General features: G+C 67.9%; 37 protein-coding genes. 17 read left to right on the top strand and 20 right to left on the bottom strand.

The window, feature by feature from the left end; all coding sequences use genetic code 11:
- From NFW30_RS19620 to NFW30_RS19555, 14 genes are all read right to left on the bottom strand, one after another.
- A partial coding sequence (locus NFW30_RS19620) for a nitrite reductase (protein WP_295372549.1) occupies positions 1 to 1157 on the bottom strand: 1157 nt, incomplete at its 3' end.
- A gap of 554 nt (positions 1158 to 1711) precedes the next feature.
- The gene (locus NFW30_RS19615; RefSeq protein WP_295372546.1) at positions 1712 to 2650 is read right to left on the bottom strand and encodes a nucleoside recognition family protein; all 939 of its coding nucleotides are present in this window, start codon (positions 2648 to 2650) and stop codon (positions 1712 to 1714) included.
- A 226-nt stretch (positions 2651 to 2876) separates the two neighbouring features.
- Positions 2877 to 6386, bottom strand: a complete 3510-nt coding sequence (locus NFW30_RS19610; RefSeq protein WP_295355991.1) for a YhaN family protein — start codon at positions 6384 to 6386, stop codon at positions 2877 to 2879.
- Positions 6383 to 7648 (bottom strand): DNA repair exonuclease, encoded by a 1266-nt coding sequence (locus tag NFW30_RS19605; protein ID WP_295355992.1) that lies wholly within the window; start codon positions 7646 to 7648, stop codon positions 6383 to 6385. Before NFW30_RS19605 ends, NFW30_RS19610 begins: the two co-directional genes overlap by 4 nt.
- An 82-nt stretch (positions 7649 to 7730) precedes the next feature.
- Complete coding sequence (murA, locus tag NFW30_RS19600) at positions 7731 to 8996, bottom strand: UDP-N-acetylglucosamine 1-carboxyvinyltransferase (RefSeq protein WP_295355993.1); 1266 nt, start codon at positions 8994 to 8996, stop codon at positions 7731 to 7733.
- Positions 8989 to 9240, bottom strand: a complete 252-nt coding sequence (locus NFW30_RS19595) for a BolA/IbaG family iron-sulfur metabolism protein (RefSeq protein WP_295356052.1) — start codon at positions 9238 to 9240, stop codon at positions 8989 to 8991. The genes murA and NFW30_RS19595 overlap by 8 nt, the downstream gene beginning before the upstream one ends.
- Complete coding sequence (locus NFW30_RS19590) at positions 9241 to 9993, bottom strand: ABC transporter permease (protein ID WP_295355994.1); 753 nt, start codon at positions 9991 to 9993, stop codon at positions 9241 to 9243.
- The gene (locus tag NFW30_RS19585) at positions 9990 to 10913 is read right to left on the bottom strand and encodes an ABC transporter ATP-binding protein (RefSeq protein WP_295355995.1); all 924 of its coding nucleotides are present in this window, start codon (positions 10911 to 10913) and stop codon (positions 9990 to 9992) included. Before NFW30_RS19585 ends, NFW30_RS19590 begins: the two co-directional genes overlap by 4 nt.
- Before the next feature lie 25 nt (positions 10914 to 10938).
- Positions 10939 to 11232, bottom strand: a complete 294-nt coding sequence (locus tag NFW30_RS19580; protein WP_295355996.1) for an STAS domain-containing protein — start codon at positions 11230 to 11232, stop codon at positions 10939 to 10941.
- Complete coding sequence (locus NFW30_RS19575; protein ID WP_295355997.1) at positions 11229 to 11843, bottom strand: ABC transporter substrate-binding protein; 615 nt, start codon at positions 11841 to 11843, stop codon at positions 11229 to 11231. Before NFW30_RS19575 ends, NFW30_RS19580 begins: the two co-directional genes overlap by 4 nt.
- Before the next feature lie 68 nt (positions 11844 to 11911).
- Positions 11912 to 12637: a VacJ family lipoprotein gene (locus NFW30_RS19570; RefSeq protein WP_295355998.1), complete on the bottom strand. Its 726-nt coding sequence runs from the start codon at positions 12635 to 12637 to the stop codon at positions 11912 to 11914.
- A gap of 16 nt (positions 12638 to 12653) precedes the next feature.
- A complete protein-coding gene (mlaD, locus tag NFW30_RS19565) occupies positions 12654 to 13124 on the bottom strand; it encodes an outer membrane lipid asymmetry maintenance protein MlaD (protein ID WP_295355999.1) in 471 nt (156 codons plus the stop codon).
- Positions 13124 to 13936 (bottom strand): lipid asymmetry maintenance ABC transporter permease subunit MlaE, encoded by an 813-nt coding sequence (mlaE, locus tag NFW30_RS19560; protein WP_295356000.1) that lies wholly within the window; start codon positions 13934 to 13936, stop codon positions 13124 to 13126. Before mlaE ends, mlaD begins: the two co-directional genes overlap by 1 nt.
- Entirely contained in the window at positions 13926 to 14741 is an 816-nt protein-coding gene (locus tag NFW30_RS19555; protein WP_034941900.1) for an ABC transporter ATP-binding protein, read from the bottom strand. The genes mlaE and NFW30_RS19555 overlap by 11 nt, the downstream gene beginning before the upstream one ends.
- Positions 14742 to 14874: 133 nt before the next feature.
- Between NFW30_RS19555 and NFW30_RS19550 the strand changes: the two genes are divergently transcribed.
- The 13 genes from NFW30_RS19550 (at position 14875) to NFW30_RS19490 (ending at position 34713) form a co-directional block, all read left to right on the top strand.
- Complete coding sequence (locus NFW30_RS19550) at positions 14875 to 16332, top strand: sigma-54 dependent transcriptional regulator (RefSeq protein WP_295356001.1); 1458 nt, start codon at positions 14875 to 14877, stop codon at positions 16330 to 16332.
- On the top strand, positions 16329 to 17969 hold the full coding sequence (locus tag NFW30_RS19545; protein WP_295356002.1) for an AAA family ATPase: 1641 nt from the start codon (positions 16329 to 16331) through the stop codon (positions 17967 to 17969). The genes NFW30_RS19550 and NFW30_RS19545 overlap by 4 nt, the downstream gene beginning before the upstream one ends.
- Before the next feature lie 43 nt (positions 17970 to 18012).
- The gene (locus NFW30_RS19540; protein WP_295356003.1) at positions 18013 to 19830 is read left to right on the top strand and encodes a type II and III secretion system protein; all 1818 of its coding nucleotides are present in this window, start codon (positions 18013 to 18015) and stop codon (positions 19828 to 19830) included.
- The gene (locus NFW30_RS19535; RefSeq protein ID WP_295356004.1) at positions 19827 to 21086 is read left to right on the top strand and encodes a tetratricopeptide repeat protein; all 1260 of its coding nucleotides are present in this window, start codon (positions 19827 to 19829) and stop codon (positions 21084 to 21086) included. Before NFW30_RS19540 ends, NFW30_RS19535 begins: the two co-directional genes overlap by 4 nt.
- Positions 21087 to 21137: 51 nt before the next feature.
- A complete protein-coding gene (locus tag NFW30_RS19530; protein WP_295356005.1) occupies positions 21138 to 22850 on the top strand; it encodes a type II/IV secretion system protein in 1713 nt (570 codons plus the stop codon).
- Between the two features lie 4 nt (positions 22851 to 22854).
- Positions 22855 to 24057 (top strand): type II secretion system F family protein, encoded by a 1203-nt coding sequence (locus NFW30_RS19525; RefSeq protein ID WP_295356006.1) that lies wholly within the window; start codon positions 22855 to 22857, stop codon positions 24055 to 24057.
- 4 nt (positions 24058 to 24061) lie between these two features.
- Entirely contained in the window at positions 24062 to 25609 is a 1548-nt protein-coding gene (locus NFW30_RS19520; RefSeq protein WP_295356007.1) for a hypothetical protein, read from the top strand.
- Positions 25606 to 26334, top strand: a complete 729-nt coding sequence (locus tag NFW30_RS19515; RefSeq protein WP_295356008.1) for a hypothetical protein — start codon at positions 25606 to 25608, stop codon at positions 26332 to 26334. Before NFW30_RS19520 ends, NFW30_RS19515 begins: the two co-directional genes overlap by 4 nt.
- A gap of 52 nt (positions 26335 to 26386) precedes the next feature.
- Positions 26387 to 26896 (top strand): hypothetical protein, encoded by a 510-nt coding sequence (locus NFW30_RS19510; RefSeq protein WP_295356009.1) that lies wholly within the window; start codon positions 26387 to 26389, stop codon positions 26894 to 26896.
- Between the two features lie 3 nt (positions 26897 to 26899).
- Positions 26900 to 27937 (top strand): hypothetical protein, encoded by a 1038-nt coding sequence (locus tag NFW30_RS19505; protein WP_295356010.1) that lies wholly within the window; start codon positions 26900 to 26902, stop codon positions 27935 to 27937.
- A gap of 147 nt (positions 27938 to 28084) precedes the next feature.
- Positions 28085 to 29473, top strand: coding sequence for an SWIM zinc finger family protein (locus tag NFW30_RS19500; protein ID WP_295356011.1), 1389 nt, complete (start codon positions 28085 to 28087; stop codon positions 29471 to 29473).
- A gap of 4 nt (positions 29474 to 29477) precedes the next feature.
- Positions 29478 to 32687, top strand: coding sequence for a DUF6493 family protein (locus NFW30_RS19495; RefSeq protein ID WP_295356012.1), 3210 nt, complete (start codon positions 29478 to 29480; stop codon positions 32685 to 32687).
- Positions 32688 to 32880: 193 nt separating this feature from the next.
- Positions 32881 to 34713 (top strand): hypothetical protein, encoded by a 1833-nt coding sequence (locus tag NFW30_RS19490; RefSeq protein ID WP_295356013.1) that lies wholly within the window; start codon positions 32881 to 32883, stop codon positions 34711 to 34713.
- Between the two features lie 117 nt (positions 34714 to 34830).
- Here the strand turns inward: NFW30_RS19490 and NFW30_RS19485 are convergent, their stop codons facing one another.
- The 4 genes from NFW30_RS19485 to NFW30_RS19470 all read right to left on the bottom strand — a co-directional run bounded on the left by NFW30_RS19485 (position 34831) and on the right by NFW30_RS19470 (position 39923).
- Positions 34831 to 36324 (bottom strand): metallophosphoesterase, encoded by a 1494-nt coding sequence (locus NFW30_RS19485; protein ID WP_295356014.1) that lies wholly within the window; start codon positions 36322 to 36324, stop codon positions 34831 to 34833.
- A gap of 54 nt (positions 36325 to 36378) precedes the next feature.
- Positions 36379 to 37188 carry a Sir2 family NAD-dependent protein deacetylase gene (locus NFW30_RS19480; protein WP_295356015.1) on the bottom strand — a complete coding sequence of 270 codons (810 nt, stop codon included), beginning with the start codon at positions 37186 to 37188 and terminating at the stop codon, positions 36379 to 36381.
- Positions 37189 to 38088 carry a radical SAM protein gene (locus tag NFW30_RS19475; RefSeq protein WP_295356016.1) on the bottom strand — a complete coding sequence of 300 codons (900 nt, stop codon included), beginning with the start codon at positions 38086 to 38088 and terminating at the stop codon, positions 37189 to 37191. It lies immediately after the preceding gene.
- Between the two features lie 89 nt (positions 38089 to 38177).
- Positions 38178 to 39923 carry a cation:proton antiporter gene (locus NFW30_RS19470; protein WP_295356017.1) on the bottom strand — a complete coding sequence of 582 codons (1746 nt, stop codon included), beginning with the start codon at positions 39921 to 39923 and terminating at the stop codon, positions 38178 to 38180.
- 196 nt (positions 39924 to 40119) lie between these two features.
- Between NFW30_RS19470 and NFW30_RS19465 the strand changes: the two genes are divergently transcribed.
- Complete coding sequence (locus NFW30_RS19465; RefSeq protein ID WP_295356018.1) at positions 40120 to 40860, top strand: prepilin-type N-terminal cleavage/methylation domain-containing protein; 741 nt, start codon at positions 40120 to 40122, stop codon at positions 40858 to 40860.
- A gap of 209 nt (positions 40861 to 41069) precedes the next feature.
- Positions 41070 to 42356 carry an adenylate/guanylate cyclase domain-containing protein gene (locus tag NFW30_RS19460; RefSeq protein WP_295356019.1) on the top strand — a complete coding sequence of 429 codons (1287 nt, stop codon included), beginning with the start codon at positions 41070 to 41072 and terminating at the stop codon, positions 42354 to 42356.
- Here the strand turns inward: NFW30_RS19460 and NFW30_RS19455 are convergent.
- Complete coding sequence (locus tag NFW30_RS19455; protein WP_295356020.1) at positions 42353 to 44080, bottom strand: sensor histidine kinase; 1728 nt, start codon at positions 44078 to 44080, stop codon at positions 42353 to 42355. The genes NFW30_RS19460 and NFW30_RS19455 overlap by 4 nt on opposite strands.
- Positions 44081 to 44295: 215 nt before the next feature.
- Between NFW30_RS19455 and NFW30_RS19450 the strand changes: the two genes are divergently transcribed.
- The gene (locus NFW30_RS19450; RefSeq protein ID WP_363322131.1) at positions 44296 to 45000 is read left to right on the top strand and encodes a prepilin-type N-terminal cleavage/methylation domain-containing protein; all 705 of its coding nucleotides are present in this window, start codon (positions 44296 to 44298) and stop codon (positions 44998 to 45000) included.
- Between the two features lie 80 nt (positions 45001 to 45080).
- Here the strand turns inward: NFW30_RS19450 and NFW30_RS19445 are convergent, their stop codons facing one another.
- On the bottom strand, positions 45081 to 47048 hold the full coding sequence (locus NFW30_RS19445) for a monovalent cation:proton antiporter family protein (RefSeq protein WP_295356021.1): 1968 nt from the start codon (positions 47046 to 47048) through the stop codon (positions 45081 to 45083).
- A gap of 111 nt (positions 47049 to 47159) precedes the next feature.
- Here NFW30_RS19445 and NFW30_RS19440 point away from each other — a divergent pair, with 111 nt between their 5' ends.
- Positions 47160 to 48143 (top strand): KpsF/GutQ family sugar-phosphate isomerase, encoded by a 984-nt coding sequence (locus tag NFW30_RS19440; protein ID WP_295356022.1) that lies wholly within the window; start codon positions 47160 to 47162, stop codon positions 48141 to 48143.
- Positions 48144 to 48222: the final 79 nt, after the last annotated feature.

Here is a 48222-nt window from a genome sequence, read left to right as displayed (position 1 = left end):
CCGTTCGCGGGATGAGCGAGCGCCTCAGCCCTCTGGGAGAGGAAGACGTAACACGCGCCACGGCCTGGGTGGGGTGTCTTGCCAACCGCCACGACTGCCGCCAGCTTGCCGTCCTTGGTATCGATGACGGCGATCTTGTCCGACGCGTTCGCCGCATCCATGAAGTAGCGGCCCGTCGACTCGAATCCACCATCGTGCAGGAAACGCGGCGTCTTGATCATCTTGACCTTGAGATTATCGAGATCGCTGTAGTCGACCAGATGTACCATGCCGGTCTCCTTTGCGTTGACGAGGAATTCGGGGTGGTGATGCGAGGCGACAATTGCTGCGACGCGCGGTTCGGGGTGGTACTCGTTGGTATCCGAAGTCATGCCGCGGGTGCCGATGACCTTGAGCGGCTTGAGCGTATCGCCGTCCATCAGCGTATATTGTGGCGGCCAATAGGTGCCGGCGATCGCGTAGCGGTCCTCGTAGCCCTTGAACTTGGAGGTTTCGACCGATCGCGCTTCTAGGCCTACCCGGATCTCGACGACAGGCCCGGGTTTCTCCATCCAGAGGTCAATCAGCACGATCTTGGCGTCGCGTCCGATGACGTAGAGGTAGCGGCCCGACTTTGATATGCGCGAGATGTGGACCGCGTAGCCGGTGTCGATCACGTCGACAATCTTCTTGCTGGCGCCGTCGATGAGGGCGATCTTGCCGGCATCACGTAGCGTCACCGAGAACAGGTTGGCCAGATCCAGGCTGTTCATCTTGCTCTTTGGGCGCTGTGATGGCGGGACGATCAGCTTCCAGGTGGCGTTCATTTCCTTCAGGCCGAACTCCGGCGGGGTTGGCGGCTCATGCTGGATGTAGCGCGTCATGACGTCGACTTCGTGGTCGCTGAGCGTGCCGGAACTTCCCCAGTTCGGCATCCCTTGCGGCGAGCCGTAGAAGATGAAGGTCTTCAGGTATTCGGAGCCTCGTTCAAGGGTGATGTCGGTGGTGAGCGGTTTGCCGGTCGCACCCTTGCGCAGTACCCCGTGGCAGCCGGCGCAGCGCTCGAAGTAGATCTTCTTCCCTACCTCGAAATCGGCTTTCGTCATGGGTGGGGACTTCGGATTCAAGGTCTGGACCATGTCCGCGCCGCCAACCGGTGAGGAACCGCCGATCTGCATCGGTCCTTCCTCAAGTGCCTTCGACTTTTCGGGTTTGCCCTCCTGGGCGCCGACGTTGCCGATCGCGACAGCGAAAGCAGCCAGGGCCGCAGTCCACGTTCTTGTTTGTGTCTTTTTCATGATTCTCCCTCCCGAATGGTGTCGCGATTTTTCTCCCTGGTCACGCAACGATCTTCAGGCCTGAGCAGTGCCTGTTGGTGGCGGGGAGCCCTTGTTGTCATGCGATTGCCGACGACAGGGATCCGATTGAAACACCGAGTAAAACAGTCGGTCATTGATGCATGTCATGTTTGAATCAACCCAGAGCACGCATGACATGGCATGGCATGGTATGGCGATGGCGGGCAAGCAGCCATCGCCGACCCGCCGCTTGCGCGGGGTTCTGGGGATCCAGTCACCAAGCGCTGCGGCGGATTGGGCAGGGCCTCTGCCCCGCAGAATCGGAATCGTGAGCGAGTCGAGGTGGCTGATCTCTCGGGTCTTGATGCGGTGTGCGAGGCCGTGATCGGCCGGCTGGCGGCCAAGGCTTTTCCGGTTGCCGATCCGACCGCCCCTCAGCCGCAGAAGGCATGCCCAGCAGTGCGCAGGACGATGCCGACGCAACCGCCGAGCGCGGCCGGCTTCCAGACGGCGCCCACGCGCCGGCCGGCGGAGATGAGGAAAGCGACGCCGGGCAGGTCGAAGGGGTTGATCAGGAAGCCGGCACTCGCATTCAGCAGTTCGACGCTGATCTGGTCGCCACGGCGCATCTCGTCCATCACCCCCATCATCGCCGTGCCGCCAGCCAGGTACTTGGTGAGCGAGGGCAGGATGAGGGCCGGCTCGATCGCGGCCAGGGCAAGCAGCGGCGTCAGCCACTGCGTCAGCAGGTCGATGACGCCCAGCCGCTTGAGCGCGCCGACCACCACCAGCGACAACACCAGCATCGGAATGGCGCCGATCGCGATCCTGAACGCCTCGGCGCCGGCGAGGTTGATCGTGTCGAGGACACCCTTGGCGCCGGCAGCCGAGGGATGTTGCAGGCTTTCGTCGACATTCTCCTCGGCAGCGGAGAGGTGGCGGCCGAAGATGTGATAGGTGGCCGCGGCGGCGGCCAGTCCGCCAAGCAGCGAAAAGGCCAGCGTGGTTCCCAGTTGCAGGCCCATGGTCATCATCGGGAACGCGGCATTGGCCTGCGCCATGGCGAAGATCATCGCCAGCGTGGCGGCGAGGTGGCGGTCGGAGGTACCGCGCTGCTCCATCATGCTCAGGGTGGCGATGGGGGCAGCGAAGCTGACGAAGTTGATCTGCAGGGCGGCGAAGACGCCCATGCCGTTGAGACCGAATGGCTTCAACGCCGGCGTCAGCCTGCCGACCAGCGTGTCGAGGATGCCGCGGGCTTCGAGCAGGCGCATCAGGCAGAGCATGACGACCATCACCGGCAGGAGAACGAAGAGGGACAGCTCGACGGCCGCACGGCCAGCCTTGAGGATGATGTCGATGATCATTTCCATGGCGCGCCTCCAGTCGTCCGTTGTTCGGCCAGATCAGTGAGGTGAAAGTGCGCGCCGGGCGGCGCAGCCGGCGGCGCGCCTGCACCTGCTGTCTGCGCGTTCTGCCGGCCGCCGGCGCGGCGGCATCCTGCGGCCGCGTGCGCGGGGCCGTGGCGCGAGGCCATCCGGAACGTCACCGCCCAAGCTGCCGGCGACCGTGCCCGCCGGACCGTGGCCGTTGCCCGGCTCACGCCGACAGGCGGTGCGAGCGGTAGGCATCGCCGCCGATCGCCGCGGTGGCGACGTCGAGCAGGTGCTCGTGATGCGTCAGGAAGAGCACCTGCGTTCGCCCGGACAGCTCCGCCAGGACCCGGAAGGTGGCGGCAGCCGCCGCATCGTCGAACTGGATCGTGATGTCATCGACGATGACCGGCAACGGTTCACCGTTGTCGAGATGGCCTTCGATCGCTGCCAGCCGCAGCGCGAGGAAGAGCTGGTCGCGGCGACCGGTGCTCAACTGTTCCATCTGCAGGCGCTCGCCGTCGGCGCGCGTTGCCTTGAGGATCTGCCGTTCGTCGTCGTAGTCGACGACGACGCCGCGGTAGCGGCCGCCGGTGATGGTGGCGAAATGGCGTGACGCCCTGTCGATCAGCGGTGCCTGGTTGCGCTTCTGGTAGGACTCGATGACCTGTGCCAGGACTGCCGCGGCGATGCGCGTGGCCGCGTAGTCGGCAGCCAACTCGCCGATGCGCGCGGCGTGCTGCGCCATCCGCTGCTGCGCGCCGGCGGCGGTGGCCGAACCATCCATGGTCGCGAAACGCTGCCGGGCAGCGAGGTAGCTCTCGTGACACCGCTGCACTTCGGCGGCATTGCGCTCGTTCTCCTGCGCGTTGCCGGCCAGCGCTGCGGCGACGGCATCGGGCTCCTGGCCGGCCGCCTGCCTGAGCACTTCCGGCAGAGGCAGGCCGGCCGCGCGGACGAGTCGCGCTTCGATGTCGAGAACGGCGGCGACCAGCGCGGCGCGTTGCGCGCTGCGTCCCTCGACCAGCTCGAGGCGCTCCTGCGTGTCACAAGCGGCCTGCTGCAGCAGCCGGTCAATCACCCTCGCCGCTTCGCCGGCCGTCAGGCGGGCTACGGCGATGGCGCGCCGTTCGTCGGCGACCTGTTGCTTCAGGGTGTTCCTCTTCTCCTGCAGAGAACGCGTCTGGCTCAGTTCGCGATAGAGCTCACCGGCGAGATAGTCGGCACTGCGGCCGTCGGTCGGCAGTGGCTCATCGCGGACCCGCTGCCAGGTCGTCGCGAGACGGATCTGGAAGTCGTCGATCTGGATGCGCGCGTCTTCCTGCTCCTTGCGCGATCGTTGCAGGGCGTCGTGCGCCTGCGCGAGATCCGCCAGCTGCTGCAGGCGCGCGGTCGCCTCTGCTTCGCTGGCGTCGGTGGCGAGCCGGATCGACGCCATCGCCGCCGCCCAGCGGGCCGTCCATGCGGCGACTTCGCGACCACTGGCGGTGGCGGCGGCCTCGGCATGCAACAGCAGCGCGCTGGCGTTCGCCAGGCTGCTGCCCTTCAGTTCGCGTTGCGTCCGTCGCTCGGCGTGCCGGCGGGCGATCGCCCGCGCCCGCGCCAGGGTTTCCGACAGGCGTTCGCCCGTTGCCGCGGCGGCCGCTTCACTTCGGCCTGCGAGTTCGCCAAGCCGGTTGCGGACGTCCTGCGCCAGCCGACGCAGCCTCTCCGCCTCTTGCCGCTGCGACTGGCAGGCGTCGAACTTCTCCTGCCAGGCTTCCCGCTTCGCCATCCAGGCGGCCGCTTCGCCGATCGTCAGCGCCGGCAGGCCGTTCGCCACGAGCAGCGCCGCCCAGCGGCGCTCGAGCTCGTGTGCGTCGCTGGCGAGCGCGGCGGCGCGCTGGCGGTCCAGAACGAGGGCGCTTGCCATCTGTGACTCGCGGACGCGGAAGCCGGCGTAGCGGGTGGCACGTTCGGCGTCGGCGAAGAGGTCGTCGGCAGCCTCGTCGGCAAGGTTGACGGCCAGCTCGTAGGCCGCGGCCGTTGGCGGCGGTTCGGCGGCGACGGTTTCGTCGCTGGCCGGCAGGAAACGGCGGCGCAGTTCCAGCCACAGGGCGTCGCGCGTCGCCCGCAGGGCGTCGATGGCTTCCCGCGTCGGCACGCTGCCACGCACCTCGAGCCCCTTGATGTCGCCGCGCAACGCGGCGAGGTCGTCCTCGAGCTTCTCGATCGCCTCACGGAGCGAGCGCGCCCGGCGGCGCAGTTCCTCATCCTCCTGCCGGAAGGCCTGCAACTCGGCAACGAGCGGCAGCGTCGTCCGCGCCACGGCTGCCGCCGTCGGCAGCCGCAGGCCGCGCGCGTCGCTTTCGAGCCGGGCTGCCGCTGCCGCCGCCTCGCCGTCGAGCTGCTGCGCCCGTGCTTCGGGATCGCCGTGATCGGCAATCGAATCGAGGTAGTTGCCGAGGTCGTCGCTCGCCGGCGTCTGCTGCAGGCCGTCGATTGCCGCCTTGAGCTGGGCGACTTCGAGCCTCCTCGCGTGCAGGCTTTCAAGATCGGCCTGCTGCTTCGCATTGAGCGTTGCGCCGCTGGTGATCAGGGAGCGGATCCTGGCCGTTCGCGTCGGATCGGGGATCCATTGCTGCGTCTCGGCAGGCTCTGCGTCGCCGGCGATCTGCCGGCTGAGGCGATCGCGGTGGTGGCGGGCGGCGGCGCTGGCCGCTTCGGCCCGGGCCGATTGCAGGCCGGCCTCGCGGTAGGCTGCCGTGGCGTGGTGAATCGCCTCGATCGCTTCGCCATGGGCGAGGACGGCGTCGTTGACGCGGATCGCCGCCAGCTCGTCCTGATGCTGCCGCAGGCGCGACGCCGCCGCGCGTTCGGCGGCGAGCGCCTCCGCCTTCTGCGTCACGGCCGCCACCCGCTCGCTCGCCGCTGACGGCGGCAGCAGCGGCACGTCGGCGAGTGCGGCGAGCTGCTGCCGTGCCAGCCCGAGCGCGGCGACATCCGGGAGGATCGCCGCCAGCCGCTCCAGCCGGCGTGCTTCCGTGTGCAGCCGCAGCTGCTCGGCGCGGGCGGCTTCGTAGTCGGCGGCTGCGGCTGCCATCGCCGACCGTGCCGCGCTCCAGTCGAGCGGCCGCACGGCGGCTTCGCGTGCCTGCCGCCGGCTGTCCTCGTGGTCGGCCAGCGCCCGGTAGATGGCCGACTTCGATGCCCGCGGCTTGAACAGGCTCTCCGCCTCGCTCTCGAGCCGGGCCCGCAGGGCGCGGATCGAGCCGAGACCGGCGCCGGCCTCGAAGAGGCTTTCGCCGGCGTCGCCACGGCCCTGCGCCAGCGCCTCGCCGCCGCGCACGAGGGCTTCGTGGTCGAGGCTGAACATGGCCATGAAGAGTCCCTGACCGAGCCCGCCGAGCCAGTCGCGCAGCCGCTCCTCGGGCACGGCTGCCGCCAGTTCGACGGCCGTATCGGGGTCGTAGGCGAGCAGGGTGTTGACGCGGCCCTTGCGTCGCATCACCGCCAGTCGCTCGCCCGCTCGCGACGCGAGGACGAGACCGACGCGCAGCTTCGGGTTGCCGTGCCGGTAGCCGTCGCGGGAGGTTTCGGGGATGCCGAAGAGGGCGCCGTTGATCGCTCGCCAGAGGGTGGTCTTGCCGGCTTCGTTCGGGCCGCAGATGAGCTGCAGGTCGGCGCCGCCGGCGAAGCTCAGGCGCTGGTTGCTGAAGTGTCCGTAGGCCTTGAGGTCGATCTGCTCGATCCTCATCGGGTGTCCTCGGCGGCGATCACCGCCAGCAGGCGCTCGCGCGCAGCCGCCAGCGCGTCGGCCAGCGCTGTGGGGGAATCCAGAGCCCAGCCGCCGTCGCCGCCGCGCAGATCGGGCGGGAGCTTCTGGGCGAGATCGGCGAGCGCGCCTGCGGCGAGCGACTGCAGGGCCGCCGGATCGCCGGCCAGCGAGTCGAGCGAGCGGAGCAGCAGGCCGATCGGATCGTCGCGCCGGGCCAGCCGCTCGAGGTCGAGCGGTGCCGTCACTTGGACGCGGACCTTCTCGAGCCAGGCCTGGCCGGCGGAGGCCTCGCCAACCGAGGCGGCGAGCTGCGCCCGCAGCGCTTCGCGGTCGGTGACGAGCTGCCGATGCAGCGGCCCGTGCCCGACCAGCGTCAGGCGAATCGCCAGCAGCCGCCCCTCCGCCGCTGCCTGCAGCGGGCGCACGGCGGCCTGCACGGCGGCGTGCAGGTCGTCCGCGCAGTCGAGTCCGGCGATGTCGATGACGAGTTGATGCCAGCGCGCGACGTCGGTGGTGACGAACTCGACCGAACGGATGCCGACAGCCGGCTCGCCCTCGACGACCATGCAGCCCTTGGCGCCGGTCTCGCGCGCGTGCCGCCCCTGCGTGTTGCCGGGAAAGACGATCCACGGCGCTTCGCGGACGATCTCGCGCTGGTGGACGTGGCCGAGGGCCCAGTAATCGTAGCCCTTGTCGGCCAGGCGCTGGGCTGTCGTTGGCGCGTACGGCTGGTGTCCCTCACGGCCCGACAGCGCGGTGTGCAGCAGGCCGATGTTGAGCAGCCCGTTGCGCGGTGCGGGGTAGGCGCTGGCAAGGTCGCTGCGCACCGCCTCGCTGGCAAAGCTCTGGCCGTGGATTGCCACGCCGAGGTCTTCGAGCACCTGCGTCGCCGGGTTGCTGGCGGGAAAGCTGCAGACGTTCTGCGGCAGCGGCACCGACCGCGTCAGCTTGCTGAGTGCATCGTGGTTGCCGTAGCAGAGGAAGACGCGGATGTCGGCCGTTGCCAGGCGGCGCAACTGCGCGGCGAAATGCAGGCCGGTGTTGAAATCGGGCCAGTCGCCGTCGAAGATGTCGCCGGCGATCAGCACGCAGTCGGCGGCGCGCTCGATGGCGAGGTCGACGACGTTGGCGAAGGCGCGGCGGGTGGCGTCGCGCATCTCTGCGGCCGGCGCCCCGTCGTAGAGTTCGAGGCCGCGCAGCGGGCTGTCGAGATGGATGTCGGCGCAGTGGATGAAGCGCATGCGGGTCTCAGTCGCCGGGCTGGCGTGCGGCACCGTTCATCTGCCGCGCGCCGCTGCCGGCAAGAACGGGTTCACGCGGCGCTCAGCGGACGCGTCGGACGATGGCGCCGAGCTGCCCGAGCTTCTCCTCGATCCGTTCATAGCCGCGGTCGAGGTGGTAGATGCGGTCGATCAGCGTCTCTCCATCCGCCACCAGACCGGCAATGACCAGGCTGGCCGACGCGCGCAGGTCGGTCGCCATGACTGTCGCCCCCTGCAACTTCTCGACGCCGGTGACCATCGCGTTGCTGGCGTCGATCCTGATGTCGGCACCCAGCCGGATCAGTTCGACGGCGTGCATGAAGCGATTCTCGAAGATCGTCTCGCGGATCACCGCCGAACCCTCGGCGATGCAGTTGACGGCCATGAACTGCGCCTGCATGTCGGTCGGGAATGCCGGGTAGGGCGAGGTGCGGACGCTGACCGCCTTCAGACGCCGCGGCGCCACGAGGCGGATCGCCTCGCGCTCGGCGACGATCTCGCAGCCGGCGTCGAGGAGCTTGTCGACGACGACGTCGAGGTAGGCGGCCGAAGTGTGGGTCAGCCGGACGCTGCCGCCGGTCGCCGCTGCCGCACAGAGGTAGGTGCCGGTTTCGATGCGGTCGGCCATCACCGTGTGCGATGCGCCATGCAGGCGCTCGACGCCGTAGACGCGGATACGGTCGCTGCCGGCGCCGGAGATGCGCGCGCCCATCGACACGAGGCAGTCGGCGAGATCGATCACCTCCGGTTCGCGGGCGGCATTCTCGATCGTCGTCTCGCCGTCGGCGAGAACCGCCGCCATCATCAGGTTCTCGGTGCCGGTGACGGTGACCATGTCGGTGACGATGCGGGTGCCTTGCAGGCGCCGCCTGCCGCCGGCAATGCGGGCATGGATATAGCCGTGCTCGACCTGGATCTCTGCGCCCATTGCCTGCAGACCGCGGATATGCTGCTCGACCGGTCTGGCGCCGATGGCACAGCCGCCCGGCAGCGACACCCGGGCCTCGCCGTGGCGCGCCAGCAGTGGACCGAGGACGAGGATCGACGCGCGCATGGTCTTGACCATGTCGTACGGGGCGAGCGGATTGTCGAGGTTGCGACTGTCGAGGACGACTTCGGAAGTCCCCTCGCGGCTGACCTGGACGCCCATCTGCTCGATCAGCCGCAGCATCGTCGCCACGTCCCGCAGTTGCGGCACGTTGCGCAGATGCAGCGGTTCGGCGCTGAGCAGGCTGGCGCAGAGGATCGGCAGGGCGGCGTTCTTGGCACCGGAAATCGCGACTTCGCCGGCGAGCCTCCGGCCTCCCTCGATCAGCAGCTTATCCACGCCGGACACTCCGCCACTCTTCCGGGGTCTGCGTCTTCATCGACAGCGCGTGCAGCTCGCCGGAGTCGAAATGCTGCTGCAGGATCCGGTTGACCAGTTGCTGGCGCTGCACGCGGTTCCTGCCGGCGAAGCTGGCGCTGACGATCAACGCCTCGAAGTGGTGGCCGTCGCCGCTGACCTGCAGGTGTTCGCAGGGCAGGCCAGAGGCGATCAACTCTTGGACTCGTTCAGGGTGCATCATGATTCAGGATCTCAGTTTGTAGCCGCTGCGCAGCAGCAGCAGCGTGGCTGCCGATACCAGGGCGAAGCTGCTGCCGACGACCGCCAGGCTGGTCTCCGGCGGCACGTCCGAGACGCCGAAGAAGCCGTAACGAAAGCCGTCGATCATATAGAACACAGGGTTGAAATGCGATACCTGCTGCCAGAAGCCGGGGAGCGAATGGATCGAGTAGAAGACGCCGGAGAGCATGGTCAGCGGCATGATCAGGAAGTTCTGGAAGCCGGCGAGCTGGTCGAACTTGTCGGCCCAGATGCCGGCGATCATCCCCAGGGCGCCCATGATCCCGCCGCCAAAAAGGATGAAGACGAGAATCCACAGCGGTGCCTCGACCGCGGGCACGGCAAACCAGATCGTCGCCAGCAGCACGCCGGTGCCGACCATCAGGCCACGCAGCATGGCGGCGACGACGTAGGCGAGGAAGAACTCGCCGTAGGAGATCGGTGGCAGCAGGACGAAGACGACGCTACCCGTCACCTTCGACTGGATCAGGCTCGACGAACTGTTGGCGAAGGCATTCTGCAGCGCCGACATCATCACCAGACCGGGGATCAGGAAAGCGGTGTAGGGGACGCCATGCACCTGCACGTGCGCTTCGAGAACGTGCGCGAAGATCAGCAGGTAGAGCAGCGCCGTCAACACCGGTGCGGCAATGGTCTGGAAGCTGACTTTCCAGAAACGAAGGACTTCCTTGTAGAGCAGCGTGCGAAAGCCGGTCATCGGTCGTTGCTCTGGCTGTCGGCAGCGTTGTGCATGACGCCGAGGAAAACATCCTCAAGATCGCTCTGGGTCAGCCGCAGCTCGTCGATGACACAACCTGCCTGCCGCAGTTCGGCCAGCAGCCGCTCGACCTCGCGGGCTCCGGCAAGCGGGAAGGCCCAGTACCCGTCGACCCTCGTTGCCTGCACGGCCAGGTGTCGTGGCAGCGCTGCCGGCGGCGCCAGGCGCAGGCTCAGCGTCTGCCCGGCGAAGCGAGCCAGCAGGTTGGCGGTCGAGTCGAGCGCCACCACGCGCCCCTGCTTGAGCATGGCGATGCGGCCACAGAGCGATTCGGCTTCTTCGAGGTAGTGCGTCGTCAGGATCACCGTGTGGCCGTCGCGATTGAGACGACGGACGAACTGCCAGAGGCCCTGCCGCAGTTCGACATCGACGCCAGCGGTCGGCTCGTCGAGGACGATCACCGGCGGCTTGTGCACCAGCGCCTGGGCAACCAGCACCCGCCGCTTCATGCCGCCGGACAGCCGCCGCATGTTGGTGTCGGCCTTGGCGACGAGATCGAGGTTGGCGAGGATCTCGTCGATCCAGTCATCGTTGTTGCGGATGCCGAAGTAGCCCGACTGGATGCGCAGCGTCTCGCGGACCGAGAAGAAGGGGTCGAAGACCAGTTCCTGTGGCACCACGCCGAGCAGGCGGCGGGCGGCGCGGTAGTCGCGGACGACGTCGTGCCCGAGGACGGCCAAGCTGCCCGCGTCCGGCCGGCTGAGACCGGCCAGGCAGGAAATCAGCGTCGTCTTGCCGGCGCCGTTCGGCCCCAGCAGGCCGAAGAACTCACCCTCGTCGATCCGCAGCGATACCCCGGCGAGTGCCTGCACGGCGGCGAAGCGCTTCTCGACGCGATCGATGGCAACCGCAACGCCCATTGGTCGTGGCAAGCAGCGGGCCGCCTCAGGCCAGCGGCAGGAGTTCGGCTACGCCGTAGAGCGAGGCCAGGCTGAGCAGGCTTGCCGGCGGATTGATGATGCGCAGCTGCAGACCACGTTCGCCGGCGGTGCGCAACCAGGCGAGGATCAGGCTGACGGCCGACGAGTCGACTTCGCCGACCTCGGCGAGGTCGAGGACGGTGAGCGACGCCGCCGCACGGGCGTGCAGGCAGCTGCGTCCGGCAGCGAGCAGTGAGCGTGCGTTGGCGATCACCATCGGCGCGCTGACTCGCAGCCCGCCGTCCGTGCCGACGATCATGACTTGCCTGCCTGGAGTTCCTTGTTGCGCTTGCCGAGCAGCGCGATCAGGCCGTCGATGCCATTGCTGCGAACCTCCTGGCTGAAGGTGTCGCGGTAGTTCGTCACCAGGCTGACACCGGCCACCCGCACGTCGTACACCTGCCAGCCGTCGCCCTGCTTCGCCAGTTCGTAATCGAGCTGGACCGCCTGGCTGCCGGGCTGCACCACCTCGGTACGGACGACGACACTGCTGTCGTCGGGCTGCAACCGGGTCGGCTTGTAGACGATCCTCTGGTCCTTGTAGGAGGTCAGAGCGTTGGCATAGGTGCGGACGAGCAGCGTCTTGAACTCCTCGGCGAGGCGTGTCTTCTGTTCGGGCGTCGCCTTGTTCCAGTCCCGCCCGACGGCAAGGGCCGTCATGCGCTGGAAGTTGAAGTAGGGCAGGACCTTCGTCTCGACCAGGTCGATGGCCTTGCGCGTGTTGCCGCTGCGGATATCCTTGTCCTGGCGGACGACGGTGAGGACGTCGTCGGTAACCTTGCGGACGAGGGCGTCCGGAGCGTTTTCCTGTGCCAGTGCGGGCGTCAGGTTGCAGAACAGGGCGAACAGCAGGGCCAGTGCGAACTTCATGATCGTTTTCCAGACAGGGATGGTTTGCCGGTGCACGCCCGGTGGGTCGTGGCAGTCTCGGTGGAGGTCTAGCGCGCCGGTTCGTCGACGATCACCTCATGCGGTTGCGCGCCATCGAAGATCTCGCTGCGGCGGTGCTGCAGGTAGGCGTCCCGGATGTATTCATAGCGGTCGAAGGCGGCTTCCTCGACCACCTTGTCCGACGGCAGCAGGCTGGCGCGCAGGTTGATGTAACGGGTTGCCGCGAGACTGTTGCGCAGCGCCACGTCGTCGAGGTGCCAGACCGGATCGACATAAACGTCGACCATCCAGCCGAAGGTGTCGCGCGTCGTCCGCGGTCCGATCAGCGGCCAGTAGAAGAAGGGGCCGTCGGCGACGCCCCACTTGCCGAGCGTCTGGCCGAAATCCTCCGAGTGCTTCTCCAGACCCATCTCGCCGGCGATGTCGAAAGCGCCGCCGATTCCCAGCGTGCTGTTGATCAGCACCCGGCCGAGATCGGAAGCGGCGTCCTGGCCCTTGCCCTGCAGCACGTTGTTGACCGCGGTCCAGGCATCCCAGATGTTGCCGAAGAAGTTGCCGATGACCACCTTCAGCGGCAGCGGCGCCGCTGCGTCGTAGCCCTGGGCGACCGGCTTGATGACGACGTCGAGCCCCTCGTTGACGGCAAACATCGCGCGGTTGAAGCCCTCGAAGGGATCCTTCGGATTGTTCGCCGTCGTCGCACAGCCGCCAAGAGCGACGAGCGCGGCGGCGCAGGCCAGGCAGGACCAGCGGCTCCTCAGTTGCGTTCCCATCGTTCGGTTCCCCCTTCTATTTTTCGCTCGGTCCTTCGGACGCCTTGTTGAACATGAACTGACTGATCAGCTTCTCCAGCACCACTGCCGATTGCGTCTTGCCGATCACTTCGCCCGCCTTGAGCATCGCCTCGTCACCTCCCGGATCGAGGCCGATGTACTGTTCGCCGAGCAGCCCGGCGGTCAGGATCAGGGCGAAGGTGTCCTTCGGAAAGCGGTAGCGGCCGTCGATGCTGATGGTCACCACAGCTTCGTAGGATTCGGCATCGAAATGGATGTCCACGACCCGGCCGACGACGACACCGGCGCTCTTCACCGGCGCACGCACCTTCAGGCCACCGATGTTAACAAACTTGGCGCGCAGCGGGTACGTTTCGGCAAAGTTCGCCGCCGACAGGTTGCCGACCTTGAGGGCGAGGAAGAGCACCGCCGCCATTCCCAGGACGACGAAAACACCGACCCAGAGGTCGAGCAACTTGCGACTCATCAAGCCTCCCGGAACATGAACGAGGTCAATACGAAGTCGAGCGCCAGGATCGCCAGCGCCGACTTGACGACGGTGCCCTTGATCGAAGCGGAGATACCTTCGGCTGTCGGCAGGGCGTCGTAGCCCTCGAAGACGGCGATCAGCGATACCGCGATGCCGAAGACGAAGCTCTTGACGATGCCGCTCCAGATGTCGTAACGAAAATCGACCGATGCCTGCATCTGCGACCAGAAGGCGCCCTCGTCGACACCGATGAAGACGACGCCGATCAGATAGCCGCCGAGGATGCCGGCGGCGGAGAAGAGCGCCGCCAGCAACGGCATCGAGATGACCCCGCCCCAGAAGCGCGGCGCGACGACGCGGGCGATCGGATTGACCGCCATCATGTCCATCGCCGTGAGCTGCTCGGTCGCCTTCATCAGTCCGATCTCGGCGGTGATCGACGATCCGGCGCGCGAAGCGAAGAGCAGGGCAGCGACCACCGGTCCGAGCTCGCGCACCAGCGACAGGGCGACGAGGACGCCAAGCGCCTCGGCCGAACCGTAGCGCTGCAGCGTCTCGTAGCCCTGCATGCCGAGCACCATGCCGATGAACAGACCGGAGACGAGGATGATCAGCAGCGACTGGAAGCCCGAGAAGTAGATCTCGCGGATGGTCAGGTGCAGACGGCGGAACGACTGCCCCGACTGCAGCAGCACCGTCAGGAAGAAGCGGGTCGCGAAACCGAGGCGGAGCAGGCCGTCGACCACCCGGTGGCCGATGTGCCCGAGCGTTGCGACGATGCGGTTTTCTGGCCGGGCATCATCCGCCATGTGCGTGCCTCGCGAGCAGTTCCTGCGCCAATGGCGCGGCCGGATAGTGGAACGGTACCGGTCCGTCGGCCTCTGCGTGGACGAACTGATGGACGAAGGGATGCCGCGACGCGCGGATCTCGTCCGGGGTGCCGAGCGCGATCACCTTGCCGTCGGACATGAAATAGATGTAGTCGACGATCAGCAGCGACTCCTGGATGTCGTGCGTGACCATGATCGTCGTCGCGCCGAGGGCATCGTTGAGCCGACGGATCAACTGGCCGATGATGCCGAGCGAAATCGGGTCGAGACCGGCGAAGGGCTCGTCGTACATGATCAGCATCGGGTCGAGCGCGATCGCCCGGGCGAGGGCGACCCGCCGCGCCATGCCGCCGGAGAGCTCGGCCGGCATCAGCCCGTGCGCGCCGCGCAGGCCGACGGCGTTGAGTTTCATCAGCACCATGTCGCGGATCAGCTCTTCCGGCAGGTCGGTGTGTTCGCGCATCTGGTAGGCGACGTTGTCGTAGACCGAGATGTCGGTGAACAGCGCGCCGAACTGGAAGAGCATGCCCATCCGCCGCCGCAATGCATACAGCTCTTCGTCGTCAAGCTGAGGTACCGACTGCCCGTCGACCCGGATCTCGCCGCGGCTTGGCTTCAGCTGGCCGCCGATCAGCCGCAACAGCGTCGTCTTGCCGCAACCGGAACCACCCATGATGGCGACGACCTTGCCGCGCGGGATCTGCAGGCTGATGCCGTCGAGGATCGGGCGATCTTCGTAGGCAAAATCAAGACTGCTGATCTCGACAAGGTTTTCGGCTGACACGCGTGCATCCGGGGAGAAAAACGAGGGCGAATTATACCTGACGCTTCATCGCCTTACCGTGATTTACTTGACGTTAATATAATTGTGGAATAATGATGCAACCGCCACCAGCCCCCGTGACGACACGCTTTCGATGCTCAGCCACCCCGCAACCGCATTGCCCGAGAAGCCCCTGTTGCTGATCGTCGATGACGATCCGCTGATCTGCGACACCCTGAGTTTCTCGCTGAGCAAGCCGTTCGAGGTCGTCACCAGCCATTCCCGGCCGCACGCGCTGCAGATTCTGCGGCAATTGCGCCGGGCACCGGAGCTGGCACTCGTCGACCTCGGCCTGCCGCCGGTGCCGCATCGCCCGGACGAGGGATTCGCGCTGATTGCCGATCTCATCAAGCTGGCGCCGGCGATCCGCATCGTCGTCCTTTCCGGACAGAGCGATGCGGGCAACGCCCGCCACGCGCGCACGCTCGGCGCCGCCGATTTCGTCGCCAAACCCTGCAACCCGGGCGACCTGCAGCAGGTGCTCGAGGGCGCGCTGGCCTTTCGCGCCCTCGACGAGCAGCAGCGCGAAGGCGTTTCGCCGCTGATCGGCAACAGCCCGGCGATGCAGAAGCTGCGGCTGCAGCTGCGGCAGTACGCCGACCTGCCGTTCCCCGTCCTGATCGAGGGAGAGTCCGGCAGCGGCAAGGAGATCATCGCCTCACGCTGCCTGCACCATGATACGCGGCGGCGCTACCGGCCGTTCCTGGCGCTGAATTGTGCCGCGATCTCGCCCAGCCTGGTCGAGGCGACGCTCTTCGGCCATGCCCGCGGCGCCTTCACCGGCGCCGCAGCGAGTCGCGCCGGCTACTTCGACGACGCGGCCGATGGCACGCTCTTTCTCGACGAGATCGGCGAACTGGCGCTGGATCTGCAGGCGAAGCTGCTGCGCGTCCTCGAGAACGGCGAGTATCAGCGCATCGGCGAGACGCAGCGGCGCGTCAGCCGCGCGCGCATCGTCGCCGCCACCAACCGCGACCTGCGCAAGGAGGTCAAGGCCGGCCGCTTCCGCGCCGATCTCTACCATCGCCTCTCGGTGTGCTCGATCGCCGCGCCGCCACTGCGCGAGATGGGTGACGACAAGCTGCTCCTGCTCGAGCACTTCCGCCAGCACTACGCCGCGCAGACGCAGCAGCTCCCCTTTGCCCTGGCGCCGGAGGCGGCAAGCCTGTGGGGCGACTACCCCTTTCCGGGCAACGTGCGCGAGTTGCGCAACGTCGTCATCCGCCTGGCCACCCGGTATCCCGGACAGATCGTCGATGCGGCGGCGCTCGAGGCGGAACTCGATCTGCCGGACGACTCGCCGGCCGGTGGCGATGTCCTGCCGGCACCCCTCGACTCGGGTACCAGCGACGCCATCGTCGCCGCTGCGACGCAGCGTCTGCGGCAGCGCGAACCCTTCTGTCTCGATCGCCTGCTCGACGCCACCGAGCGCGGCTACATCGAAGCGGCGCTGAAGCTGGCGCACGGCAACGTCAGCCAGGCGGCACGTCTGCTCGGAGTGCACCGGACGACGCTCTACAACCGCATGGCAGCGACGGCGCGCGAGACATGATGTACCTGGAGCATTTCGGGTTGCAGCAGGCGCCCTTCCGCATCACGCCGCACACCGAGTTCTTCTTTGCCGGTGCCAACCGGGGGGCGACACTCGAAGCGCTGATCTACGCGATCACCAACGACGAAGGCATCGTCAAGGTCAGCGGCGAGGTCGGCAGCGGCAAGACGATGCTCTGCCGCATGCTGCTGGAGAAGCTGCCGGAGAACGTCGAGACCGTCTATCTCGCCAATCCGATGCTGTCGCGTGACGAGATTCTCTTCGCCATCGCCGCCGAGCTGCGTATCGATCTCCCGGCGGGGCAGGGACAATTGCTGCTGCGCGCGCTGCAGGATCACCTGCTCGAAATCTATGCCGCCGGCCGGCAGATCGTCGTCCTCATCGACGAGGCGCATGCGATGCCAGCCGATGCGCTGGAAGAGATTCGCCTGCTCTCCAACCTCGAATCGAGCCGCCACAAGCTGCTGCAGATCGTCCTCTTCGGCCAGCCGGAACTCGATCAGCGGCTGCGCGAGAGCGCCATGCGGCAGCTCAACGACCGCATCACGCACAGCTTCAGCCTCGCGCCACTGCACCGCAGCGATGTCGCCGCTTACCTGATGTTTCGCCTGCGCGCCGCCGGCTATCGCGGCCCCGACCTGTTCAGCCGGCGTGCCGTCCAGTTGATCAGCCGCAGCTCCGAAGGCTTGACGCGGCGCATCAACATCCTCGCCGACAAGGCGCTGTTGGCCGCATTTGCCGCCGGCCGGCATCAGGTCGACGCCGCGCAGGTGCGCGCGGCGATCCGTGATGCGCAGTTCCAGCCGATCGCCGGCCGGGCGCGCGGCCGCTGGGCGTGGGCCGCCGTCGCCGGTATGGCGATGCTCGGCGTCGCCACGGTCGCCTATCTTGCCGGCAGCCACAGCGCCGGTAGCCAGGTCCGGTCGCCGCCGCAGGCGAAGGCAGACACGGCGGTGACTGGCGAGTCGGCGCCGGCGAGCACGCCGGCGCCGCTGCCGCCGGCGGCCGTGGCCACCGTTGCGGTGGCCACGGCCGCGCCCGCTGTCGCGACGACGGCGACGGTCGCGGCGGTGCCCGCCACTCCGGCGGCTTCCGCCGCGCCGGCCACGCCAGCCGCTCCAGCCACACCGGCCACACCGGCCACACCGGCCACACCGGCCACTCCGGCAGTCCCGCCGCCGCCGGCGCTTCCGGTGCGCGCGACGGTCTGGTCCGCGGCGCCGGCTGCGAGCGCTGCCGCTGCCCGGGCGCCGAGTCTCGCACAGCGCCTCGCGGCGAGCGAGGAGTGGCTGCGCCGGACTCCGGACAGTCACCATTTCATCCAGTTGCTCATGGCCGATGCCGGCAGCCAGCGCGAAATCGATGATTTCATTGCGAAAAACTCAAAGGTTCTGGATCCGGGTCAGGTCCGCGTGTATCGCTCGCTGCTGGCCGGCAGGGAGCGGCTGGGGGTGATCTATGGCGACTATGCCTCGCGCGAGGAAGCCAACGCCGCCCTGGCGACGCTCGGCGAACTCTCGCCGGCGAGCCGGCCCTACGTGCGCTCGGTTGCGCGGCTGCGTTCCGGTGGCCCCGTCGCCACTCCGGCCGCTCCTGCGGAAGGTAATAAAAATCATGCACTTGTGCCGAAGTCCTGACGTGGTATGATCAGCTTTCCCTGTCACCGGAGCGAGCCTGAGCGTGTCCCCGAGAAGCCTTGACGCCGTCGTGTTGCTGCTGGTGCTCGCCGCCTGCACGCCGACCACCCTGAGCACCGGGCCGTCGCCGGGGCACCTGCAGGCTGAGGCCGTGGCACGGCCGCCGGGTGCCATTCCGCAACCGGTGCAGCAGAGCGCCGCGCTGCCGCGGCCGCGCTCGACCGCCCGCACCGAGACCTACAGCGTCGTCGTCAACAACGTCAAGGTGCACGACCTGCTGTTCGCGCTGGCGCGCGACGCGAAGATCAACGTCGATATCCATCCCGGGATCACCGGCACCGTCACCCTCAACGCCATCGACCAGACCCTGCCGCAGTTGCTCACGCGCATCGCCAAACAGGTCGACATGCGTTTCGAGATGGATGGTCCGAACCTCGTCGTGATGCCGGATTCGCCTTACCTGAAACACTACAAGGTCGATTACGTCAACATCTCGCGCGAAGTGACCAGCGTCTTGTCGACCAACACGCAGATCTCGACGAGCGCGCTGGCGACCGGCAGCGGCGGCGTCGCCGGCACCGGGAACACTTCGCGCATCCAGATCGACAACAAGTCGAAGAACAGCTTCTGGCAGTCGCTGGAGAAGAACCTCAAGGACCTGCTGTACGAGACCGACAAGGTCTTTCCCGAAGGATCAACCGAAACCGTCACCGAGCAGAGTGCGTCGCAGAGTACCACTGGCACCGGCGCGGCGCCTCCGGCCGGCGCGGCGACGCGGCTCGGCCAGGCCGTGCAGAACCTGGCCGGCAGCCCGAACCCGGCCGTGCTGCAGAACACCGGCGCCACCCTCATCAAGCGGATGACCTTCCGGGAAGCGGCATCGGTCATTGCGAACCCTGAAGGAGGCGTGATCACCGTCCGGGCTACCGCTCGCCAGCACGAGAAGGTCCAGGAGTTCCTTGATCGGGTGATGGGCAGCGCGCGGCGGCAGGTACTGATCGAGGCGACGATCGTCGAGGTGACGCTTTCCGATGGCTACCAGCAGGGTATTGAATGGAGTCGACTCAGATCTGACGACACCGGCTTCTCGCTCACGAAGCCGACCCTGACAACCAACGTGCCGAGCGTTGTGCAGCCATTTAAGCTTCGGTACGCCGGCACCAACCCCCTCCAACTTCTGGCTGCGGTCGACCTCCTGCGCGCCTTCGGTACCGTGAAGGTGCTGTCCAGTCCGAAACTGGCGGTACTCAACAACCAGACGGCGACCCTCAAGATCTCTGAGGATTTCGTGTATTTCAGCGTGAAGCAAGAGCTCTCTAACGGCAACGATTTGGTTGGCGCCCGGACGATCAAGGCCACGACGACCACGCCGCAGTCCGTCTCGATCGGTTTCTTCATGAGCCTGACAGCGCAGATCAGTGACACCGGCACGGTCACCCTCAACGTTCGGCCGTCGATCTCCAGCATCGCCGACCTGAAAAGGGATCCGAATCCTGACCTGACGGTTCCGAATATGGTTCCCCAGATCCGCATGCGCGAGATCGAGTCGATGATGCGCCTCGAGAGCGGCGACATCGCGGTTCTCGGCGGCCTGATGGAGGATCGCCTGGACAACCGGCTGGGGCGGCTACCGCTTCTCGGCGACATCCCCTTCCTTGGCGAGGTATTCAACAACCGTAACAACTCCTCAACCAAGACGGAACTCGTCGTCCTGCTGCGCCCGACCGTGATCAAGGACGCCTCGCTCGAGGGCGACTTCAGCAGCTTCAGGGACTCGCTGCCGGACCGCGAGTTCTTCCGCACCGATCAGGTCTATCGGCCATTCTCGCTGCCCGAGCGGCCTGCGGAGCCGCTCCGGTGAGCCTGCTGATGGATGCCCTGAAACGGGCCGAGGAAGCCAAGAGGCAGGCCGCCGCCGGCGCGCAGCCGGCTGCGCCGCCCGAGTTGAGCCTCGATCCGCTGGAAACGCCGGCGACCGTATCGAGTCGCTCGTTGCCACCGCTGTCGCGGCACCTCGATGCGGTGGACGCCGATCTTGCCGCCAGCGTCGGTGGGCCCCTGCCGCGGCGCGGCAGCGCGGCAGCGGCGGCAGCGGGGGACGACCGCGGCACTGACGACGCCGCCCGGACGGCGGTGAAAAACGTCTTTGCCGTCAAGCAGGAGCCGCGCCCGCGGACGTCGCTGTGGCTCTTCGTCGGTCTGGGTGGCGCGGCGGCGCTGGCGATCGCCGGTTATTTCTGGTGGCAGTTGCAGGGCCTTGCCGGCGGCTCGCGGGTTGTCCCGCCGCCAGCGGTGGCGGTGGTCCAGCCGCCGGTCGTCCCGGCAACCGCCAGCCCACCACCGGCTGTCCCGCCATCGCCAGCGGCGATCGCGCCGCCGCCCACGGCGCCGCCGGTGCCGGCCGCGGGCTCGTCGCCGTCGCCGCAGGCCGTGCCGGGTCCGGCTGCGCCGCCGGCGGCGGCGCCTCGTGAGCGCCGCCAGCGGGACGAGCGCGCCGGCAACCTGCCGGCTGACGATGCAGGCGTCGTCCGTTCCGCCAGTCGCCGTCCGCACGCCGAGCGGACGCTCGACAGGGCCTACGAGGACTGGCAGGCCGGCCGCCTCGACGAGGCCCGGGGCGCCTACGAGCAGGCGCTGCGCAGTGATCCGCGCAATGCCGACGCACTGCTCGGACTGGCGGCGATCGCGCTGCGCCAGGGCCAGCTCGAGCGGGCACAGAACCTCTACCTGCGGGTGCTCGAATCGGATCCGGCAGACGCCACGGCGCAGGCGGCGCTGATCAACCTGCACGGCGGCGGTGATGGCGGACAGTCTGAGAGCCGTCTGAAGACGCTGCTGGCGGCGCAGCCCGATTCACCGCCGCTGCACTTCGCCCTCGGCAACCTGTATTCCCGGCAGCGTCGCTGGAGCGACGCGCAGCAGGCGTATTTCCAGGCCTATGCACTCGATCCCGACAATCCCGACTATCTCTTCAACGTCGCCGTCAGCCTCGACCACCTGCGCCAGGGCAAGCTGGCGCTGCAGTACTATCGCATGGCGCTGAATGCCGCCGACCTCAGTCGCGCCGCTTTCGACCGCAATGCAGCCCGGCAACGAATCCTTGAACTGCAGCCCTGAGGCGCTGCCCGTGCCGCTTCCGCCGCATCAACCTGGTCCGCCGGCGCAGCCATGAACGCTCCCACCATCCACCCGCATGCGCGGCCGCTGGGCCAGATCCTGATCAGCAAGGGCATCCTCAGCGAAGACCAGCTGCGCATCGCGCTGCTCGAGCAGATGAAGTCCAACCGGCCGATCGGCAAGTTGCTGGTGGCACTCGGCTTCGTCTCCGAGGCGACGCTGCGCGACGCGCTGTCGGAAAGCCTGGGCAAGCAGAGCGTCGATCTGTCGAAGGCGATCATCGATCCCTCGGCGCTCAGGCTGGTGCCGCGCGACCTCGCCAAGCGCCACCACCTGCTGCCGCTCGATTACGACGCCGCCAACCAGTGCCTGACGGTGGCGATCGCCGACATCAACGACATCGTCGCCCTCGACCGGATCCGCGGGCTCGCCGGCGACGACCTCGAGATCAGCACGCTGCTCGCCGGCGAGACCGAGATCGACCGCGCGATCGACCTGTGCTACGGCTACGAACTGTCGATCGACGGCATCCTGCACGAGATCGAGACCGGCGAGATCGACTTCCGTGGCCTGCAGTCCTCGTCCGACGAGTACAGCCAGCCGGTCGTGCGGCTGATCGATTCGATCATGACCGACGCCGTCAAGCGCGATTCTTCCGACATCCATTTCGAGCCGGAGGCGAGTTTCCTGCGCATCCGCTACCGCATCGACGGCATGCTGCGGCAGATCCGTTCGTTGCACAAGACCTACTGGCCGGCGATGGCGGTGCGTATCAAGGTCATGTCGGGGATGAACATCGCCGAGACCCGCGCGCCGCAGGACGGACGCATCTCGCTCAGCATGCGCGGCCGGCAGGTCGATTTCCGCGTTTCGGCGCAGCCGACGATCCATGGCGAGAACATCGTCCTGCGCATCCTCGACCGGCAGAAGGGGATCGTTCCGCTCGAGGGTCTCGGCCTTGCCGAGCGCCAGCTCGACCTGCTCAAGCTGATGATCGCGCGGCCGGAGGGGATCATCCTCGTCACCGGGCCGACCGGCAGCGGCAAGACGACGACGCTCTACTCGGTGCTCAACCACATCAACTCCGAGGGGGTGAACATCATGACCCTCGAGGATCCGGTCGAGTATCCGATGACGCTGGTGCGGCAGACCTCGGCGGCCGAGTCGGTCAAGCTCGATTTCGCCAACGGCATCCGCTCGATGATGCGCCAGGATCCGGACATCATCCTGGTCGGCGAAATCCGCGACGCGGAGACCGCCGAGATGGCGCTGCGGGCGGCGATGACCGGCCACCAGGTCTATTCGACGCTGCACACCAACTCGGCGATCGGCGCCATTCCGCGCCTGCTCGACATCGGCATCCTGCCCGACATCATGGCGGGCAACATCATCGGCATCATCGCGCAACGGCTGGTCCGACGTCTCTGCGTGCACTGCAAGGTTCCCTATCAGGCCGAGGCGCACGAGGCGCACCTGCTCGGCAAGCTGGTCGACGGGCCGCGGCCGGTCATCTATCGCCCGAGCGGCTGCGAGCGCTGCGAGTTCCAGGGCTATCGCGGGCGGCTGGCGATCATGGAACTCATGCGCATCAATGCCGACATGGACGAACTGATCGCCCGCCGCAGCACGCTGCGCGAAATGCAGCAACTGGCCCGGCACCAGGGGGTCGTCACGCTGGCGGACGATGGTCTGCGGCGTGTTCTCGACGGTTCGACATCGCTCGAGGAAATCGGGCGCGTCGTCGACCTGACCGACCGGATGTAGGTCCATGCCGCTGTATACCTACAAGGCGGTGAGTCCGGACGGTCGCATGGTTTTCGGCCGCATCGACGCGATCAACCTGGTCGACCTCGATCTGCGCCTGCGGCGCATGGAACTCGACCTGGTCAGCGGCGAGCCGCTGAGCAATCGCAGCCTGCTGCGCAGTGGCGGCATCCCGCGGCGCGAACTGATCCACTTCTGCTTCCATCTGCAGCAGCTCGTCCGTGCCGGCGTGCCGATTCTCGAGGGGCTCACCGACCTGCGCGACAGCCTCGAGCATCCGCGCTTCCGCGAAGTGGTCGCCAGCCTGATCGAGTCGATCGAGGGTGGCCAGACGCTGTCGCAGGCGATGGAGAGCCATCGCCGCGTCTTCGACGCGGTCTTCGTCAGTCTCGTGCGCGCCGGCGAGGCGACCGGCCGCCTGCCGGACGTGCTCAACAGCCTGAACGAATCGCTGAAGTGGGAGGACGAACTGCTGTCGCAGACGCGGAAGATGGCCGCCTACCCGGCCTTCGTCGGTTCGATCGTCATCGCCGCGACGCTTTTCCTGATGGTCTACATGGTGCCGCAGCTGCGGCTGTTCGTGAAGAGCATGGGACAGGTGCTGCCGCTGCAGACGCAGATCCTCTTCCTGGTGTCCGACCTGCTCGTCGCCTACTGGTACCTGCTGCCGACGCTGCCGCTGCTCGCCTTTTTCGCCGTGCGGTTGCTGCTCAACCACAACCCGCTGGCCAGGTTGCGCTTCGATGGCCTCAAGCTGCGCGTTCCCGTGCTCGGCAACATCCTGCGCAAGATCATCCTGGCGCGCTTCGCCAACACCTTCGCGCTGCTCTACGCTTCGGGCATCCCGATCCTCGAGTCGATCCGGACGACGCAGGGCGTCGTCGGCAACCTGGTGATCCGCCAGGGGCTGGAACGGGTCGAGCAACTGATCGTCGAAGGGCAGAACGTGACCGCCGCCTTCCACGGTACCGGTTTCTTCCCGCCGCTGGTGATCCGCATGCTGCGCGTCGGCGAGAACACCGGTGCGCTCGACGAAGCGCTGCTCAACGTCAGCTACTTCTACAATCGTGACGTGCGCGAATCGGTGCAGAAGATGCAGCAGCTGATCGAGCCGCTGCTCACCCTGCTGATGGGCGGCATGCTCGGCTGGATCATGCTCTCCGTGCTCGGTCCGGTCTATGACGTGATCAGCAAGATCAAGACCTGAAGCCATGCCTGCCCGTCGCCTGCTCTATCTCAGCGCGCACCAGCTGACCGCCTGCCTCTGGCACGCCGGTACGCTCAGCGACGAGGGATCCTTCGACTTCACGGAGGACGGGCGCCTGCGCTTTCTCCGTTACCTCGAAGGCAAGCGCAAGAGCCTGTTCTGGCTCCTTGCCAATGTCGCCGACGAGGGCTTCCATGTCGAGAAGATCCCGTTCCTGCGCGGCGACGACCGCAAGGCGGTGATCGCGCGCAAGCTCGGGCAGCACTTCTTCAGTGCGACGCTGACCGCCTCGCTCTCGCTCGGTTACGAGAAGTCGCGGCGCAAGGATGAACGCGTCCTGCTCGCGGCGCTGACCAACAACGAGTTCTTCGCTCCCTGGCTGGCGGCGCTCGCCAGCTCCGGGGTGGCTCTTGCCGGCGTGCATTCCGTGTCGATGCTGGGGGCCACGCTGCTGCGAAGACTGGGTGTCGCCGACGAGCGCTGCCTGTTGCTGACGATTCAGGACCAGTCGATCCGGCAGAGCTACCTCGAGAAGGGGCAGCTTCAGTTCAGCCGCCTCAGCCCGCTGCCGAACAGCAGCATCGGCGGCATCGCCCAGACCTTCGCAGCCGAGGCGCGCAAGTTGCAGCAGTATCTGGTCAGCCAGCGTCTGATCGCCCGGCAGCAGCCGATCAGGGCCTGCCTCGTCGCCCATCCGCAGGCCATCAGTGCGATCCAGAGCACTTGTGTCGACAGCGACACGCTGTCCTTCGCCATCTTTGACCTCGAGCACTGCGCGCAGCACAGCGGCCTTGCGACCTTGCCGACCGACAGTCGCTGTGACCGCCTGCTGCTGCACCTGCTGGCCAGCGACCCGCCGCGCAGCCAGTTCGCGAATGATCAACAACGCCATGGTTATGACCTCTGGCTCGTCCGTTCGGCGCTGCAGGGGGCCGGTGTCGTTGCGCTGGCTGCCTGCCTGCTCTGGGCCGGCAAACAGGCTTACGATGCCCATCAGGTCAATCAGGAGGTCGATCTCCTGGTCAGCGAAACGGCGCTGGCGCGTCGACGTTACGACGAGATCGTTCGCACCTTCCCGCCGATAGCGACGAGCAACGACAACCTGCGGCGGGTGATCGATCGCTACCTCGAGGTGGAGAGAAGCGCGGGATCACCGGACTACCTCTGGCGGGAGCTCGGTCGCGCCCTGGGCGTTGCGCCGGCGATCGAGCTCGATGCGCTCGACTGGAAGCTCATGCCGGCGCCGGCGCCGGCGTCGCGGTCGCTCGTCGGCGGTGACGGCAAGGGCCGGGCGCCGGCAGCGCCCGGCGACGAGACGCTCGTCGTTCGCGGCAGTATCCGGCTTGGTGACGACAGCAACCCGCGTCAGGTGCTCGCCGTGTTCAACCGTTTCCTCGACGCGCTGCGACGCAACCCGCAGCTCGAGGTCGAGGTGCAGCAGCAGCCCTTCGATGTCGAATCAGGCAAGGCGCTGAAGGGTGGTGACGCAGCCGCCGGGGAACGGCAGCCGCGCGCCTTCCGGCTGCAACTGCGGCGGGTGTCCGGGGCATGAAGTTCAGCGCCGAAGACTGGCCGAAGGTCCAGACCAGCGCGCTGCTGGCATTGCTCATGGTCGCCGTCGGCAGCGTCGCCCTGTACGCCGCGAACCGCTTCCACGACGCTGCCGAGCGGGCGCGAACGGTCGCCCTCGCGCAGCGCAGCGAGGCCGATGGCAAGCTGCGGCGGGTGCGCGAAGAGGAGAGCGAGATCAAGCACAAGTCGCTCCTCTTCAACAGGCTGCAGGAGCGTGGCATGATTGGCGCAGAGCCGCGGCTGGAGTGGATCGAGCTGCTCAACGACATTCGTGACCGGCACCGCCTGCTCGACCTGCGTTACGAGCTGTCGCCGCAGCGGCCGCTGGACAGCGCCGAGGTCGGCGATTTCGCCTTCCATCTCAGCTCGATGAAGATCGACCTGAAGTTGCTGCACGAGGAGGATCTCAGTCGTTTTCTCGCCGATCTGCGGCAGCAGGCGAGGGCGCTGATCCGCATCAACCGCTGTCACGTCGAGCGGCTGCCAGCCGGCTCGGAGGAGCGTTCCGGCGGCCGCGCCAATCTGGCGGCCGAGTGCGAGATCGACTGGCTGACGGCGCGTGAGGCTGCCAGGAAGCAGCAGCCCGACGACGGCCGCGGCTTGGGTCGCCAGGGCACGGCGGCGGGCGTGACCAAGTCGGCGCGAGAGGTAGGGGCAGATGAGGGGTGGACAGCTGATGCACAGGGCATGGCGCGCGGCCGATGAAGCCCGCTGCGGGCGAGCGTGTGGCGCGAGCGCCACGGCGGACGGGTGGGGAATGAGTGTGCGACGCTGCGCCCTGGCCGTACGGCTGCTTCCCTCGCCACCGCGGGCATGGGCTGTCGGGCGCTGGCTCGCCAGCGGCATGCCGCTGCTCTGCCTGTGGCTGGCGATGCCGTTGCCGGTGGCCGCCGAGGAGGCGCTCGATCGCCTCTTCTTCACCCCCGAGCGACGGCAGCAGCTCGACCGCCAGCGGCAGAGCAACGCCCTCGACCAGCAGGCGGTCCAGAGCGAGCCGACGCTGACCATCGACGGTGTCGTGACGCGCAGCAGCGGCCGGCGAACGGCCTGGATCAACGGCATCCCGCAGAGCGAAGGCGACGTCGGCAGCGGCGTCAGAGTCCGCACGCAGCGGGCCGATCCCGGCCGGGTCGTCATCGGCACCGATGCGCTGCCGGCAACCAGGGCACGCGTCGGGGAGACGGTCAACAGCAGCAGCGGCGAGACGCAGGATCTGCTCGATGGTGGCACGATCGTCGTTCATCGTCGCCCGACAGCGACGAGATAGCCGATGCGCTCGCGGCCCGAAGGCGGAGTCAGGCGGTTGCCGGCGGCTGCACCGCGGCGACAGAGCGGCGTTGCGCTGCTGGCGCTGCTGACGCTGCTGACCCTCTGGGGACTGTATCTCCTGGTCGGCGAACTCAATGTGACGCAATTCCAGGTCGCACGCAAGGAGGCGGCAGGGGCCGCGCTCGCCCAAGCGAAGCTGGCCTTGATCGGCCGCGCGGCTGGTGACGACAACCGCCCCGGCAGCCTGCCGTGTCCGGCACCTGTGCACCCCGACGCAACACACCCCGATGGCGTCGCACTGCTGCTCGCCGGCAACCATTGCCCAATCTATGTCGGCCGCCTGCCTTGGCGAACCCTTCAGATCGAGCAGTTCCGCGACGTGGGCGATACGCGGATTAATGAACCACAAGGATTATGGTATGCGTTAGCACCGGCGCTTCGCGACGACGACTCGGCGCAGCCGATCAACTTCGAGACCGTCCCCGAGTTGCGGCTCGACGGCGCGCCGAACGTCGCAGCAATCATCTTCGCGCCTGGGTTGCCGCTGGCCAATCAGAACCGCGACCCGAGAAATGAACGGGGGGGCGACTCGGTCGCCGACTATCTCGACGGCAGCAACGCCGACGGCGACCAGGATTTCGTCTCCGGACCACAGTCGGCGGCCTTCAACGACGTCGTCCTGGCAGTCACGCGTGACGACCTCTTTCGCGTCGTCAATCAGCGTGTCCTCGGCGAGGTCCGCGCGCGTGCCGAGAGCGCGAGCCTTCCCGACCATGGGCTGCTCGGCTACCAGGCGCTCAACGGCCGCTTCCCGTTCGCCGACGGCGACACCGACGGCTCGGCGGATTCGGGTGTGTTGGCGGGCCGACTGCCGTACCGTGATCTCTCATTCAGCCCGGCGGCTCTCGCCTGGCTGACGGCCAACGACTGGTGGCGGCTGGTCAGCTACAACCGGCTCAGCGCCTGCCTGGCGCTAATCGGCATCGTCGGCAGCGCGGCGACGATGGATGTGTCTGGAGCCGGCCCCGCTTGTCCCTGAGCAGCTGGCGAACGCGTGCCGGAATCCGCGCGCGTGCGCCGCGCGTGGCCGGTTTCGACGCCGTTGCGAGACACCGGCCAGGCAGCCCGTGTCACCCGGCGGCACGGCCCGAGCACTGCCCGAGCAACTCACCGGAGCGACGACCGCATGTCGGCAAGCGCACTCAACTTCACCTATCGCTATCCATGGCCGTCGGGCGTCGTCGCCTCGCCACAGGCGCAGACGCTGCAACTCGCCACCTCATCGCGCGGCGACGGACACCCGCATTTCTTCCACGGCCGCATCGAACAGCCACGCAGCGTCGCCGACATGCTGCTGGCGCTGCTCGACGTCGTCCGCACGCACTACTTCCTGCCGCGGCCACCGCAGATGGACCCGGTGGTGACGAGCAACGATGCGATGCTGCGTTTCGAGGGATTCAGCGGCTGTTGCGGGGTCTACGTGCGTGTCGATCTCGACACGGTCGGGCTGGCCGCCGAACGGCTCGGTCGCGGAACGACCAACGTCGACTTCAACATGCCGATGCGCGCCGCGCTGATGCGCCTGCAGGACCACGAGCGGGTCGAGTTCTCAGTCGGTCGCGAAGCCTTCACGCTGAGTCGCGGCGAGGCGCGCGTCGTCGAAAAGAAGGTGCGCCTGCCGCTGCGCTGGATCAAGGGATTCAGCGAGGTACAGGCCTACCTGCCGCGCTTGGTACTGCTGGCCGACGTCGCCGGCGCCGAGGCGCGCCGCTTTGCGCGCAGCCTGCCGCTCGGCAACGTTCCCCGGCAACCGTCGTTCGTCGTCCAGTCGGGTGCTTCGCTGCGCCTCAGCCAGCGGCCGGCCGCGGGTGCGGTCGCGGTCAGCGGCGTGCAGCGGCTGCGTACGCTTCCCGGACTGGTGCAGCGCGCCGAACGTCTGCGCATCTGGAGCGACGCGGTGTCCGGCGCTTCGGCGTGGGAAGTCGTCTTCGCGGTCGGCCGGGTGACGCTGCTGGTCAGCCCGGAAATCCAGCGCGGCTTCTCTGGCGAGGGCCAGGTGTTGTCGACGCTGGCTGCCGCGACCTGGCGGAAGGCGCTGCCGAAGGTGCGTGCGCAACTCCGCTGGCAGAACGAGATCGACGTCGGCGAGGTGGCGCAGGCGACTGCCCTGACTGCCGACGAGGTGGCGGCCGCACTCGCGGCGCTCGGCGCGCGCGGCCTCGCCGGTTACGATTGCGGCAGCGGCCGCTACTTCCACCGCGAACTCCCCTTCGACCTCGAAGCTGTCGAGGCGATGCAGCCACGCCTGCTCGACGCCCGGCAACTGCTGGCCGACGACAAGATCGAGCTGCTGGCGGGCAGCGGCGGCGACAGCCACGACTTCGCCGTCACCGGCACTGACGTCGTCCACCACGTCCGCTTGCGCGCCGACCGTGACCGCTGCTCGTGCCCGTGGTTCAGCAAGTCGCAGGGCGAGCGCGGACCATGCAAGCACATCCTCGCCGCGCGCCTGTTCCGCGACGGCGATGCGGACCCGCCAGCGCCGGCCGGGACGAGCGGCCGCCTGGATCGGTGAGCGCATGAACGAAAGGGACTTCGCCGCTCTCGTGGTCCGCCAGTCGCCCGCGGAGATCGTCGACGCCCTGCTCGCCTTGCCGTCGGAAGAGCGCCGGGTGCTGGCGCCGATCGCCGCCGACCTGTGGCAGGAGGTCGATGGCGGACGGGTGATGAACGAATGGCTGGTACTGCTTCCCGGGGCGTCCACGACGCGCAGCGGCAACCTCGGACGCGGTTGGCGCGAGCAGCACGCCAAACTCTCACTGGCCGTCCTCGTGCTGTGCAACATCGACCGGGCCAAGCGCGTGCACTGGCTCGGTTCGCGCGCTGCGGACGCTCTGCTGCGGCGCGTGTTTGCGGCGCGCGACGCCGGCTGGCGCGATGCCTGGCTGCGCCATCGCTTGCGCGGAGAGTTCCCGGGAGTCCACTGGAGTTTCGTGCGGGGCCTCGTGCGTGACGGACTGTGTCGCCGCCCGGATGAGGGCGACTCGCTGCGCGGCTACCTGCAGCTGATGGTCAGCGACCTCAATCCGGGCTGGTCACGGCCGGGCGTCGCGTACATTCCGCTCAGCGCCCGATTGCTGGCCGACCCCGGCCTGCTCGACGACGAAATCTGGCGACTCTTCGAAATCGATACCCAGGTTTACGACGACTCCTGGACGCGCCGGAATCCGCGTTGCCCGGCCGGCTACGAGAGCTGGAGCGACGCGCTGGTCAGGCTCGCTGGCGAAGGAAGCGTCGACCGCCAGCGCCTGCTCGACGCGACTCTCGCCGGCCTGTGGGCGAGCAGCAGCAACAGCGTTCTTGCCGGTCACCACCGGCTGCACTGCCGGCTGGCGCCGAGCGCCGACGAACTCGACGCGCGCGAGGGGGCTTACCGCGAGTTGCTCGGCCACCGCGCCGGCCCGGTCGTCGGCTTTGCACTCAGGCAACTCGCGCTCATCGCACGGCGGCGGCCACTGGCCGCCGCGCCGACGCTGGCCGCGATGCCGCCGCTGTTCGCGCTGCCGGCCAAGGCGCAGCCGCTGGCGGCGCTGAAACTCGTCGGTCGGCTACTGCAACGGGAAAAGCCGCAGGGCGAGCTTGCCGAGGCCGCTTGCGCCGTCCTGCTCGAGGCGTTGCGACATCCGGCGAGCGACGTGCAACAGGCGGCTGCGCAGTTCCTCTGCGCCCATGCCGGCACCTGGAGCGACGACCAGATCGCGCGCGTGCGCGCCGTCGAGCGGGAACTCGCTCCGTCGGCGCGCGCCCTGCTCGCTGCGCTCGATCGCGAAACGGCAGGCGTCCGGCCGGCGCCGTTGCCGTTGACCGATGCCGCGGCGGCTGCCGCAACGATGACGGCAGAACGGCGATGGCGCGCGCGCGTGCAGGCTCTGCCCTCTCGCCTGCGCGCCGTCGGCGGATTGGCCGGCGAAGTCGATTTCTCGCTGCCACCACCGCCCCTGGCGATCGCGCTGACCGACCTGCCGATCCTGAAGACCCTGCCACCGGTGTCGCCCATCGCCGGCATCGACGAACTGATCGACAGCGTCGCGCACGCCATCGAGGCGGTCGATTCCGCCACGGAGGTCGAGCGCATCGTCGACGGCATCGCGCGCCTGTTCGACGACCGGCCTGGCGATTTCGCCGCGCGCACGCAGGCGCTGGTCAAGCGGATGCACACGGGTGCGCTCGCCGACGCGCGCGGCCTCGTCCTGCCCGGGACACCCAACGGCCTGCGCGACCTCGTCCTGACCTGGCTCGAAGGTGGCCCGCGGCATACCAACTACCCGTACTGGCAGCAGGTGCGCGGGCCGATGCGCTTCATGGACCGGCGCCTGCGCGAGCTTGCCCGCCATCTCGACCGGCACGGTGCGCTGCAGCCGCTGGCGACGCCGACCCATGCGCCGGGCTGGATCGCGCCGCAGGTCTTCGTCGAGCGCCTCGCCCACTACGCGCGGGCCGGTCGGCGGCCGCTCGCCAGCGACCTCCTGCAGGCCCTGCTGCGGCTGGCGCCCGACGGTCGTGGCGAGGCGGTGGCGTTGGCCGGTGCGCTGCGCGGCGAATGGGCGCCAGCAGTTCGCTGGGCGCTTGGCGGCGGTGCCGGTCCGGACGCGCAGAGCAGAAGGCAGGCGGCCCTCTGGGTCGCCGCCGGTCGCGCGCGTGCACCGCACGCCGATCTCAGCGGCCCGCTGGCCGCGCTCGGCCTGCGCATCGACTGGCCGGATGTCCTGCAGCCGGCCAGCTATCAGTGGCGGGCCACGACGCGCACGCTCCACCGGCACGGTCGTGAAACGATCCATCCCTGCCTCGAGCTGCAGGTCTCGCCGGCGCCTTGGCGAGCGCCACCCTTGCCGAAACCGGCCTGGGGTGCGGCGGCGAGGGTTCGCGCCGGCGCCGCCTGGCTGATGCATCTCGCCGGCAGCCTGCGGCTGGCGGCCCCATCGCTGGCGCTGCGCACGTTCACCCCGAGCCTCGCCGTGCCGACCTGCCTGGCGCACGAATCGGCGCCGCATCGCTCGCTGGCCGTCGGCTACTCGGCGCCCTGGCTGATCGACTGGGCGCAGACGCTCTGGCCGCTCAACGGCGACGCGTTGCTGGCATTCGGCGTGCGCCTGATGGTCGAGCGCATCGACCTCGCGGCAAGCGCCGGTGAACCCCTGCATCCTTTCCTGACGCCGCTGTTTGCCGGCAACCGGCCGTGGTCCGAGCTGGGGGTGCTGGCGTTGTCGATCGCCCTCGCCAGTCGCGACGGCGACCTGCGGCGGCTGGCGACCGACCTGCTGATCGAAGGCATCGCCGACGGCCGCGCGCACCCCGACGAGCTGGCCCGCGTGCTGTGCCGTCTGGCCGCTGGCGGCTGGTTGAAGGCCAGCCGGTTGAGCGCAGCGCTGGGCGAAGCTGCGCGCGTTTCGCCCCTGCACCAATGGGCAGTCGCCGGCATCATCGAGGGTGCGCTCGAGGTCTTCCTGGCACAGAGCGGCAAGGCCAGCGTCGCCCTCGAACTGCTGCATGAACTGCTGGTCGAGCTCGATGGCGGGCCTTCGGCCATGACGCTGCAACGCCTGTCGGCAGTCACCAGCGGCAAGGCGGGAATCGTTGCCGCCGCGATCCGCGCCCGCGCCGATCGCCCGGCGCGGCAGTGCTTGGCGGGAGCGCTGCGTTCCGCCTGGGAAGTGCGCTTGTGCCGGGTCGAAGCCTGGGCGGCGGATGGCGAGCTGCCGGACGCGGAGCACCTGATCGCGGCTCCGTGAGCGTCGCGCGAGGGAGCACATGCAGTCGATCGCCACCGCAACGGGAGCGAAGCCGACCGCGCTGCGCGGGTCGACGGAGCGGATCGCCGCCTGCTGCTCGCCGGTCCCCGGGCTCGGCCGGACGGCACCGTCATGCAGCGGTCCCGGGATTTCTGCTACCGTTTCGTCCCGGCAACCATCTACTGACTTCGGCATGGCACGAACTGCGACCCGTCATCTGCTCCCCCTGCTCGCCGCGGCCGTACTGGCGCTCTCGGGATGCGCCGGCTTCGAGCCGCAGCCCGGCCCCGGCCCGGAGCCATCGCCGGCTGCCGGTTACCGGGCGCTGACGACGCCGATCATTGCCGTCGGCGACACGCAGGAGCACGAATCCACCGGCTACCCTCTGCACGACAACGACAGTGCGCTGGACGCCTACATCGAGGTCACCCAGCGCCCACCCGAGCAGGCGCTGTTCGGTCGCCGCCTGCTCGAGTGGGCACTCGCCAGTCACCCCGACGAGCCCTTCATCCACCTCGGCGACGTCATGGATCTGTCGTGCCGCAGCGAGGCGCTGCGCATCGGCCGCATCTTCCAGGCCAGCCAGAGCCCCGGCGCGATTCTTCCCGGCAACCACGACGGGCTGATGTTCGGCATCTTCGCGCACAACCTCTTCGCGCCGGGATCGGTCGCCGCGCACCGCTGGAACCAGGTCTGCCGGCGTGGTGCCGACGCCGACCGCAACGAATTCCGGACCGAGAACGAAGCCCTGACCAAGCGCGGCTTCATCGCGACCTACCTGAGCGACCAGATCAAGGCGCCGCATCCGAAGCCCGGGCTGGTCGCACCGGCCGCGCAGGGACCACACATCGTCGAGTGGCGCAACCCGAACCCCGATGCCTTCCTCTCTGCAGCCCGTGGCGAACTGATCGACGGACCACTGCACGCCGATTCCTTCCTCGTCCAGCGACTCGTATTGCCGCGCGCCCCGGGAGCAACGCGGCGGACGATCGTCATCGCCCTCGATACCAACCAGAGCGGCCTCCTCGCCGGTATCTGGGACACGCTGATGGGGCGCAGCCCGGGCAGCATGGGGCACATCCATCCCGACCAGATAACGGCGATCGAGCCCTGGATCGACGAGTCCATCGCCGCCGGCGACATCGTCGTCTTCGCCGGCCATCACAACTGGCGTTCGCTCGGCCTGATGTCCCGGACCATGATGCGCCAGCTCGTGTCGCGTCTCGAGCAGCCCCTGGTCTACCTGTCGGCACATACCCACCGTGGATTCTGGGCCGTGCACCGTACGCTCGCTCCGCAGCCCCTGCTCGAACTCAACGTCAGCTCGCTTTCCGACTGGCCGATTGCCTACCGCCGCATCAGCTTCGCCTACGACGAGGAGGCGCGCCGGCTGCTCGTCCGCGGCGACCTGCTGCCCCGCGGCGGCAAGCCGAACGCCAGCGACGCCGACCTCCTCGCCGCCTGGCGGCAACAGGCTTGCGAGCAGGCGCAGGTGCCACTCAAGCGGCTCGACGACGAGGATGACAAGCTGGTACGTGCCCAGAAGTCGACGCGCGGCAGCCTGATGGAATGGCTTCTGGCGGCGATCAGCCCGCTCTGCGAGAGCTGCGAGAAGCCGCTGTACCGGCACGCGCAGGCCTATCTCGACGAGATCCTCGAAATCGTCCTCGAACTGGATGCCGACCTTGGGCGCGACGCCCACCGGCTGCACACCGTGAAGCTGCCGACGTGGTGTGGCGAGCGCGATTTCAGTGCCTGCACCCGTGCTGTGATGGCCGAGCAGGCCGACAGTTTCGCCGCCCACGTCAAGCTCTTCCGCCGCAAGGCGGCGCTCGCCGCGCTCTTCAACGAGCACCTGGACGACCTCACCAGCCACCGCGCGCGCGCCTACATGACCTGCCGCGCGGCGCTCGCCGCGAAGGACGACTTCGATGCCACGCCCGACGAGCGCAACGCCGATCGTGGCGAGCGGAAACGGCAGGCCGAGCAGTTCTTCCGCATCGAGGCCAGCGTCGGGATGCATTGATGCCGCAGCGGACACCGCATCCTGTTCACCGCCGACCGGCGCTGGAGCTGACCCGGCCGGCGAGCAGGCGGGAGGGCTGGCCCCGTCGTCAGACGCGCAAGCCGGCCCACACGCCGCCTAACGCCGCGCGGGAAACCCGCAGTCGATCCGCCGTTCGGCGCCGTCGAGGCGGCAGTGGCTGATCGTCCTGCCGTCGGCATCGAGCAGCCTGCCGTTCCAGACCTGATCCTCACGTTCGAGCAGCAGGAAGCCGTAGCGGTTGAGGACGATGCCGCTGCTCGCGGCGACACCATCGTACAGCCTCGCGTCCGGTTGTGCCCGTTCCTTGCTGCCGGGGACGCCAGCTTCATAGAGCGGTGACTGCGGATCGAAGGCTTCGAGCTGCGTGCCGCTGCCGCCAACGATCACTTGCGCCGGTCGCCTGGCGGCGCCGGAAGCGCCAGTGAAGTTGATCGTCGCGAAGGCATGTTCGTGGCCGGCGAAGACAAACTGCAGATTCGCTGGCAGCCCATCGCGGACGAAGGTCTGCAGCGCGTTCGGCTGCGCGCTGGCGGGCAGGAGCCCGTACCACAGGGGCTTGTGGATCAGCAGCCAGAGCGGTCGATCAGCGGGCATCGTCGCCAGCGTGCGCAGCGAGCGGCGAAAGATGGCGAGATCTTCGGGAGTCTGGGCCAGCGGCAGGTAGTCGGCAAAGGCGGCGTTGTCGGCGACGACCAGCGTCAGCTGGTCACCCAGGTCGATGCGGTACGCGTCGGCAGTCAGGTTGTTGCCGAGTACCGACTGGCTGGCGGTCCGGTACGCCTGGTTGCTGCATTGCTGGTAGGGCAGCGGGGCCAGGAAGCGCATCCATCCCTCGCCGCCGCGGTCGCAGTTCTCGTGGTTGCCGCGGACGAAGATCCACGGCGCCGCTGCCAGGAGAGGCGTCGCCGGAGCGAAAAAATCGGCTTGCCAGCCGGGCCAGCCGTAGCCGAGGACGACGCCCCGCTCGCGCAGCGGCTGGCATCCTGCCGGATCGTCGCAGTACTCGCGATAGTGATAGTCGCCGACATGAATCACCAGGTCGGGCTGCGTTGCCGCCGCCGCGGCAGCAATCCGCGGCCATGGCCAGTCGCTCGCGCTGGTGCAGTCCTGGATCGGATCCGCCGCTCCGCTGGCTGGTACCTTGACGCGGCAGCCGGTGTCGCCAACGACGACGATGCGCCGCGGCGGCGCCGCAGGCATCGGCACGGCAGCACCGCCGATGCGCACCTCGCGTGCCGTCACCGGCAGCGTGGCTTCGCAGGCGGTGACGGCGAAGTCGGGCCGGAAAGCAGGGTTGTCCGGTATCGGTCGCCGCGCCTCGCTGGCCGTTGTCGCTCTGGCGCGCGGCTGCAGCGGCACGCGGGTGCCGTCGACGATCGCGCTCGGGCAGTCGCTGCCGTCGGCGACGATGCTGCGCAGGCTGCTGCTGCCGCCCGGCCCGAGTTGCGTCCAGCGGTGCAGGGCGGTGTCATCGCCGGCGGGCCGGGTGGCACAGCCGGCAAGCAGGCAGACTGCCGCCAGCAGCGTCGCGCTGCGGCAGCCGGCTGGATGGGCGGCTGGCGGCCGTGGCAGGTTGGGGAATCGCGGCATGCTGGCTTCTCGCTGGTGGTCGGTGGGGCGGATCGGTGGCGTCGCTGGTTGCACTCATTCGAGGCAGGCGGCGATGGCGCGCAGGCCGGCGAGGCCGCCGGTGGCCAGCGCCACGCCCTTGCCGGGTGGCAGTTGCGGTTCGCCCGGGTTGATGCGGATCAGCCTGCCGCGGCTCCGCTCACCGAGCATTCGCACGGTGGGGATGTTCGTGCCGGCGCCGACCTCGATCACCACCAGGCGGCCGACCTCGCGCAGCCAGGCGTGCAGGCGGGCTTCCTGGGCATCGGTGCGCGCGGCCAGCCATCCCCAGTCGCCGAACATGAGGATGTTCGGCCGCGCGATCGCACGGCAGCGCGGGCAGCGCGGAAAGTCCGAGCGCAGCAGGCACTCCTCCTCGTCCACCTGCGGCTGGTAGTCGTCGGCCGGCCAGATGCCGTCGTGACAGCCATCGAGGCATTGCAGGTGATGGATCGAACCGTGACACTCGACGATCCGTTCGGCGGCGAAATCCGCCTTCTGGAACTGGCCGTCGACGTTGCTGGTGAACACGAACGCGCCTTGCGGCAGGCGCTCGCCGATGCGGCGCAGGATGGCAAAGCCGGCGTGCGGCACGGTGCGCCGGTAGAGATTCAGGCGATGGCCGTAAAACCCCCAGGCAAGAGCCGGCCGGGCGGCGAAGGCGGCCGGATTGGCGATCTGCTCGAAGCCGATGCGGGCGCGGCCGAGTGCCGGGTAGACGCCCCAGAATCCCTGCGGCCCGCGAAAGTCGGGCAGACCCGAATCGACGCCGATGCCGGCGCCGGCGGTGACCAGCAGCCCGTCGGCCTGACGGATCAGTTCGGCGCAGGCGGCGGCCGCTGCCATCTACAGCCCGCGCGCCCACGCCGGCCGCAGCGGCGCCGCTGCCGGATCGGCGATGGCCTGTCGCAACTGCAGCAGCAGGCGCGGCTTGTCGGCGTCGAGCGTGCCCTTGAGTGCCAGCCAGTTCGATGCGTGGTCGCTGCGAAACACCGTCCGCCGGAGTTCGAGTCGTTCGACAAAATGCTCCATCTCGACGAACAGCTCGCGCTGGCCGAGCGGCCGCCACTCCGGGAAGGCGCTGCGGAAGCGTTCCTCGCCGAGTGGAAAGCTGACCACCAGCGTCGCCAGGTACTCCGGTTGCGTCGCGTTCGCCAGCCGCGCCGAGTTCTCGGCGTGGCGCAGCGAGAGCCGTGGTCCGGCGAGGCCGTTGAGGATCATCACCGAGCGCGTGATGCCCGCCTGCCCGAGCCGCTCGAGCGCGTCCACCGTCGAGGCGAAGGTCTCGCCCTTGTGCACGTGCTCGAGCACCTCGTCGTCGCCCGACTCGGCGCCGACGTAGGCGATCGACAAGCCGGCGGCGGCGAGCTCGCGCAATTCCCCCGTCGACTTGCGCCGCAGGTTGCGTGGCAGACAGTAGCTGGAGACACGGCGGACTGCCGGCAGATGGCTGCGGATGGCCTCGAGGACGCGCAGCAGTCGGCGGGTCGACAGCACCAGCGCATCGCCGTCGGCGAGGAAGACCCGCCGCACGGCATGGCCGAAGCGCTCGCCGGTCAGCCGGATGCTCTCCAGGACTTCCTCCTCGGTGCGGGCGCGAAAGCTCTTCTGCGGCGCCGTATACATTTCGCAGAAGGTGCAATGGTTCCATGAACAGCCGTCGGTCACCGGCACGATCAGCGAGTCGGCCTCGCTCGGCGGTCGGAAGACGGGCTCGATGTAGCGGATCGGGATGGCTGGCAGCATGCTCGGCTGGTCCGGGAAACGCGGCAACAGGCGAATACTAGCGTGCTTTCGCCACCTGGCGGGGCATCGTGCGTCGGCGTCCCGGGTGCTCAGCCCGGTGTCGGCGGTCGCGGCTGGGGGATGGCTTCCGGCCCTGCGCGCACCAGTGCGTAGTCGGTGCTGCGAACGCCGCGCAGCAGCATGCCGGTCTCGTCGGAGGAGACGCCGATCGCTTCCAGGCTCTCGGCTGCCAGGCGCAGACTTGCCTCGAGCGTTTCCGGAAATGCCTGGGTCACGCCGGCCTGCAGCAGCGCGTCGCAGGTGCTGAGGTCGCGCGCGCGGGCGACGATCCTGGTCGTCGGCGCGTGCGCGCGGATCAGCGTCGCGGCGCGCAGCGCGGTGCGCTGGTCGTCGATCGTCAGGACGAAGAGCTCGACCTGTTGCAATGAGGCATTGGCCAGCAGTTCCGGGTTGCCGACATCGCCGTAGAACACGGGATGACCCTCGCCGCGCCACTTGGCGACGAGCAGGGCGTCCGCGTCGAAGGCGACGAACGGAATGCCCAGCGATGACATGATCGTTCCCACCGTGTGGCCGACGCGGCCGTAGCCGGCGATCACCACCCGCGGCGGCGACTCGTCCGCGCCGGCCGTGTGGTCGAACTGCGGGTTGACCATCAGCGAACTGTCGTCCATCCGCTGCGCGAGGCGGTTGCCAACCTTGACCAGCAGCGGCGTCAGCAGCATCGTCAGCGAGATGACCGCCACCGCCATGACGAAAACCAGGTCGTCTATCACGCCAAGAGCCTTGGCGGCGCCGAAGACGACGAAGCCGAACTCGCCGCCCTGGGCGAGCATGAAGGCGACGCGCACGGCCGTACCGCGGCCGCTGCCGAAGACCCGGCACAGGCCGTAGAGCACCGCCACCTTCAGGCTGATGATCGCCAGCACGTGCAGGGCGAAGGTGAACGGGTGCTGGGCGAGCGCCGCGAGGTCGACCGACATGCCGACGGCGACGAAGAAGAGGCTCATCAACAGCCCCTTGTGCGGTTCCAGCGTCGCCTCGATCTGCAGGCTGTAGCGCGAGGTCGACAGCATCATGCCCATCAGGAAGGCGCCGAGCGCCATCGACATGCCTGCGGTGTCCATCGCCATCGCCGCCGCGAAGACTGCCGCCATGGCGGCGAGGAAGAACGCTTCGCGATTGTTCTGCCGTGCCAGCCGATCGAGCAAACGGGGCACCAGGTAGCGCCCGGCGACGATGACCAGGACGACCATCGTCACGGCCACCGTGATCTGCTTCCACAGCGCCATCTCGCCGGGCAGTGGTCCCGTCTCGGCGAGCACCGGTACCAGCGCCAGCAGCGGGACCACCGCCAGGTCCTGCATCAGCAGGATGGCGAAAGCGGTCTGGCCGTGGCGACTGGCGAGTTCGCCCTGATCGCGCAGCATCTGGATGACGAACGCGGTCGACGAGAGGGCGAAGCTGGCGCCGAGCAGCAGCGCCACCGACCAGCTCGGCATGAACTGCTTGAAGTACGCAGCGATCGCCAGCGCCGAGACGACGATCTGCAGCGATCCGAGGCCGAACAGCGTCTGCCGCAGATCCCACAGCCGCCGCGGTTTCATCTCCAGGCCGATCAGGAAGAGCAGCAGCACCACCCCGAGTTCGGTGAAGTGGCGGACATCCTCGACCTCGGTGGTGACGAAGGGACCCGGCGTGTGTGGTCCGACGATGACGCCGGTGACCAGCAGCCCGAGAATCGACCCCAGACCGAAATGCCGGAAGACGGCGACGGCCATCGAAGCCACCACCAGGAGCAGTACCGCGGAATAGACGAATGATTTCGGATCCATGCTCCGCCTCCCATGTCCGTGACAGCATACCCATGCTGCAGCCAATCGAGCCTTTGAAATCTGGCAAGGCTCGGACTAGAATGATACGCTTGCATGCAGCGTCTCCACGACGCGGTGCTTTGCCGATCTTCCTGCTTCGGCGGCAGCGTCGGATGAGCGCTTGCCGAAACGCCTTCAGATCCAGTGAGGTGCCCGCATGAACAGATTGCCATCGTGTGCCAGGCGGAGTCCGGGCTTCACCTTGACCGAACTGGCGGTCGTCCTCGTCGTCGTTGCGCTCGTACTCGGTGGTCTCCTCTCACCGCTGGCGACGCAGATGGATGTCCGCATGACGGCCGAGACGCGCAAGGATCTGGCAGACATCAGGGAGGCGCTGCTCGGTTTTGCCGTGATCAACGGTCGTCTTCCCTGCCCGGCGGATGCCACGATCGCCAGCGGGGTTGTCGGTGCCGGGCTGGAAGCGGCGCACGATGCGGGCGGTAACTGTCCGAACGGCTCCGGCGTCGTTCCCTGGGTGACCCTCGGCGTCGCCGAGACAGACGCCTGGGGGCAGCGTTTCTCCTACCGCGTGACGCCTGCCTATGCCCAGCGCGTGTCACCGCCGCGGAATGCGGCCTTCGATCTGAGTACCCCCGGCACGCTTGACGTTCGTTCCGCGGCGGCGGGCGGAACGATGGTGGCTGGCGGGCTGCCGGTCGTATTCGTTTCACACGGTGGCAATGGCCGCGGCGGGTACAACCGCCAGGGCGCGCAACTGCCGACCGGTGAGGGCGAGGACGAGATCGACAACCAGTTGACGAATGCCGGTACGGCGATGGCGAACACCGTTTTCGTCAGCCAGGCGCGGAACCCGGCGAGCGGTTTCGACGACGAGGTCGGCTGGGTTCCGCGCGCCATTCTCGTCAGCCGGATGATCGGCGTGGGCAAGCTGCCATGAACCGTCGTCGCGCCGCTCGATGGGTTCCTTTGGCCGCAGGCGGTGGCGCCCTGGGCGCGGTTGCCCTGATGCGTGGTGGGTAGTTGCGGGGCGGTGGCGGAACGCGGCCCCGTTTCCGCTTCCGCTCGGTTCAGTCGTCATTCGCCAGGCGGTTGCGTCGCTTGCAGCGGCGACCATGCGCCGGCGTCCCGCGTCGGGTCGCGACGGCGATGACTGTCTACCGGACCTTCATCGGTCGTTTGCGCAGCGCTGGCGTGCGTACGGAAGACCCGGAAGGGCTTCGCCTGCAGAAATCGCTGCTTTTCTTTGCCACCGGCCTGATCTGCTTTGCCTCTGTTGCCTGGCTGCTGATCTACTGGCAACTGGGGCCGCGCTTCTCGTCCAACCTGCCGTTCGCGCTGCAGCTCCTGCTGGTCGGCAACCTGCTGCTCTACCTCTGGACGCTGAACTTCAACTTGTTTCGCCAGGTTCAGCTCGCGCTCTTCCTCTTCATGCCCTTCGTCGCGCAATGGAGCATCGGCAGCTTCATCGACGCCAGCGGCATCAGCCTCTGGGCATTGCTGGCGCCGATCGGCGCCGTCCTGTTCATCGGTCCACGCGAATCGGGTGCATGGTTCTTCGCCTATGTCTTCCTCACCGTCCTCTCGGGCGGCTTCGACTTCTACCTCGCCGATTCGCTGCTGGCGCAGCCGCCGAAGGTGCCACTGCGGACGATGGCATTCTTCTTCGCGCTCAACTTCGTTGCCGTGTCGACCATCGTCTACCTCTTGCTGCGCTACGCCGACGGCGAGAAGCACAAGGCGCAGCAGCGCCTGGAGGAGGCGCACCGGCTGCTGCAGGTCGAACAGGATCGCTCGGAGCGACTGTTGCTCAACATCCTGCCGGGTCCGATCGCCCAGCGCCTGAAAGAGAGCGACCAGACGATCGCCGACGGTTTTGCCGAAGTCTCGGTCATGTTCGCCGACATCGTGAATTTCACCCGCATCGCGGAAGGGCTGACCCCGCAACAGGTGTTCAGCATGCTCAACAAGATCTTCTCCTCCTTTGACGAGCTGGCGGAGAAGCACGCGCTCGAGAAGATCAAGACGATCGGCGATGCCTACATGGTCGCCGCCGGTCTGAACGACGCCTGCCGCAACCCGGCTGCGTCACTTGCCGACATGGCGCTGGAGATGTGTGCCCTGTTGCACCAGGACTTCAGTGTCAACGACATGCGTCTCGAGCTGCGCATCGGCATCGGCACCGGTCCGGTGGTTGCAGGCGTCGTCGGCAAGAAGAAGTTCATCTACGATCTCTGGGGCGATACGGTGAACATCGCCAGCCGTGTCACCACCGAAGGGGTGCCCGGCATCGTCCAGGTCGATCAGCGGACCTACCTGCGCCTGTGCGACCGTTTCGACTTTCGCGAGCCGCAGATGATCCAGGTGAAGGGGAAGGGCAGCATGATCGTCTACCGCCTGATCGGTCGCCGCGTGCCGCTGCCGGCCGGCGCCTAGCCGGCAGCGGCAGCAGGTTCGTCGCAGGAGTCGCAACGGCGCAACTCGAAACAGACCTGGCCCGGCAGGTTGCTCGCCAGAAGCAGGCGATAGCCGTTGCCGACGGCTTGGCGTGCGGCGTGGTAGAGGCCGATGCCGAGCCCGCTCTCGGAGGCGACCGGCGCCTGCAGGAGAGCGCCGAGAACCGTGTCGCTGACCGCGCTGCCGTCGTCGCAGACGCGCAGCACGGACGCATCCGCGGCGAGCGTGACGCGGATCTGCAACGAGCTCTCGACCTGTTTCTTGAGCAGTGCGTTCTGCAGCAGGTTGTCGGCCACGCTGTCGAAGAGGGTCGTCGGCAGCAGCGCCTGTGGATCGATCTCGTCGGCGACGAAGCTGACCGGCGAGCCTGCATGGCGTTGCTGCTGGATGCGCCACCACATGGCGGCTGGCAGCATGCCTCCTATTTCGCTCTGTGGCTTCTGCAGCTTGCTCAGGGTCTGCTGCAGTCGTTGGCTGATCTGTGGCAGCTGGCGCTGCAGGAGCTGCTCGAGTCGCGCGCCGTCCTGCCCCTGCACCGTCTGCGCCAGATAGCAGAGGCCGTCGATCGACTGCAGCAGGTTCTTGACGTCGTGCGTCAGGCGTGCGCCGGTTTCGTGGATCGCCCGCAGATAGCTCACTTGCTGCAGTTCGCGCGCCCGCAGCTTGGCGACGTAGTGCTCGTTGGCCAGTTGCGCCAGCAGGTGGAAGTGCCACACGAGTGCCGGGCTGAGCTTGTGGCGGGTGTACAGGGTGAGGCGCAGCGGTTGCCCGGGAAAGTCCTGGCGATGGCGCGATTCGTTGCCGAAGGAGCCCTGTCGTCCGCCGGCGAGCCAGTGGCCGCCGTCCACCCAGGGTAGATCGAGCATCTCGGCGAGTGCCTGCGAGAGAAATTTCTCCGGCTCGTTCTCGTCACTGGCCAGTGTCGTCAGGCGATGCAACCAGCGCTCGAAGGGCAGGCCGATGCTGAGCAGGTAACGCGAGAAGAAGACGTCGATGCCGGTGTAGCCGGGCCGGGTGTTCCACGTCCAGCCGATCAGCAGCAGCAGCGCGGAGATCGACACCAGCGTGTTGATCACCGCCTCGAAGTAGCCGGCCTGGCGCAGGAGCATGAAGGCCAGGCTGCCGAGGACGAGGACGGCGATCAGCAGAAAGATGAACAGGCTGTAGAAGAGGTCGACCATCGCGCCGCCCGGGCGGTCGCTTTCGCGAGAGAGCGGCAGCAGGGTCATGGCCAGCAGGAACAGCGGCATGCCCCAGGCGAATTCGCGGTCGAGCGCCGGGCCGTTGAGCAGCGCCTGCGGGACGACCTGCGGCACGAGCCAGAACAGCAGCGCCGCCAGCAGGTAGGCAAAGGCGACGAGATAGAAGATGCGCGTCGGCCGGTGATCGATGAACATCACGCGTCCGCCGACGAGGGCGGCGAGGATCACGACCCAGACGATCAGCAGCCACCAGCCGTACCAGATGGCGCCACAGGCGAGCAGCAGCGTGATCACCGTCAGCCCGCTGAGATCGACCTTGCGTTCGGCGTAGATGAACGGCTGCCAGAGGATGAACAGGCCGACATTGACCAGCCAGCAGAGCAGACCGGTCATCGACCCCGCGCCTGCGACCAGAGCCAGGTGCAGGAAGACGAGCAGCGAGATCAGCAGCCAGCGCTGCCGTTGGCGCAATGCCATGCCCATGCGCTGCAGCAGGCTCACGCCTCGGACCCGCGCTGCGTGCCGACCAGCCGGGGCTGATCGCGGCGGCTGGTGACCCGGATCCGCAGGCTGCCCGCGCCACTTTTCCGCCCGACTCTCGACAGGAGTGTCGAAAATCCGACAGCTTGCAGCCTTCCGGGTGCCAGATCGGCTTCAAATGCCTGGCACGGAAAATGCTTGTAACCTCTGGCACCGGACATGGACAGGAGGAAAAAATGAACCAAATGAAGCAGCAGCAGTCGGGTTTCACCCTGGTCGAGATTGCCATTGTACTCGTCATCATCGGGCTCCTGCTGGGCGGGGTTCTGAAGGGTCAGGAGCTGATCAACAGCGCCAAGGTGAAGAACATGATCGGCGACTTCCGCAGCGTCTCGAGCCTGGTCTATGCCTATCAGGACCGCTTCAAGGCATTCCCTGGCGACCAGAACCAGAACCAGTTGAACGACGCCTTCGGCAACGCCGTCTCGGCTGCGTGTGCGCCGGCCGCCGCCAACCAGTGCGCGCAGAACAACGGCCGTATCGACGGTTCCTGGCAGGCCGGCAACGCCGACGGCTCGGGTGTGCTGACCGACGAGAGTTCGCTTTTCTGGCAGCATGTGCGGCAGGCCAACCTGACGACCGGCCCGACGGTGCTTGCCAACACGGCCTACCGGCCGCGCAATGCCGATGGCGGCTTGATCGGCGTCGAGATGGCGGGCGGCCTGGCTCCCTTCATAGCCGGCATGCGCGGATCGTTCTTCGTCTGCTCGGACGGTATCCTCGGGCGTTACGTCAGGCAGATCGACACGACGATGGACGACGGCAATACCGCAGGCGGTTCGGTGCAGGCGGTGCCGACGGGTTCAGCCCGGGGTGCTGCCGCGACCGCCACCAACGCCATCGTCGACGGCAACCAGTACATCGTCTGCGCCGCCTACTGACCGAGCGGCGATTGCGATCGTTCTGTCCTGAGCGCGCGCCTGCCGCGTCGCCGCCCGGCGCGGCAGGCGGCGATCAGGGTTCAGCCCGACAGTAGCCGCTGCTCGGCTGCTGCCAGCGCGCCAGGCGATCCCAGCAGGACGACGACATCGCCGCTGCGAAAGCGCGTCTCGGCTGCCGGTTCGAGGGCGCGGATGTTGCGCCGACGGATCGCCGTGACCTCGACGCCAAACGCCTGCAGAGCGAGTTCGCCGAGCGTGCGCCCGATTGCATGCGCGCCGTCGGCGAGGAGAATCGAGTGCAGGCGCGGCCCGTCGCTGCCGCCACCGTCGGCCGCGAGCTCGTCCTCGCCGTGGAAGAAACCGCGCAGCGTCCGGTAGCCGGCCGCACGCGTCTGTCGGAAGCGCTCGAAGAGCTCCGTCATCGGTACCCCGACGTGGCGCAGCGCATGTGCCGCCAGGACCATGCTGGCCTCGAGGGTTTCCGGCACCACCTCGGCCGCGCCGGCCTGCCGCAGGGTGACGATGTCCCTTTCGTCGAGCGTTCGCGCGACCACCGGCAGTTGTGGCGCCAGGCTGCGCACCTGCTCGAGGACGCGTATGGCGGCACGCGTGTCGGCAAAGGCGATGATCAATACGCTGGCGCGGGTGACGCCGGCGGCGAGCAGGGTTTCACGCCGCGTCGCGTCGCCGTAGATGACGTTCTCGCCGGCAGCCGCCGCTTCGCGGATCAGTTCGGGGTCGAGCTCGAGCGCGACGTGGCTGACCGACTCCTGCTCCATGAAGCGCGCCAGATGCTGGCCGCTGCGGCCGTAGCCGCAGATCAGCGCATGCCGCTCGGTGTTCATCGTCTGCGCCGCCAGGCTGGTGAGCTGCATCGAGCGCAGCAGCCACTCGCTGGCGGCGAAACGCAGGACGATGCGGTTGCTGTACTCGACGAGCATCGGTGCCAGCAGCAGCGAAAGGACCAGAGCCGCCAGCACCGACTGCAGCACCAGCGGCGGCACCAGATGCAGTGGACCCATCTGTGCCAGCAGGACGAAGCCGAACTCGCCACCGGCGCAGAGCCAGAGACCGGTGCGCATGGCGTTGCCGGGAGTCGCGCCGAACAGCCGCGAGAGGCCGCAGATGACGGTGAACTTGAGCACCAGCAGGAGCGCCAGCACGCCCAGCACCAGTGGTGCGTTGGCCAGCACCAGCGGCGCGTCGAGCAGCATGCCGATGGTGATGAAGAACAGTCCCATCAGGACATCGCGGAACGGCTTGATGTCCTCCTCGACGTGGTGCCGGTATTGCGTCTCCGAGATCAGCATGCCGGCGACGAAGGCACCGAGCGCGAGCGACAGTCCTGCCAGTTCGGTCAGCCAGGCGAGGCCGAGCGTCACCAGCAGGACGTTGAGCATGAACAGCTCGGCCGACTTGCTGCGGGCGACGATGAAGAACCAGCGGTTCATCAGGCGCTGCCCGAAGAACAGAACCAGCGACAGGACGACGGCTGCCTTGAGGGCGGCGAGGCCGATCATCGTCGCCAGCCGCTCGGCCGATTCCGAGAACGACGGGATCAGGATCAGCAGCGGCACCACCGCCAGGTCCTGGAAGAGCAGTACGCCCATGACCTCGCGGCCGTGCGGTGAGTCGAGCTCGAGGCGCTCGCCGAGCAGCTTCGTCAGCACGGCGGTGGACGACATGGCGAGCGCACCGCCGAGGGCGACGCCCGCCTGCCAGCTCAGTCCGAGTGCGACGACGATGGCGATGACGGCCGCCAGCGTCAGCAGGATCTGCAGCAGGCCGAGGCCGAAGACGATGCGCTTCATCGCATGCAGCTTCGGCAGCGAGAACTCGAGGCCGATCGAGAACATCAGGAAGACGACGCCGAACTCGGCCAGGTGCTGCGCGCCGGCGAAGCCGCCGACGAGGTCGAGTGCGTGCGGGCCGATGAGCGCGCCGACCAGCAGGTAACCCAGAACTGGCGGCAGCTCGAGCGATCGAAAGGCGATCACCGAGACCACCGAGGCCGCGAGCAGCATGAGAATCGTGGGCAGCGTTTCCATTTTCCGGGACGGGTCTGGGCGCGAGTTCGTGGGCGGTGGTCGGCGGCCGCAGCGCAGTGGGCGGCTGATGCCCTTCTGTTATACTCGCGGCATGATAACCGTTGCCACCCCATGAGCCAAACACGGCCATCCGAGAACGCGCTCGACCTTGCCCGGCAGGTGATGCGAATCGAAGCCGACGCCGTACTGGGGCTGGCCGCGCGCATCGGCGACGAGTTCCTGCAGGCGCTGTGGCTGATCCTCAACTGTCCGGGCCGGGTCATCGTCAGTGGCATGGGCAAGTCCGGCCATGTCGGGCGCAAGATCGCGTCGACCTTCGCCAGCACCGGTACCCCGGCCTATTTCGTCCATCCCGCCGAGGCCAGTCATGGCGATCTCGGGATGATCACCCGCGACGACGTGCTGATCGCCATCTCCAATTCGGGGGAGAGCGCCGAACTGCTGACCATCGTGCCGATCATCAAGCGGCAGGGCGCGAGGCTGATCAGCATGACCGGCAGTCCACAGTCGTCGCTGGCCGTCGAGGCGGACGTACACCTCGATGCCGCGGTGACGCAGGAGGCTTGTCCGCTCAACCTGGCGCCGACCGCCAGCACGACGGCCGCACTGGCGCTCGGTGACGCGCTGGCGGTGGCGCTGCTCGACTCGCGTGGCTTTGGCGCTGAAGACTTTGCCCGCTCGCATCCGGGCGGATCGCTCGGCCGGCGCCTGCTGACGCACGTGCGCGATGTCATGCACAGCGGCCCGGATCTGCCCGAGGTGTCGCCGGCAACCAGCCTGCACGACGCGATCCTGGAGATCACTCGTGGTGGCATCGGCATGACCGCCGTCGTCGATCCATTGCGGCGGGTGATCGGTATCGTCACCGATGGTGATCTGCGGCGGGCGTTCGCGCGCAGCCCCGACCTGCGCACGCTGTCGGCGGCCGACATCATGGGGCGCAATCCGCGCTTGATCGCCCCCGACTGCCTCGCCGTCGAAGCCGTGGCGATGATGGAGGAGCACAAGATCAACCAGTTGCCGGTCGTCGACGCGAGCGGCACCCTCGTCGGGGCGCTCAACATGCACGATCTCTTTCGTGCCAAGGTGATCTGATGGATGAATCGCACAAAGAGGCGGCGGCGCGTGCACGCCGCCTGCGACTGATGGCTTTCGACGTCGATGGCGTGCTCAG

The organism is Accumulibacter sp. (assembly GCF_023806635.1).
Taxonomy (GTDB): domain Bacteria; phylum Pseudomonadota; class Gammaproteobacteria; order Burkholderiales; family Rhodocyclaceae; genus Accumulibacter.
This window is presented reverse-complemented; position numbering and strand designations above follow the sequence as displayed.

Excerpts from the sequence above, each read along its gene's own strand:
- NFW30_RS19615 (WP_295372546.1), bottom strand. The coding sequence starts at position 2,650 with ATGGAAATGATCATCGACATCATCCTCAAGGCTGGCCGTGCGGCCGTC.
- NFW30_RS19610 (WP_295355991.1), bottom strand. The coding sequence starts at position 6,386 with ATGAGGATCGAGCAGATCGACCTCAAGGCCTACGGACACTTCAGCAAC.
- NFW30_RS19605 (WP_295355992.1), bottom strand. The coding sequence starts at position 7,648 with ATGCGCTTCATCCACTGCGCCGACATCCATCTCGACAGCCCGCTGCGC.
- NFW30_RS19590 (WP_295355994.1), bottom strand. The coding sequence starts at position 9,993 with ATGACCGGCTTTCGCACGCTGCTCTACAAGGAAGTCCTTCGTTTCTGG.
- NFW30_RS19585 (WP_295355995.1), bottom strand. The coding sequence starts at position 10,913 with ATGGGCGTTGCGGTTGCCATCGATCGCGTCGAGAAGCGCTTCGCCGCC.
- NFW30_RS19580 (WP_295355996.1), bottom strand. The coding sequence starts at position 11,232 with ATGATCGTCGGCACGGACGGCGGGCTGCGAGTCAGCGCGCCGATGGTG.
- NFW30_RS19575 (WP_295355997.1), bottom strand. The coding sequence starts at position 11,843 with ATGAAGTTCGCACTGGCCCTGCTGTTCGCCCTGTTCTGCAACCTGACG.
- NFW30_RS19570 (WP_295355998.1), bottom strand. The coding sequence starts at position 12,637 with ATGGGAACGCAACTGAGGAGCCGCTGGTCCTGCCTGGCCTGCGCCGCC.
- mlaD (WP_295355999.1), bottom strand. The coding sequence starts at position 13,124 with ATGAGTCGCAAGTTGCTCGACCTCTGGGTCGGTGTTTTCGTCGTCCTG.
- mlaE (WP_295356000.1), bottom strand. The coding sequence starts at position 13,936 with ATGGCGGATGATGCCCGGCCAGAAAACCGCATCGTCGCAACGCTCGGG.
- NFW30_RS19550 (WP_295356001.1), top strand. The coding sequence starts at position 14,875 with ATGCTCAGCCACCCCGCAACCGCATTGCCCGAGAAGCCCCTGTTGCTG.
- NFW30_RS19545 (WP_295356002.1), top strand. The coding sequence starts at position 16,329 with ATGATGTACCTGGAGCATTTCGGGTTGCAGCAGGCGCCCTTCCGCATC.
- NFW30_RS19530 (WP_295356005.1), top strand. The coding sequence starts at position 21,138 with ATGAACGCTCCCACCATCCACCCGCATGCGCGGCCGCTGGGCCAGATC.
- NFW30_RS19525 (WP_295356006.1), top strand. The coding sequence starts at position 22,855 with ATGCCGCTGTATACCTACAAGGCGGTGAGTCCGGACGGTCGCATGGTT.
- NFW30_RS19520 (WP_295356007.1), top strand. The coding sequence starts at position 24,062 with ATGCCTGCCCGTCGCCTGCTCTATCTCAGCGCGCACCAGCTGACCGCC.
- NFW30_RS19515 (WP_295356008.1), top strand. The coding sequence starts at position 25,606 with ATGAAGTTCAGCGCCGAAGACTGGCCGAAGGTCCAGACCAGCGCGCTG.
- NFW30_RS19510 (WP_295356009.1), top strand. The coding sequence starts at position 26,387 with ATGAGTGTGCGACGCTGCGCCCTGGCCGTACGGCTGCTTCCCTCGCCA.
- NFW30_RS19505 (WP_295356010.1), top strand. The coding sequence starts at position 26,900 with ATGCGCTCGCGGCCCGAAGGCGGAGTCAGGCGGTTGCCGGCGGCTGCA.
- NFW30_RS19500 (WP_295356011.1), top strand. The coding sequence starts at position 28,085 with ATGTCGGCAAGCGCACTCAACTTCACCTATCGCTATCCATGGCCGTCG.
- NFW30_RS19495 (WP_295356012.1), top strand. The coding sequence starts at position 29,478 with ATGAACGAAAGGGACTTCGCCGCTCTCGTGGTCCGCCAGTCGCCCGCG.
- NFW30_RS19490 (WP_295356013.1), top strand. The coding sequence starts at position 32,881 with ATGGCACGAACTGCGACCCGTCATCTGCTCCCCCTGCTCGCCGCGGCC.
- NFW30_RS19485 (WP_295356014.1), bottom strand. The coding sequence starts at position 36,324 with ATGCCGCGATTCCCCAACCTGCCACGGCCGCCAGCCGCCCATCCAGCC.
- NFW30_RS19480 (WP_295356015.1), bottom strand. The coding sequence starts at position 37,188 with ATGGCAGCGGCCGCCGCCTGCGCCGAACTGATCCGTCAGGCCGACGGG.
- NFW30_RS19475 (WP_295356016.1), bottom strand. The coding sequence starts at position 38,088 with ATGCTGCCAGCCATCCCGATCCGCTACATCGAGCCCGTCTTCCGACCG.
- NFW30_RS19470 (WP_295356017.1), bottom strand. The coding sequence starts at position 39,923 with ATGGATCCGAAATCATTCGTCTATTCCGCGGTACTGCTCCTGGTGGTG.
- NFW30_RS19465 (WP_295356018.1), top strand. The coding sequence starts at position 40,120 with ATGAACAGATTGCCATCGTGTGCCAGGCGGAGTCCGGGCTTCACCTTG.
- NFW30_RS19460 (WP_295356019.1), top strand. The coding sequence starts at position 41,070 with ATGACTGTCTACCGGACCTTCATCGGTCGTTTGCGCAGCGCTGGCGTG.
- NFW30_RS19450 (WP_363322131.1), top strand. The coding sequence starts at position 44,296 with ATGAACCAAATGAAGCAGCAGCAGTCGGGTTTCACCCTGGTCGAGATT.
- NFW30_RS19445 (WP_295356021.1), bottom strand. The coding sequence starts at position 47,048 with ATGGAAACGCTGCCCACGATTCTCATGCTGCTCGCGGCCTCGGTGGTC.
- NFW30_RS19440 (WP_295356022.1), top strand. The coding sequence starts at position 47,160 with ATGAGCCAAACACGGCCATCCGAGAACGCGCTCGACCTTGCCCGGCAG.